At 68.4% G+C, this 44950-nt stretch carries 43 protein-coding genes, 3 tRNA genes and 1 pseudogene (1 of these 47 running past the window's edge); 5 read left to right on the top strand and 42 right to left on the bottom strand.

Annotation, left to right across the window (positions count from 1 at the left end; all coding sequences use genetic code 11):
• The 34 genes and pseudogenes from ACMGEZ_RS24450 to ACMGEZ_RS24285 all read right to left on the bottom strand — a co-directional run.
• A pseudogene (locus tag ACMGEZ_RS24450) lies at positions 1-74 on the bottom strand (GTP-binding protein); the annotation flags it as partial.
• A 74-nt stretch (positions 75-148) separates the two neighbouring features.
• Positions 149-223 (bottom strand) — tRNA-Thr (locus ACMGEZ_RS24445).
• 44 nt (positions 224-267) lie between these two features.
• Positions 268-341, bottom strand: a tRNA-Gly gene (locus ACMGEZ_RS24440).
• Positions 342-460: 119 nt separating this feature from the next.
• Positions 461-546: transfer RNA gene (locus tag ACMGEZ_RS24435), tRNA-Tyr, on the bottom strand.
• 138 nt (positions 547-684) lie between these two features.
• Positions 685-1389 (bottom strand): uracil-DNA glycosylase, encoded by a 705-nt coding sequence (locus ACMGEZ_RS24430; protein ID WP_436824875.1) that lies wholly within the window; start codon positions 1387-1389, stop codon positions 685-687.
• A gap of 55 nt (positions 1390-1444) precedes the next feature.
• Positions 1445-2245 (bottom strand): indole-3-glycerol phosphate synthase TrpC, encoded by an 801-nt coding sequence (gene trpC / locus ACMGEZ_RS24425; protein WP_436824874.1) that lies wholly within the window; start codon positions 2243-2245, stop codon positions 1445-1447.
• A gap of 13 nt (positions 2246-2258) precedes the next feature.
• Positions 2259-3284, bottom strand: a complete 1026-nt coding sequence (gene trpD / locus ACMGEZ_RS24420) for an anthranilate phosphoribosyltransferase (RefSeq protein WP_436824873.1) — start codon at positions 3282-3284, stop codon at positions 2259-2261.
• Positions 3285-3301: 17 nt separating this feature from the next.
• Positions 3302-3964, bottom strand: a complete 663-nt coding sequence (locus ACMGEZ_RS24415; RefSeq protein WP_436824872.1) for a LysE family translocator — start codon at positions 3962-3964, stop codon at positions 3302-3304.
• The gene (ltaE, locus tag ACMGEZ_RS24410) at positions 3957-5006 is read right to left on the bottom strand and encodes a low-specificity L-threonine aldolase (RefSeq protein WP_436824871.1); all 1050 of its coding nucleotides are present in this window, start codon (positions 5004-5006) and stop codon (positions 3957-3959) included. Before ltaE ends, ACMGEZ_RS24415 begins: the two co-directional genes overlap by 8 nt.
• Before the next feature lie 4 nt (positions 5007-5010).
• A complete protein-coding gene (locus tag ACMGEZ_RS24405; protein ID WP_436824870.1) occupies positions 5011-5595 on the bottom strand; it encodes an anthranilate synthase component II in 585 nt (194 codons plus the stop codon).
• Positions 5592-5981, bottom strand: a complete 390-nt coding sequence (locus ACMGEZ_RS24400) for a GxxExxY protein (RefSeq protein WP_436824869.1) — start codon at positions 5979-5981, stop codon at positions 5592-5594. The genes ACMGEZ_RS24405 and ACMGEZ_RS24400 overlap by 4 nt, the downstream gene beginning before the upstream one ends.
• Positions 5981-7483, bottom strand: coding sequence for an anthranilate synthase component I (gene trpE, locus ACMGEZ_RS24395; RefSeq protein WP_436824868.1), 1503 nt, complete (start codon positions 7481-7483; stop codon positions 5981-5983). Before trpE ends, ACMGEZ_RS24400 begins: the two co-directional genes overlap by 1 nt.
• 241 nt (positions 7484-7724) lie before the next feature.
• Positions 7725-8231, bottom strand: a complete 507-nt coding sequence (locus ACMGEZ_RS24390; protein ID WP_436824867.1) for a MarR family winged helix-turn-helix transcriptional regulator — start codon at positions 8229-8231, stop codon at positions 7725-7727.
• Positions 8228-9004, bottom strand: a complete 777-nt coding sequence (locus ACMGEZ_RS24385; RefSeq protein WP_436824866.1) for an SDR family NAD(P)-dependent oxidoreductase — start codon at positions 9002-9004, stop codon at positions 8228-8230. The genes ACMGEZ_RS24390 and ACMGEZ_RS24385 overlap by 4 nt, the downstream gene beginning before the upstream one ends.
• Before the next feature lie 53 nt (positions 9005-9057).
• Complete coding sequence (locus ACMGEZ_RS24380; protein ID WP_436824865.1) at positions 9058-9825, bottom strand: SDR family NAD(P)-dependent oxidoreductase; 768 nt, start codon at positions 9823-9825, stop codon at positions 9058-9060.
• Between the two features lie 4 nt (positions 9826-9829).
• Positions 9830-11431 (bottom strand): ATP-dependent acyl-CoA ligase, encoded by a 1602-nt coding sequence (locus ACMGEZ_RS24375; RefSeq protein WP_436824864.1) that lies wholly within the window; start codon positions 11429-11431, stop codon positions 9830-9832.
• Complete coding sequence (locus ACMGEZ_RS24370; protein ID WP_436824863.1) at positions 11421-12152, bottom strand: ABC transporter ATP-binding protein; 732 nt, start codon at positions 12150-12152, stop codon at positions 11421-11423. Before ACMGEZ_RS24370 ends, ACMGEZ_RS24375 begins: the two co-directional genes overlap by 11 nt.
• The gene (locus ACMGEZ_RS24365; RefSeq protein ID WP_436824862.1) at positions 12149-13996 is read right to left on the bottom strand and encodes a branched-chain amino acid ABC transporter ATP-binding protein/permease; all 1848 of its coding nucleotides are present in this window, start codon (positions 13994-13996) and stop codon (positions 12149-12151) included. The genes ACMGEZ_RS24370 and ACMGEZ_RS24365 overlap by 4 nt, the downstream gene beginning before the upstream one ends.
• Positions 13993-15048 (bottom strand): branched-chain amino acid ABC transporter permease, encoded by a 1056-nt coding sequence (locus ACMGEZ_RS24360; RefSeq protein WP_436824861.1) that lies wholly within the window; start codon positions 15046-15048, stop codon positions 13993-13995. Before ACMGEZ_RS24360 ends, ACMGEZ_RS24365 begins: the two co-directional genes overlap by 4 nt.
• A 43-nt stretch (positions 15049-15091) precedes the next feature.
• Positions 15092-16237 carry an ABC transporter substrate-binding protein gene (locus ACMGEZ_RS24355; protein ID WP_436824877.1) on the bottom strand — a complete coding sequence of 382 codons (1146 nt, stop codon included), beginning with the start codon at positions 16235-16237 and terminating at the stop codon, positions 15092-15094.
• A gap of 47 nt (positions 16238-16284) precedes the next feature.
• Positions 16285-16749: an aromatic-ring-hydroxylating dioxygenase subunit beta gene (locus ACMGEZ_RS24350; RefSeq protein WP_436824860.1), complete on the bottom strand. Its 465-nt coding sequence runs from the start codon at positions 16747-16749 to the stop codon at positions 16285-16287.
• Positions 16746-18062, bottom strand: coding sequence for an aromatic ring-hydroxylating dioxygenase subunit alpha (locus ACMGEZ_RS24345; RefSeq protein ID WP_436824859.1), 1317 nt, complete (start codon positions 18060-18062; stop codon positions 16746-16748). The genes ACMGEZ_RS24350 and ACMGEZ_RS24345 overlap by 4 nt, the downstream gene beginning before the upstream one ends.
• 30 nt (positions 18063-18092) lie before the next feature.
• Positions 18093-19235, bottom strand: a complete 1143-nt coding sequence (locus tag ACMGEZ_RS24340; protein WP_436824858.1) for an ABC transporter substrate-binding protein — start codon at positions 19233-19235, stop codon at positions 18093-18095.
• 2 nt (positions 19236-19237) lie between these two features.
• Positions 19238-20395 carry an ABC transporter substrate-binding protein gene (locus ACMGEZ_RS24335; RefSeq protein ID WP_436824857.1) on the bottom strand — a complete coding sequence of 386 codons (1158 nt, stop codon included), beginning with the start codon at positions 20393-20395 and terminating at the stop codon, positions 19238-19240.
• A 135-nt stretch (positions 20396-20530) separates the two neighbouring features.
• A complete protein-coding gene (locus ACMGEZ_RS24330; protein ID WP_436824856.1) occupies positions 20531-21262 on the bottom strand; it encodes an SDR family oxidoreductase in 732 nt (243 codons plus the stop codon).
• A 19-nt stretch (positions 21263-21281) separates the two neighbouring features.
• On the bottom strand, positions 21282-22094 hold the full coding sequence (locus ACMGEZ_RS24325; RefSeq protein ID WP_436824855.1) for a cyclase family protein: 813 nt from the start codon (positions 22092-22094) through the stop codon (positions 21282-21284).
• 121 nt (positions 22095-22215) lie between these two features.
• The gene (locus ACMGEZ_RS24320; protein WP_436824854.1) at positions 22216-23466 is read right to left on the bottom strand and encodes an SDR family NAD(P)-dependent oxidoreductase; all 1251 of its coding nucleotides are present in this window, start codon (positions 23464-23466) and stop codon (positions 22216-22218) included.
• An 82-nt stretch (positions 23467-23548) separates the two neighbouring features.
• Positions 23549-24724: a thiolase family protein gene (locus ACMGEZ_RS24315; protein WP_436824853.1), complete on the bottom strand. Its 1176-nt coding sequence runs from the start codon at positions 24722-24724 to the stop codon at positions 23549-23551.
• 1 nt (position 24725) lies between these two features.
• Positions 24726-26348, bottom strand: a complete 1623-nt coding sequence (locus ACMGEZ_RS24310; RefSeq protein ID WP_436824852.1) for an AMP-binding protein — start codon at positions 26346-26348, stop codon at positions 24726-24728.
• Between the two features lie 7 nt (positions 26349-26355).
• Complete coding sequence (locus tag ACMGEZ_RS24305; RefSeq protein WP_436824851.1) at positions 26356-26841, bottom strand: aromatic-ring-hydroxylating dioxygenase subunit beta; 486 nt, start codon at positions 26839-26841, stop codon at positions 26356-26358.
• Positions 26838-28154, bottom strand: a complete 1317-nt coding sequence (locus tag ACMGEZ_RS24300) for an aromatic ring-hydroxylating dioxygenase subunit alpha (protein WP_436824850.1) — start codon at positions 28152-28154, stop codon at positions 26838-26840. Before ACMGEZ_RS24300 ends, ACMGEZ_RS24305 begins: the two co-directional genes overlap by 4 nt.
• Positions 28155-28167: 13 nt before the next feature.
• The gene (locus ACMGEZ_RS24295; protein ID WP_436824849.1) at positions 28168-29151 is read right to left on the bottom strand and encodes a PDR/VanB family oxidoreductase; all 984 of its coding nucleotides are present in this window, start codon (positions 29149-29151) and stop codon (positions 28168-28170) included.
• Between the two features lie 22 nt (positions 29152-29173).
• Positions 29174-30667, bottom strand: a complete 1494-nt coding sequence (locus tag ACMGEZ_RS24290) for an indolepyruvate oxidoreductase subunit beta family protein (protein ID WP_436824848.1) — start codon at positions 30665-30667, stop codon at positions 29174-29176.
• 151 nt (positions 30668-30818) lie between these two features.
• The gene (locus ACMGEZ_RS24285) at positions 30819-33002 is read right to left on the bottom strand and encodes a thiamine pyrophosphate-dependent enzyme (RefSeq protein WP_436824847.1); all 2184 of its coding nucleotides are present in this window, start codon (positions 33000-33002) and stop codon (positions 30819-30821) included.
• Between the two features lie 138 nt (positions 33003-33140).
• Here ACMGEZ_RS24285 and ACMGEZ_RS24280 point away from each other — a divergent pair, with 138 nt between their 5' ends.
• On the top strand, positions 33141-33635 hold the full coding sequence (locus ACMGEZ_RS24280) for a MarR family winged helix-turn-helix transcriptional regulator (RefSeq protein WP_436824846.1): 495 nt from the start codon (positions 33141-33143) through the stop codon (positions 33633-33635).
• A gap of 139 nt (positions 33636-33774) precedes the next feature.
• On the opposite strand, the gene ACMGEZ_RS24275 is transcribed toward ACMGEZ_RS24280, so the two are convergent.
• The 7 genes from ACMGEZ_RS24275 to ACMGEZ_RS24245 all read right to left on the bottom strand — a co-directional run bounded on the left by ACMGEZ_RS24275 (position 33775) and on the right by ACMGEZ_RS24245 (position 39990).
• Positions 33775-34293 carry a hypothetical protein gene (locus ACMGEZ_RS24275; protein WP_436824845.1) on the bottom strand — a complete coding sequence of 173 codons (519 nt, stop codon included), beginning with the start codon at positions 34291-34293 and terminating at the stop codon, positions 33775-33777.
• A 162-nt stretch (positions 34294-34455) separates the two neighbouring features.
• The gene (locus ACMGEZ_RS24270) at positions 34456-35382 is read right to left on the bottom strand and encodes a pseudouridine-5'-phosphate glycosidase (RefSeq protein WP_436824844.1); all 927 of its coding nucleotides are present in this window, start codon (positions 35380-35382) and stop codon (positions 34456-34458) included.
• Between the two features lie 69 nt (positions 35383-35451).
• Entirely contained in the window at positions 35452-36327 is an 876-nt protein-coding gene (locus ACMGEZ_RS24265) for a quinone oxidoreductase family protein (protein ID WP_436824843.1), read from the bottom strand.
• Positions 36324-37127: an alpha/beta fold hydrolase gene (locus ACMGEZ_RS24260; RefSeq protein ID WP_436824842.1), complete on the bottom strand. Its 804-nt coding sequence runs from the start codon at positions 37125-37127 to the stop codon at positions 36324-36326. The genes ACMGEZ_RS24265 and ACMGEZ_RS24260 overlap by 4 nt, the downstream gene beginning before the upstream one ends.
• Complete coding sequence (locus ACMGEZ_RS24255) at positions 37124-38128, bottom strand: 3-hydroxybutyryl-CoA dehydrogenase (protein WP_436824841.1); 1005 nt, start codon at positions 38126-38128, stop codon at positions 37124-37126. The genes ACMGEZ_RS24260 and ACMGEZ_RS24255 overlap by 4 nt, the downstream gene beginning before the upstream one ends.
• Entirely contained in the window at positions 38118-39191 is a 1074-nt protein-coding gene (locus ACMGEZ_RS24250) for an NAD/NADP octopine/nopaline dehydrogenase family protein (protein WP_436824840.1), read from the bottom strand. The genes ACMGEZ_RS24255 and ACMGEZ_RS24250 overlap by 11 nt, the downstream gene beginning before the upstream one ends.
• 91 nt (positions 39192-39282) lie before the next feature.
• Complete coding sequence (locus ACMGEZ_RS24245) at positions 39283-39990, bottom strand: phosphoglycolate phosphatase (RefSeq protein ID WP_436824839.1); 708 nt, start codon at positions 39988-39990, stop codon at positions 39283-39285.
• Positions 39991-40489: 499 nt separating this feature from the next.
• On the opposite strand from ACMGEZ_RS24245, the gene ACMGEZ_RS24240 reads away from it, so the two are divergent.
• Positions 40490-41674, top strand: a complete 1185-nt coding sequence (locus tag ACMGEZ_RS24240; RefSeq protein ID WP_436824838.1) for a hypothetical protein — start codon at positions 40490-40492, stop codon at positions 41672-41674.
• Positions 41646-42239, top strand: a complete 594-nt coding sequence (locus ACMGEZ_RS24235; protein ID WP_436824837.1) for a hypothetical protein — start codon at positions 41646-41648, stop codon at positions 42237-42239. Before ACMGEZ_RS24240 ends, ACMGEZ_RS24235 begins: the two co-directional genes overlap by 29 nt.
• 55 nt (positions 42240-42294) lie before the next feature.
• On the opposite strand, the gene ACMGEZ_RS24230 is transcribed toward ACMGEZ_RS24235, so the two are convergent.
• Complete coding sequence (locus tag ACMGEZ_RS24230) at positions 42295-42978, bottom strand: LuxR C-terminal-related transcriptional regulator (protein WP_436824836.1); 684 nt, start codon at positions 42976-42978, stop codon at positions 42295-42297.
• Positions 42979-43235: 257 nt separating this feature from the next.
• On the opposite strand from ACMGEZ_RS24230, the gene ACMGEZ_RS24225 reads away from it, so the two are divergent.
• A complete protein-coding gene (locus ACMGEZ_RS24225) occupies positions 43236-44561 on the top strand; it encodes a DotU family type IV/VI secretion system protein (protein ID WP_436824835.1) in 1326 nt (441 codons plus the stop codon).
• Positions 44562-44583: 22 nt separating this feature from the next.
• On the top strand, positions 44584-44950 hold the beginning of the coding sequence (locus ACMGEZ_RS24220) for a type VI secretion system protein (RefSeq protein ID WP_436824834.1). The gene runs 716 nt beyond the window's last position; 367 of the gene's 1083 nt are visible here — the first part of the coding sequence; its start codon is at positions 44584-44586; its stop codon lies off the right edge, out of view.

Raw genomic sequence — 44950 nt, 5'->3', positions numbered from 1 at the left:
TTGCCGTGGTCCACGTGACCGATCGTGCCCACGTTCACGTGCGGCTTCGTGCGGGTGAATTTTCCTTTTGCCATTTTCTCGACTCCGAAAAATAACTAGATCAACACACTGACATGGGGTTGCAGCCATCCGGCCACAACCCCAAGACTGGTGCCCATTGCGGGAATCGGACCCGCGACCTCTCCCTTACCAAGGGAGTGCTCTACCACTGAGCCAAATGGGCGAAATACTTCCAAAAACCTGCGCCTCGCGTCGATCGGAGATTGCTGGAGCGGGAGACGGGAATCGAACCCGCGTCATTAGCTTGGAAGGCTAGGGTTCTACCATTGAACTACTCCCGCATCGCGGTGCAACCCCTCGAGCCAGGGCCGCACCGTAGTACGGTCCGGGTTCTGCGCTTTCGCTTCAAGCTTTGCACCGAAACCCGCCATTCAAACGCTCTGCAAAATCCGTTCTTCGCTGGTGGAGAGGGCTGGATTCGAACCAGCGTACTCGTAAGAGGGCAGATTTACAGTCTGCTGCCATTAACCACTCGGCCACCTCTCCGGCGAACCTCGAAATATAGCACGGTTGACAGGGCAGGTCGATGACAGGGCTTGGCCGCGGGCAGGCGACGCAGGTTCCCACCGCGGAAATGCCTTCGACCTTCTCCGTAGCGCGAGCATTCAATTTCACCCGGATCAATTAAAGACCCTGGGACTCCCGCCAGGCCCGCGCCTCGCCGAAATGGCCACAACCGATGAAGGGCACTGGTGGGCGCAGAGCCGAAAGCGGCGAGGGGTGGTTCGCGGTCAGCACCTTGTGGCGGCGGCTGTCGATCAGCGCGCGCTTGCTCTGCGCATGCGATCCCCACAGCATGAACACCACCGGACGGTCGCCCTCGGCCACGTGGCGGATCACAGCATCGGTCAGCACCTCCCAGCCTCGGCCGGAATGGCTGGCCGGCTGGCCCTCCTCCACTGTCAGGCAGGTGTTGAGCAGCAGGACACCATGGATGGCCCACTTGACCAGGCTGCCGCCCGGATCGGGGAAACGCGGCGGCGGAGTGCCCAGATCGCGTTCCAGCTCCTTGAAGATGTTGCGCAGCGACGGGGGCAAGGGCACGCCCGGCGCCACCGAGAAGGCGAGTCCCTCCGCCTGGCCACGCCCGTGGTACGGGTCCTGGCCGAGGATCACGACGCGCACTGCCTCCGGCGGCGTCAGCTCGAGGGCTCGCAACGGCTTGGGTGGGAATATGGCGGCGCCAGCCTTCAGCCGCTCATGCAGGAAGTCGATCAGTTTGAGCCCGGCTGGCGAGCCGAAGAACTCGTCGACCAGGGGCTGCCATCCCGGGGCCACCGGCCAGTCGGCCGGATCGCTGCTGGACAGTTGGGTGGGGGGCGCGCTCATAGTGCAACCTCCGCCCTGCGGGCTACGGTATTCGCCGTGGGAACGCTCCGGCGGCTCATCGGAACAGGTCGGCCAGCGCCTCGCCGGGCTCGTCGGCACGCATGAAGGCCTCCCCCACCAGAAAGGCATGGACGCCGGCGGCACGCAGCTTCGCCACGTCCTCGCGCAACGTGATGCCCGACTCGGTGACGAGCAGGCGATCCGCGGGAACCCTCGGCAGCAGATCAAGGGTGGTCTGCACCGAGACCTCGAAGGTCCGGAGGTTGCGGTTGTTGATACCGATGAGCGGCGTGCGCAGCTTCAGCGCCCGCTCCAGCTCGGCCGCGTCGTGCACCTCCACCAGCACCGCCATCCCCAGCCCCAGCGCGATCGCCTCGAAATCGCGCATCTGCGTGTCATCCAGGGAGGCGGCGATCAGCAGGATCGCATCGGCGCCAATGGCCCGCGATTCGTAGACCTGATAGGCATCGACGATGAAATCCTTGCGCAGCACCGGCAGCTCGCAGGAGGCGCGCGCCTGCTTGAGGTAGTCGACGCCGCCCTGGAAGAACTGGCGATCGGTCAGCACCGAGAGGCAGGCCGCGTTGACCGTGCCATCGCCCTCGGCATAGCTCTGAGCGATGTCGGCCGGGATGAAGTCGGCGCGCAGCACGCCCTTGCTCGGACTGGCCTTCTTGACCTCGGCGATCACTGCCGCCTGGCCCCCTGCGATCTTGGCGCGCAGCGCGCCGGTGAAGTCGCGCGTGAGTACCCGGCTTTCGGCATCGAAGCGGATCGCCTCGAACGGGCGCATCTTGAGCGCCGCAGCCACCTCTTCCCGCTTGACCGCAACGATCTTCTCGAGGATGTCGGACATGCTTTCCCCCTCCTCAGCCCGCGTTGGTCGCCTGGACCAGTTCGGCCAGCTTGACCCTCGCCGCGCCCGATTCCAGCGCCGCACGGGCACGTGCGATCCCGCCCGCCATCGAGTCGACCAGGTCGGCCGCATAGAGCGCAGCCCCGGCATTGAGAATCACGATGTCGCGCGCCGGACCCGGCTGGTTGTCCAGCACGCCCAGCAGCATCGCCCTGGATTGTTCGGGCGTCTCGACGCGCAGCGTGCGGTTGCTGGACATGGCAAAGCCGAAATCCTCAGGATGCAGCTCGTATTCACGCACCTCGCCGTTCCTCAGCTCGCCAACCATGGTGGCAGCGCCGAGCGAGATCTCGTCCATGCCGTCCCTCCCGTAGACCACCAGCGCATGCTCGGCGCCCAGCCGCTGCAGCGCGCGCACCTGGATGCCGACCAGGTCCGGATGGAACACGCCCATCAGGATGTTCGGCGCGCCGGCCGGGTTGGTGAGAGGCCCCAGGATGTTGAAGATGGTCTTGATGCCAAGTTCCTTGCGCACCGGCGCCACGTTCTTCATCGCCGGATGGTGATTGGGCGCGAACATGAAGCCGATGCCCACGTCCGCGATGCATTTCGCGATCTGCTCGGGCTTCAGGTTGATGTTGACGCCCAGCGACTCCAGCACGTCGGCGCTGCCCGACTTGCTGCTCACGCTGCGCCCGCCGTGCTTGCTGACCTTGGCGCCCGCCGCCGCGGCCACGAACATCGAGCAGGTCGAGATGTTGAAGGTGTGCGAGCCGTCGCCTCCGGTGCCGACGATATCGACCAGGTGGCGGGTGTCGGCCACCGGCACCTTGGTCGAGACCTCGCGCATCACCTGCGCGGCGGCGGTGATCTCGCCGATGGTCTCCTTCTTGACCCGAAGACCGGTGATCAGCGCCGCCATCATCACCGGCGAGCACTCGCCGCTCATGATCAGACGCACGATGTGCAGCATCTCGTCGTGGAACACCTCGCGGTGCTCGATGGTGCGCTGCAGGGCTTCCTGGGGGGTGATGGGCATGGTGAGTCTCCCTTGGGTCAGTGAACGGATGGGGCCGCGCCCGGATTCTCTGCGAGCGCGAGCCGGATGCCAAAGCCGATGAACAGGGCGCCCGCGCCGCGCTCCAGCCAGTGCATGCCGCGGCGCACCGAGCCCACATGGCGTGCCGTCCAGCCTGCGAGCAGCGCCCAGCCGACATTCACGAAGATGGCGTTGAAGTTGAACAACGTTCCGAGCAGGAAGAAGGCCAGCGGCTTGTTGGCCGTCTCGGGCGCGATGAACTGCGGCACGAAGGCCAGGAAGAACAGCGCCACCTTCGGGTTGAGCACATTGGTCCAGAAGCCGCCGAGGAAGACGCTCCTCAGGCTGGAACGCTCCGGCATGTCTTCGATCGGCAGGACACTCTCCTTCGGCATGCGTGACACGAGCATGCGGACGCCGACCCAGAGGAGGTAAGCCGCGCCGATCCACTTGAGCACCGTGAACAACGCCGCCGAGGTCTGCATCAGCGCGCCTACGCCCACCGCGGCAGCAGTGATGTGCACGAAGCAGCCCGCCGTAATGCCCAGGCCGGCCACGATGCCGGCGCGCACGCCCGAGCGCAGTGCCCGGGTCACGATGTAGAGCACGTCCGGGCCGGGCGTCAGGTTCAACAGCAGGCCGGCAACGACGAAGAGCAAGAGCGAATGCGCGTCAGGCATGGAAGAAGCTCCGGATGGCGGCGATGGCGTGGTCGATGCCGCCGGCGTCGACGTCCAGGTGCGTCGCGAAACGCAGCCGGTACAGGCCGGTGGCAAGCACGCCCTCGCGCTTCAGGTGCGCCAGCAGATCGGCGGAGCGCGCCTGCGCCTTGCCCACCAGGTCGACGAAGAGCAGGTTGGTCTGAGGCGCCTCGACTTGCAGGCCGTCGATTCCGGCCAGGCCCTCGGCCAACCGGCGCGCCAGCGCGTGATCTTCGGCAAGGCGATCGATGTGGTGCTCCAGCGCATGCGACGCCCCGGCAGCCAGCATCCCGGCCTGGCGCATGCCGCCCCCGGCCATCTTGCGGATGCGGTGGGCGCGGGCGATCAGCTCGCGCGATCCGCACAGCGCCGATCCCACAGGCGCCCCGAGGCCCTTGCTGAAGCACACCGAGACGCTGTCGAAGCAGCCCGCGATGCGCCGCGCCTCGTCACGCGCGTCGGTGCCGCGCTGCGCCGCCTGCGCGACCGCCGCGTTGAAGAGCCGCGCGCCATCCAGATGCCGGGCGAGGCCCTTGCGTTGCGCGAGCTGCGTGGCCTGCTCGACATAGTCGAAGGGCAGCAGCTTGCCGCCCAACGTGTTCTCCAGTGCGAGCAGGCGGGTGCGGGCGAAGTGCGCGTCATCGGGCTTGATGGCGGCTTCGATGTCCTTCAGGGCCAGCGTGCCGTCCGGCTGATGGTCCAGCGGCTGCGGCTGCACGCTGCCGAACACCGCCGCGCCACCGCCTTCCCAGCGATAGCAGTGCGCCATCTGGCCGACGATGTACTCGTCTCCACGCTGGCAGTGGGCGAGGATCCCGCAGAAGTTGCTCTGCGTCCCCGTGGGTACGAAGAGCGCCGCCTCGAAGCCCAGCATGCCGGCGATCTGCGCCTGCAGCGAGTTGATGCTCGGATCGTCGCCGAACACGTCGTCGCCCAGCGGTGCCGCCAGCATGGCGTCGCGCATCGCAGCGGTCGGCCGGGTCACGGTGTCGCTGCGCAGATCGACCAGGGGCCTGCTCATGGTGTTACTCCAGGAAGTTCTTGAGCATGGCGTGGCCATGCTCGGTGAGGATGGACTCGGGGTGGAACTGCACGCCCTCGATGCGCACCGCCTGCTCGAAGCCGGTGTGGCGCACGCCCATGATCTCGCCGTCCTCGGTCCAGGCCGTGAGCTTGAGTTCGCCCGGGCAGGTGTCGCGCTCGATGGACAACGAGTGGTAACGGTTGACCACGAACTTCTCCGGCAACCCGGCGAAGACGCCCTCGCGCGTGGTTGTGATCTCGCTGGTCTTGCCGTGCATCAGCTGCTGCGCGCGGACGATGCGGGCGCCAAAAGCAGCCCCGATTGCCTGATGGCCCAGGCAGACCCCGAGAATCGGCAGCGTGCCGGCGAAGGCCTTGATCGCCGCCACCGAGATGCCGGCTTCGGCCGGCGAACACGGTCCGGGCGAGATCACCAGCCGCCCGACGCCGGCAGCGATGCGCTCGCCCACCCCTTCGACCGTGATCTCGTCGTTGCGATGCACTTCCACCTCCGCACCCAGCTCGCCGAAATACTGGACGAGGTTGTAGGTGAAGCTGTCGTAGTTGTCGATCATCAGCAGTTTCATGGCTTGGCTCCGATCCGATGCACGCCCTTGACCACCGGGAACACGTTGAAATTGACGAGCAGGCCCAGCGGCAGCCCCGACAGCCGCACCGCGGCCTGCGCCTGGGCGCGATGCAGGTCGGTCAACGCATCGACCGCCTTCACTTCGACCACCACCGATTGCTCGACCACGAAGCCCGCGCGGCAGACCTCGCCGAGCGAGCGGCCCTTGTAGCTGGCCGACACCGGCACGTCCCGCACGAAGCCGATCTCGCGCTCGGCGAGTTCGATCTCCAGCGCGGCGGCGTACACCTCGGCCGGCAGGCCGACGCCGAGCACGCGTTGCACCTCGATCGCGGCCCCGATGATCTCGTGCGAGAAGTCGGTGTTCTGAAATTCGTCGGCCATCACTCGAGCCCTTCCTCGACCAGTTCGGCGGCACGCAGGAGCGCCCGCGCCTTCGCCTCGGTTTCCTTCCACTCCAACTCGGGCACCGAATCAGCCACGACGCCCGCAGCCGCCTGCACGTGCAGCATCTGGTCCTTCACGATGCCGGTCCGGATGGCGATGGCCACGTCCATGTCGCCCGCGTAGCTGATGTAGCCGCAGGCGCCGCCGTAGAGGCCGCGCTTGGTGGGCTCCAGCTGGTCGATCAGCTCCATCGCGTGCACCTTGGGCGCGCCGGTCAGGGTGCCGGCGGGGAAGGTGGCCTTCAACACGTCGATCGCGGTCATGCCGTCCTTCAAGGTGCCCTCGACATTGCTGACGATGTGCATCACGTGGCTGTAGCGCTCGATGGCGAAGGCCTCGGTCACCTTCACGCTGCCGGTCTTGGCGATGCGGCCGATGTCGTTGCGCGCCAGGTCGATCAGCATCACGTGCTCGGCACGCTCCTTGGGGTCGTTGATCAGATCCTGCTCGGCCGCCTTGTCCAGCTCGGGCGACGCACCGCGCGGGCGGGTGCCGGCCAGCGGGCGGATGGTGATCTTCTGCTCGCCTCCGCCCGTCTGCTCCTGGCGCACCAGGATCTCCGGCGAGGCGCCCACCACATGGAAGTCGCCCAGGTCGTAGTAGTACATGTAGGGCGAGGGGTTGAGCGAACGCAGAGCGCGGTAGAGCGACAGCGGCGATTCGGTGTAGCGCTTGCTGATTCGCTGGCCCACCTGCACCTGCATGAAGTCGCCGGCTGCGATCAGCTCCTTGGCGCGCTCCACCGCCGCAAGGTAGTCGGCCTTGGCAAAGCTGCGCTCGGGCGGATGCGCCTGTGTCGGACGCACTTGCGGCGCGCTGACCGAGTACTTGAGCTGCTCGCGCAGCTCGCGCAGGCGCCGCTTGGCATTGGCATACGCCTCCGACTGAGCCGGGTCGGCGTAGACGATCAGGTAGAGCTTGCCCGAGAGGTTGTCGATCACCGCCAGCTCCTCGCATTGCAGCAAGAGGATGTCGGGACAGCCCAGCGTGTCGGGCGGGCAGCTCAGTTCCAGCTTCTTCTCGATGTGGCGCACGGTGTCGTAGCCGAAGTAGCCGGCCAGCCCACCGCAGAAGCGCGGCAGGCCGGGCCGCAGCGCCACCTTGAAGCGCTTCTGGTAGGCCGCGACGAAGTCCAGCGGATTGCCGTGGACCTCCTCGACCACCTTGCCGCAGGTGACGACCTGGGTCAGCGCCTCGGCGCCGAAACCGCTGGCGCGCAGCAAGGTGCGCGCCGGCAGGCCGATGAAGCTGTAGCGCCCGAAGCGCTCGCCGCCCACCACCGATTCCAGCAGGAAGCTGTGGCGGCCGCTCTCCTTGGCGTGGGCCAGCTTGAGATAGAGGGACAGCGGGGTTTCGAGGTCGGCAAAGGCCTCGACCATCAGGGGGATGCGGTTGTAGCCTTGCGCGCTGAGGCTCTTGAATTCGAGTTCGGTGATCACGGGTGGGGTCTCCGTCGGCCGGCGACGCCACGTGGTCGCCGGTGTCATTCACATGAGAGGTGGCCGCGTCGCGATGGACCTCGGCCGGGGGCGCACGGCGTGCGCCGTGCAATCAAACAGGCTGCAACGATGGCGTGCGCCAAGGCCAGGCTCCCCGGCCGCCTTGACCTGTCTGAATGACGTGATGAATGAACATGGAGGCGCGAGTTTAGCCCAGGGACCTCGGCATGACAAAAGAATGCTAGCGCACGAGGTGCACGCGCAGCGCCCCGAGCTGCGAATACAGCTGCTGCACCGCCTTTGCGTCCAGCCCCGCGAAGAGCTCCAGCAGCCATTCCTCGTGCGCCTTGGCCATCGCCTCGAAGCCGCGGCGGCCCTTGGGCGTCAGGCTCACGATCCAGGCCCGGCGGTCTTCCGGGCTGGGCGAGCGCTGGACCACGCCCTCGCGCTCGAGCTCGTCGGTCAGGCCGGTGACATTGCCGCCGGTCACCATCAGGTAGCGCGACAGCACGCGCATCTTGAGGCCCTCGCGGTAGCGGTAGAGCTGCGCCATGTAGTCGAAGCGCGCGAGCGAGATGTCGAAGTTCTCGCGCAGCCGCTTGCGGATCTCGGCCTCGATCTGCGTGGTGCTGGCCAGCATGCGCAGCCACAGCTTGAGGACCGCATGGTCGCCGGTGCCGGCACGCGCCTCGTGGCCCAGCTCCTGCGCGTCGCTCAGGAGCGCATGCGAAGCGTCGTTCTGCTTCATGTGACCTCGCCGCCCGAGACCGAGATCGACTGGCCGTTGACCGCCGCAGCGCCCTCCCCGCAGAGCCAGCGCACCGCATCCGCCACCTCGGCCGGCTGCACGATGCGGCGCTGCGGGTTGACCGCCGCGAACTCCGCCATCGCCTCGGCCTCGCTGCGCCCGGTCTTGCCGACCACGTTGCTGACGCTGTCGCGCAGGATGTCCGTGTCGGTATAGCCGGGGCACACGGCATTCACCGTCACGCCCTTGCGCGCCACCTCCAGCGCCAGCGAGCGGGTAAGCCCGATCACGCCGTGCTTGGCTGCCGTGTAGGCGCTGACATAGGCATAGCCCTTCTGCCCCGCCGTGCTCGCGATGTTGACGATGCGACCCCAGCCCGCTTCGAGCATGCCCGGAAGCGCCGCCTGGGCGCAGAGAAAGCTGCCCGTCAGGTTGACGCTCAGCATTCGCTGCCAGAGCGCGATGGAGGTCTTCAGGAAAGGCGCGCTCTCGGCCGCGCCGGCGTTGTTGACGAGGATGGCGATCGGCCCGCGCTCGGCGCGCGCCTGCGCGAAAGCAGCCGCGACGGCCTCGGCGTCGGCCACGTCGGCGGTCACGACGCCATGGCCGCTGCCGGGCAGCGAGTCGGCCACCCGCAGCAGGGCGGCGCGGTCACGCCCCAGCAGGGTCAGCGCCGCGCCCTCGGCCGCGAGGGTGCGCGCGATCTCGGCGCCGATGCCGCGCGCGGCGCCGGTCACGAGCGCGTGGCGGCCAGTCAGTGAATGTGCTTGCATGCCTGAATTGTTTAGTTCTGAAAAATTTTACCGGCCGGTGGTGGCGTGCTTCTTCAGCGCATGAGGCGTCCGCCGTTGAGGTCCAGTGTGGCACCGGTCACGAAGCCCGCCGCCGGCGAGGCCAGGTAGACCACCGCCGCGGCCACCTCTTCCGGCTCGCCGAAGCGCCCGACCGGGATGCCCGCGGCCAGCGTTCGCCGGCGCGCCTCGTCCATGGCCTCGAGTACCGGGCTGCGCACAGCCGCCGGCGCCAGCGCGTTCACAGTGACACCATGCGGCGCGAGTTCCTGGGCGAAAGCGCGGGTCAGCGCCATCACGCCCGCCTTGGACGCCGCATAGTGCACGCCGGTCGCCGCGCTCGCCTGCTGCCCGGCGATCGAGCCGAGATTGACGATGCGCCCTGCGCCGCGCTCGCGCATGTGGCGCCCGGCGATGCGGCAGCCGAAGAAGCTGCCGCGCAGATTGACGGCCAGCACCTCGTCCCATTCCTCGGCGCCGATGTCCCACAGCGAGGTCGACGGCGTGCGGGCGGCGTTGTTGACCATCACGTCCACGCCGCGGAAGCGCTGCACGGCAGCGTCGAAGCACAGCCAGAAGCTGGCCTCGTCGCGCACGTCCAGCGGCATCGCGATGACTTCGTGGCCCGCCTCGCGCAAGCTGGCCGCGACGGCCTCGACCGCCTGCTCGTCGATGTCGGTCAGCATCACCCGCGCGCCGGCCTCGGCCACCCCGCGCGCGATGGCAGCGCCGAGCCCCTGCCCCGCTCCGGTCACGAAGGCCGAGCGTCCGGCCAGCGAGAACAGCTCGGCAGGCGTCGGCATCGCTTCAGCCCTTGGCCGGCGCCCGCCCGCCGGGCCCGCGGTCCCAGGTGGCGGCGGTCACGCCGCGCTCGCGCAGCTTGTATTTCTGCACCTTGCCGTTCTCGGTGCGTGGCAGGTCGGGCAGCAGGTCGACATAGCGCGGCAGCGCGAAGTACGGCAGCCGCGTCTCGCAGAAGGCGAGCAGCTCGGCCGGGTCGAGGCGCTGGCCCTCGCGCGCCACCAGTGCGGCCATCACCTCGTCCTCGGCCAGCTCGGAGTGCACGGGATAGACCGCGCAGGCGGCGACGCCCGGATGGCTCAGCAGCACCTGCTCGACTTCGAAAGAAGAGATGTTCTCCCCGCGCCGGCGTATCGCGTCCTTGATGCGGTCGACGAAGCGGAAGGCCCCGTCCGCCTCGCGCACCACGCGGTCGCCCGTGTGGAACCACAGGTTGCGCCAGGCTTCGACTGTCTTCTCCGGCATGTTGAAGTAGCCGCTCGCAAAGGCATGGGGCTCGTCGGCGCGCAGCAGCAGTTCGCCGGCCTCGCCGTCGGGCAACGCCACATCGTCCTCGTCCGCCACGCGGGCCTGGAAGCCGGGCCGCAGCCAGCCCATCACGCCGCCGCGCGGCGAATCGGGTGCGGTGGCGATGGCGAAGTTGGTCTCGGTCGAGCCATAGCCCTCCAGCAGCCGCACGCCCGTGCGTTCCAGGAAGGTCCGGGCCGCGGATTCCGGCACGCCGGGTCCAAGGCCCACGCGCACGCGATGGTCGCGCTCGCCGGGCCCCTCGGGCTGCGCCAGCAGGATGGGCACCATCGCACCCAGCAGGTAGACCACCGTGGCGCCCGAGGCCCGCATCGACGGCCAGAAGCCCGACGCCGAGAAGCGCGGCTCGAAGACCACTTCGCACCCGGTGAGCGCCGCCTGCGCGAAGGTGTTCAGCGCGTTGATATGAAAGAGGGGCAGCGTGGTGCAAAGCACGTCGTCCGCGCCAACGCCGAGCACATCCGCACTGTTGACGCCCCACCAGTAATACTGCGCATGCGGGCACACCACGCCTTTGGCCGGACCCGTGGTGCCCGAGGTGTAGAGGATGGCCAGCGAGTCGCCCGGCTGCATGGCGGCCGGCGGCAGGGCATCGCGCGCCGCCGGGTAGGGCAGCGTGCGCACGCCCGGAATCGCATCGCCGGCGTCCGCACCCAGCACCCAGATCTCGCGCAGCAAAGTGCGCGCCAGATCCGCGGCCAGCAAGCGCTCGACGAACGCCGCTTCGATGACCAGCAGCTTCGCCTCGCTGTTCTGCAGGAAGTATTCGATCTGCGGCCCCATCGAGGCCGTGTTGATCGGCACCATCGCGGCGCCCAGCCAGCCGCAGCCGAGAAAGACCTCGAGAAACTCGATGCGGTTGCCGCTCATCAGCGCCACGCGGTCGCCGCGCTGCACGCCTGCCTGCGCCAGCGCCGCGGCACGACCACCTGCGGCCTGCCGTGCATCACTGTGCGTCCAGGACCGGCCCGCGATGCGCAGCAGCGGCCGCCCCTCGAAGAGCCCCGCCTGCCGCTCCAGCATTGCGGGCAGCGTGCGCTGCGCCGGCGGCAGCGGGCTGGCAGGACGCTCAGGCGTCATCGTTCGTGCCCCCGCCGAGGTAGGTGGCCTGCACGCGCGGATCGCTGGCCAGCTCCTGCGACGCGCCGGTCAGCGCGATCTCGCCGGTCTCCAGCACATAGCCGTGGTCCGAGCTCTCCAGCGCCGCGCGCGCGTTCTGCTCGACCAGCAGGATGGAGACGCCGTCCTCGCGCAGCTTGCGCACGATGGCCAGGATGTCGCGCACGATCAGCGGCGCCAGGCCCAGGCTGGGCTCGTCGAGCATCAAGAGGCGCGGCGCCGACATCAGCGCGCGGCCCACCGCCAGCATCTGCCGCTCGCCGCCCGAGAGCGTGTCGGCGCGCTGCGCACGGCGCTCGGCCAGACGCGGGAAGCGGTCGTAGACCGACTGCAGCCGCTTCTTCAGTGCATCGCTGCGCAGTTTGCTGCCGAAGGCGCCGAGCTGCAGGTTGTCGAGCACGCTGAGCTCGCCGAAGAGCTCGCGCTTCTCGGGCACCAGGCAGAGGCCGCGCTCGACGCGCGCCTCCACGTCGAGCCCGTGGAGGTCCTCGCCCTCGAAGCGCAGCAGGCCCTTGCAGGGCAGGAGGCCCATGGCCGCGGCCAGCAGCGTGGTCTTGCCGGCGCCGTTGGGGCCGATCACCGAGATGATCTGGCCGTGCTCCAGGTTGAGCGAGACGCCGCGGACGGCGTCGACCTGGCCGTAGGACACGTGAAGGTCGCCTATTTCCAGCATCGCAGTCATACGACGCTCCCCAGATACGCCGCCTGCACCCTCTCATCTGCCCGCACCGCAGAAGGCACCCCCTCGACGAGCTTCGACCCGAAGTTCATCACCACCAGCCGATCCACCAGCTTCATCACGAAGTCCATGTCGTGCTCGACGATCAGGATGGTCACGCCCTCCTCGCGCAGCTTGCGCAGCAGGTCGCCCAGCGCCATCTTCTCCTTGCGCCGAAGTCCGGCCGCCGGCTCGTCCAGCACCAGCAGCACCGGGTCGGCCGCAAGCGCGCGGGCGATCTCCAGGATGCGCTGGGTGCCCAGTGGCAGGCTGCCCGCGAGCTCGTGCGCGCGCTCGCCCAGGCCGATGCGATCGAGCTGGCGTTGCGCTTCCTGCAGGACCTGGCGCTCCTCGGCACGATCGAGCCGCAGGCCCGCCTTGAGCACACCCGAACTCGTACGCCCATACGCACCCAGCGCGACGTTGTCCAGCAGCGTCATGTGCGGGCGCAGCTTGACGTGCTGGAAAGTGCGCGCCAGGCCCAGCCGCGCCACCTTGCGCTGCGGCATGCCGGCGATGTCGTGGCCGAGAAAGCGTACCTGCCCGGCCGTCATCGGCAAGGTGCAGGTCAGCAGGTTGAACATGGTCGACTTGCCCGCGCCGTTGGGCCCGATCAGGCCCATGATCTCGCCGGCCTTCACCTCGAAGCTCACGTCGTTCACCGCCACCAGCCCGCCGAAGCGCTTGACCGCGCCCGTCACCGAGAGGATGGGCGAACCCCGCTCGGGCAGCGTGCGATGCGGCAACGGCTCGACCGCCGCCAAGGGCTCGCGCGGCGCATGCGCACGCGCACGCTTGTGGGTCCAGCGCCGCACGAAGCCCATCAGCCCGCCGCGCGCGAAGTGCAGCAGCAGGATGAAGAGCGTCGCGAAGGCCACCGCCTCCAGCTGCCCCGCACGTTGCGTCAACAGCGGCAGCACGTCCTGCAGCCCGTTCTTCAGGATCAGCACCAGCGCCGAGCCGACCAGCGCGCCGGTCAGGTGCCCGAGCCCGCCGGCCACTGCCATCAGCAGGTACTCGATGCTGGCGCGCACGTCGAAGGGCGAAGGGCTCACGAAGCGGTTCATGTGCGCATAGAGCCAGCCCGCGAGGCCGGCGAACAGCGCGGCCGTCACGAACAGCGTGAGCCGCACGCGATAGGCATCGGCCCCCACGCTGGCCAGCAGGATGGCGCCGCCGCGCAGGCTGCGGATCGCGCGGCCCGGCCGCGACTGCAGGAGGTTGTGGCTGAACAGCATGGCCAGGCCGACCAGCACCCAGATCAGGTAGTAGATGGCGCGCGGATCGGCCAGCGACCAGGCGCCGACGCTGAGCGCCGGGATGTTCGACAGGCCCGTATGACGCCCGAGCGCATCGACATTGCCGAACAGCATCGCGATCGACAACCCCCAGGCGATGGTCGAAAGCGGCAGGAAGTGCCCGCCCAGCCGGAGCGTGAGCATGCCGATCGCCAGCGCCGAGAGCCCGGTCAGGCCCAGCGCGAACACCAGCCCCAGCCAGGGCGACAGCCCCTGCGTGGTGCTGAGCCACGCCGTCGCATAGGCCGCGATGCCGACGAAGGCAGCCTGCCCGAAGGAGGTCGCCCCGCCGATGCCGGTCAAGAGCACCAGCCCCAGCGCCACCAGCGCGCCGATGCCGATGTCGTTGAGCAGCGAGACGGTGAAATTGCCGGCGAGCAGCGGCACCAGCGCCAGCACCACGACGACGAGGCCGATCCACAGCAGGCGCCTGGGAAGGCGCTTCGTCGATGCGCTTGCCGGCGTGCCGCTCACGGCGACTGCGCCTTCGGTCGTTTGCGCGGTGCTCATTGGTCCACCTCCTCTTCTTCCTCTTCCGCATGCACGCTCAAGAAGGAGCGCAGCATCAGCACCGGGATCAGCAGGCTGAAGACGATCACGTCCTTCAGCGCGCCGCTCCAGAAGGAGGCGAAGCTCTCGACCACGCCGACCGCCAGCGCGCCGATGGCGGTCATGGGGTAGCTCACCAGCCCGCCGATGATCGCCGCCACGAAGGCCTTGAGCCCGATGATGAAGCCGGAGTCGTAGTACATGGTGGTGACCGGCGCAATCAGCACGCCGATCAGGCCCGCCAGCAGCGAGGCGCAGCCATAGGCCAGCAGCGCCGTGCGCGCCGGCCGTATGCCGACCAGCCGCGCGCCCACGCGGTTGACAGCGGTGGCGCGCAGCGCCTTGCCGGCGATCGTGCGCTCGAACACCAGGAAGAACAGCCCGCTGAGCACGATTGCCGATGCCACCATCAGGATCACCTGCCCGCTCACGGTGAAGCCGTCGCCCAGCGGGAGCGAGCCGCTGGCCAGGGGCTGGGTGCGCGAGCCCTCGGGGCCGAAGAAGAGCAGGCCCAGGCCCGACAGCAGGAAGTGCAGCGCCAGCGAGACGATCAGCAGCACCAGCACCGAGGCGTCGGCGATCGGCTGGAACACGACGCGCGAGAGCAGCGGCGCGATCGGCACCACCAGCAGCACCGCCGAGGCGATGTGCAGCGGCGCCGGCACGCCCGGCCGGCTCGCCAGCCATGCCAGCAGGCAGGGGACCAGCGGCAGCACGCCCCAGCCCAGCAGCGCCTTGGGGATGCGGGCGCTTTCGCCGCGCCGCACCAGGCTGCCGATCTCGGTCGCCAGCGCGAGCGCCGTCAGCACCATGACCAGGCCGATGGTGGGCGGCACGCGCCCGGTTTCGAAGGCGGCCAGCGAGAGCGCGGCAAAGGCCGCGACATCACCGAAGGGCACGAAGACCACGCGCGTGACCGAGAAGATCAGCACCAGCCCCAGCCCGGCCAGGAGGTAAACGGCGCCGTTCGCCAGGCCGTCGATGCCCAGGATCAGTGCCACGTCGGGTGTCATTCGGGAGTCCTCCGCTTCTTTCCGTTGTTGTCGCTCGCAGGCTTCAGTTCGCGAGCTTCCACTGGCCGTTCTCGAGCTTCACGATCACGCGTGCGCGCTCGTCCACGCCGTACAGATCGCCCGGCTTGAAGTTGTAGACGCCGTGCGTGCCCACCACCTCCTTGGTGCTGGCGATCGCGTCGCGCAGCGATTGCCTGAACTCCGGCGTACCCGGCTCGCCCTTGGCCCGCGCCGCGGCGTTGGTGAACACCAGCCACCCGTCGAAGGAGTAGGCGGAGAAGGCATCGCTGGTGGGCGCGTTGTTGACCTTCTGGAAGGCGGCGCGGAAGTCCATCGCGATCTTCTTGGTCGGGTAGTCGTTCGGCAGCTGCTCGGCCACGATCACCGGCCCGGTGGGCATCAGCGCACCTTGCCCGGCCCCGCCGACCACGCGCACGAAGTCGGGGTTGATCAGTCCGTGCTGGCCGTACATCGGGCCCTTGAAGCCGCGCTCGCTCAGCGCCAGGAAGGGCAGCGCGCCCGGCGTGCCGGCGCCGCCGGTCATCACCGCATCCGGCTTCATGGCCAGCAGCTTGAGCACCTGGCCGGTGACCGACGCGTCGGCCCGCGCGTAGCGCTCGTTGCCCAGCACCTTGATGCCGGCAGCGGGCGCCGACTTCATCAGCGCGTTGTAGACCAGGTCGCCCCAGGCATCGGAGAAGCCGATGTAGCCCACGGTCTTGACGCCGTCCTTCTTCATGCGCTCGACGACCGCGTCGATCATCAACTGCGTGGGCTGCGCGACGGTGAAGACCCAGCCGTTCTCCGCCGGGTCGAGCTGGATCGGCGTGAGGCCGATCATCGGCACCTTCGCATCGCGGCCCACCTGCGCCATCGCGATCGCGGCGGGTACGCCGGAGGTTCCCATCAGCACATCCACCTTTTCCTCGTCCACCAGCTTGCGCGCGTTGCGGCCCGCGTTGGTGGGGTCGGAGCCGTCGTCGAGCACGATCAGCTGGATCTTGCGGCCGTTGACCTCGCTCTTGTAGGCCAGCGCGGCCTGCATGCCCTTCGCGTAGGGCACGCCCAGCGAGGAGTTCGGGCCGGAGAGCGAGACGCTCAGCCCCACCTTGAGATCGGCCGCGAAGGCGGTGATCGCGAATCCGGCGGCCAGGGCCGTGGCCAACGCGCTGCGCGCCAGGGTCTTCATCAAGCTCTTCGTCATGGGGTGGCTCCTCGAGGGGTGGGTGGGATGGGTCAGATGAACAACTGGATGGCGGGTAGCGCGCGGCCGGCGTTGAGCAGATCGATGCGCTTGCGGCGGATCAGGAAGCTGTCGCCGTGCCGCGCCAGCAGGTGGCGGCAGGTGCCGGCGAGCAGCAATTGCTCTTCGCCGCGCGCTTCCACATAGATGAAGGGCGTGGCGAGCGCGAGGCCCGCCTCGTCGTCCTGCTCGATCACCGAGCGCTGCAGCACATGCTGGCATTGGCTTCGGGGATGCTGCGAGTGCGCGCGCGGATTCTTCAGGCGCTCGATGCGCAGCTGAAGCAGCAGCCGGTCTTCATACGCAATGGAGTTGTGGGAGACCGGATCGGCCTGCGCGGCACCCTGCAGCGGCACCCAGTAGTGGCCGTCGTCGGCGAAGAGCGCCAGCCAGTCGTCGAAACGGCCGGCATCGAGCAGGGCGGCCTCATGCGCGACGAAGTCCTGCGCCTGCGTCATGCGGAAGGCTCCGTCATGTATCTGGCCCAGGCGCGGAACTGGTTGCGCATCAGCAGCTCGTTGGTGCCGTTGGTGCTGATCGTGTCTTGCGCGAGCTCGGCCGGATCGAAGTTTCGATGCAGGCTGACCCATTCGTTGCCCTCGGCCGCCAGGCCGCGCTGCATGCTCTCGAACAGGTGCACGTCGTCGTGCGCCACCACCGACATGGGCGAGAAGACCAGGCGGTTGTAGGTCATCGCGCGCTCGAAGAGCAGATCGGGCGCGCCGGCCGCGCGGAAGCTCCAGGCCTCGATCAGCGTGCGGTTCGCCGCCAGCGGGCGGATCACCCGGATGGCCTGCGGCGAGCCCTTGACCGAGAGGCTGGGGAAGAGCACCGAGTTCTGCGGCGAGCGCTGCAGGATCTCCATCGCCCGCTCGGCGCCGTGCGCCTCGCGCATCGCGGCCTCGTAGTCGGGCAGCTGCGCGTAGTTCGAGTGGATGCTGAAATTGATGCCCAGCACGCTGTGGCCGTTGGCGAACACGCGCCCGCCCATCTTGTCGAAGAAGTCGTAGCCGGAGCCGAAGGGCAGGATCTGCTCCATCGCCATCGGCTTGGGCTCGTCCGGCGAGCGGCCCTGCCACAGCGCATCGGCCGCCTGCGTGGCCGACTCGTGCGTGGACATCGGATGCACCGTGTCGTTGATGTTCTCGAGGTACATCTTCCAATTGCAATGGATGATGTTGCGCAGCACGCCGCCGCCCACCGTGAGCCGGCCCTCGGGCGAGCGCTCGACCATGTTGTCGATGGCGCGCAGCACCTCGCCGAAGTAGTCCTCGAAACCCGGGCCCTGGTCGGCGAGCCGCGCGAACACGAAGTCGCGGTAGACCGCCGTGTTCTTCAGCTCGACCAGGCCCCGGCCCGATTCGCATTCCTTCAGGCGGGTGCCTTCGTAGCCCGACTTCAGGGGAATCGCCAGCGGCGCGCCGTCGAGCTTGTAGGTCCAGGCGTGATAGGGACAGCGGAAGAACTTGCCGGCATTGCCGCTCTCGTCCGTGACCAATTGGCTGCCCTTGTGCGCGCAGCGGTTGTAGAACACGCGCACCGCGCCGTCGGCCTGCCGCACCATCATCACCGGGCGGCCGGCGAGTTGCAGCGCCCAGTAGTCGCCGGTGTTCGGCACCTGGCTGGCATGCCCCACGTAGAGCCAGGTGTTGGCGAAGAAGCGCTCCTGCTCCAGCGCGAACAGCTCGTCGCTCAAGTACAGATCGCGGTGCACCCGATCCTCCTGGACCAGTGCGCGGATGGCCTCGGGTCGGTCACGATAGCTGTTCATGGCAGGGGCGCCTTGCTTCGAATCAGGGCGTCAGGGCACCAGCTTCCACTGGCCCTTCTCCATGCGCACCACCACCACGGCGCGCTGGTCGGAACCGTAGCGGTTGTCCGGCTTGAAGTTGTAGACGCCGTGCGTGCCCACCAGCTCCTTGGTGCTCACGATGGCATCGCGCAGCGCCGTGCGATAGGCCGGCGTGCCGGGCTCGCCCTTGGCGCGCGAGGCCGCATCGGCCAGCAGCAGGTAGGCGTCGTAGGTGTAGGAGGAGAAGGCGTCGGTCGGCTGCGCGCCGTGCACCTTCTGGTAGGCGCTGCGGAAGTTCATCGACACCTTCTTGATCGGGTTGTCGGCCGGCAGCTGGTCGGCCACCAGCACCGGGCCGCTGGGCACCTGCAGGCCTTCGATCGAAGCGCCGCCCACCCGCACGAAGTCGGCGTTGATCAGGCCGTGCGTGCCGTAGATCCGGCCCTTGTAGCCGCGCTCGGCCAGGCCCAGGTAAGGCAGCGCGCCGGGTGTGCCCGAGTTGCCGGCGAACACCGCGTCGGGCCGGCTGGCCATGATCTTCAGCACCTGTCCCGCGACCGAGGAATCAGTACGCGCATAGCGCTCGTTGGCCACCACCTTGATGCCGGCCGCCTCGGCGCTCTTCACCAGCGAGTCGTAGGCCAGGTCGCCCAGTGCGTCGGAGAAGCCGATGAAGGCCACCGTCTTCACGCCCGACTTCTTCATCTGCTCGACCACGCCCGCGACCATCAGCGGGAAGGGCTGCGAGACCGTCACGGTCCAGGCGCCCTCCGGGCCGGGAATGGTGACCGGTGTGGGCGAGATCAGCGGCGTGTTGAGCTCGCGCGCCACGGCCGCGATGGCCATCGCGTTGGGAACGCCCGAGCTGCCGATCAGCACGTCGACCTTGTCCTCGGTGACGAGCTTGCGGGCATTGCGTCCGGCGGTGGTGGGGTCGGAGGCATCGTCGAGCACGATCAGCTCGACCTTGTGGCCGGCCAGCGTCGGATGCTCGGCAATCGCGGCGCGAATGCCCTTCTCATACGGAATGCCCAGCGCCGAAACGGGCCCCGACAGCGAGCTGATGAAACCGATCTTGAGATCGGCGGCCACGGCCTGCGCGGCAGCCAGGGCAATGGCCGTGAGGCCGATGACACGTGCGAGCTTCTTCATGTTCAGGGCACCAGCTTCCATTGACCTTTTTCAAGCTTGACGACGACGCGCGAACGCTCGTCGGAGCCATAGCGGTCGTTCGGCTTGAAGTTGTAGACGCTGTGCGTGCCCACCAGCTCCTTGGTGCTGACGATCGAGTCGCGCAGTGCCGCCCGGAAGGCCGGCGTTCCCGGTTCGCCCTTGGTGCGCTGTGCGGCATCGAGGAACAGCAGCCACGCGTCGAAGGTGTAGGCGGAGAAGGCATCGGTGGGCGCCGCGCCGTTGGCCTTCTGGTAGGCCGTGCGGAAGTCCATCGAGACCTTGCGGATCGGGTTGGAGTCGGGCAGCTGCTCCGCCACGATCACGGGCCCGGTAGGTGCCAGCAGTCCTTCGACCGCATTGCCGCCCACGCGCACGAAGTCGGGGTTGATCAGCGCATGCATGCCGTAGATCTGGCCCTTGTAGCCGCGCTCCGAAAGCGCGAGGTAGGGCAGCGCGCCCGGCGTGCCCGAGGTGCCGGTGATCACCGCGTCGGGACGCAGCGCCACGATCTTCAGCACCTGGCCGGTGACCGAGGCATCGCCGCGTGCGTAGCGCTCGTTGCTCACCACCTTGATGCCTGCGGCCGGCGCGCTCTTGGTGAGCGCGTCGTAGACCAGGTCGCCCCAGGCGTCGGAGAAGCCGATGTAGCCCACGGTCTTCACGCCGGACTTCTTCATCTGGTCGACCACCGCGTTCAGCATCAGTGGGGCGGGCTGCGGCAGCGTCACCATCCACGCGCCTTCCTCACCCGGCAGGTTGGCATTGGCAATGGAGATCAGCGGCGTCTTCGTCTCGCGTGCGACCGCGGCGATGGCCAGCGCGCCGGGGGAGCCGGCCGTGCCGATGATGACGTCGACCTTGTCCTCGTCGATCATCTTGCGCGCGTTGCGCGCGGCGGTCGACGGATCGGAAGCGTCGTCGAGCTGCACCAGCTGGATCTTGCGGCCGTTCAGCTCCGACTTGTAGGCCAGCGCGGCCTTCATGCCCTTGTCATAGGGAATGCCCAGCGAAGACACCGGCCCCGACAGCGAGGTGATGAAGCCGACCTTGTAGTCGGCGGCCCAGGCACTGGCAGCGCTCAGCGCGCCGATGCCGAGGACGATGCCCGCCAGGGCGCGGAAGGGGCTTGGAACTCTCATGACGATCCTCCGAAGGATGAAGTGGGCCTGAAGATGATTTGTGAAATGTTTAGACCTAAACAATGCTAGCGAGACGACGCTGCAATGACAAGCGAGACAACGAGGGTTCGGGTAAACGCGAGCGCGCAACGCCCGCTACAGGGCCAGGCTACCCACGCTGGTGCCGCCGCATACGTAGAGCACCTGGCCGGTGACGAAGCCGTTGGCCGGGTCGACGAAGAAACGCACGGCCCGTGCGACGTCGGCCGCTTCGCCCAGGCGCTGCACCGGCACTGACGCGGCGAGCTGGCGTTCCTTCTCGCTGCCGGCCTCCACCACGTCGTAGAACATGTCGGTGCGGATCGGGCCCGGCGCCACCACGTTCACGGTGATGCCTTGGGCCGCGAGCTCGAGCGCCCACGTGCGCGCCATGCCCAGCATGCCCGCCTTGGTGGCCGAGTAGCTCGTGCGCGTGGCCAGGCCTACCGCGGCGCGCGAGGACATGAGCACGATGCGGCCGAAGCGTTCTGCCTGCATGGCGGGCAACGCGGCCTGCACCAGCTGGATCGCGCAGCCCAGGTGCAGCTGACCAAGCGCATCGAGATCCTCGAGCCGGACCTCCGGCAACAGCGCCGGCCGGATCACGCCGGCGTTGTGCACCACCGTGCGCACTTCGAAGCGGCGCGCCATCTCCTGCGCGGCCTCCGCCGTGGCGGCGCGGTCCATGAGGTCGACCTCGATGTTGAAGAGCTTCGGATGGTTGATCTCGCAGCGGCGCCGCGCCAGCGACACCACCTCGTAGCCTTGCGCGAGCAGGTCCGCGCAGATCGCCTTGCCGATGCCGGCACTGCCGCCGGTGACGGCGGCGACGGGATGCGTGAGGTTCATCGTGGTCTCCGGTTGTGGTTCAAGCAGCACTGCCCACCAGCGCCAGCACGCGCAGAGGGCTGCCGCTGCCCTTCTCGATCTTCAGCGGCGGGCAGATCAGCACCGCGCCGGTCGGCGGCAGCAGGTCCAGGTTGCTCAGGCATTGCAGGCCATAGCGACCCGCGCCGTGCATGAAGTAGTGGCAGGGATAAGGAGGCCGCAGGTGGTAGCCCTGGCCCGCGTCGGTGCCGATGGCCTCGGAGCCGAAGCCCAGCACGTCGCGCTGCTCGACCAGGAAGCGCACCGCCTCCGTGCTCGGGCCCGGCGTGTGCTGGCCGGTCTCGTCGAAGTTCTGGTAGGCCTCGGGGTCCTGCCGCTTCGACCAGTCGGTGCGCATCAGCACCCAGGCGCCCTTCGGGATGCAGCCGTGCTTCGCCTCGAAGCGCTCGATGTCTTCCACCGTCAACAGGTAGTCGGGATCGGCCTTCGCCTGCTCCGAGCAATCGATCACGCAGGCCGGCGCCACGAAGTGCTGCACGGGAATGGTGTCGACCGAGTTGTTCGGCAGGTCGCGGCCCGAGATCCAGTGAATGGGCGCGTCGAAGTGCGTGCCCGTGTGCTCGCCGCACGAGAAGTTGTTCCAGTACCAGCCGGGTCCGCGCTCGTCGTACTTCGACACTTCCTCGATGCGGAAGGGCCAGCACTGGCCCATCTCGGGCGGCAGCGCGATCTGCGGGAACTCGGGCGTCAGCGTCTGCGTGAGGTCGACCACGCGGATGCGACCCGTGGTCAGGGCGCCGACCAGGCTGCCGAGGATCTCGGCGGTGGACATCAGTTCATCTGTCATCGTCATGTTGTGCTCCGATCTCTTTTCCAGGAACACCGCGGAACCGGCTTTGCCGGGCCGCTGGTGTTGCCCCCGGTGAGGGGGTTGGCGGCCACACGAAGTGGGCAAGCATGGGGGAGAGCTTCATTCATCCTCCGGCTGCGAGCTCGCGCTCCAGCACCTTGGGGTTGTCGCGCCAGCGCTCCAGCCATTCCTGCGCCACCTCGCCCGGGTACACGTCCTCGAGCCCTTCGCGCAGTGCCTTGACGATCGCATTGGCGAGCGCGGTGGGCGTCACCTTCGGCGGCGGCATGTGCTGGTTCCATTCGTCGTCGATCGGCCCGGGAAACACGTTGACCACGCGAATGCCGGCCGGCCGCATTTCGGCGCGCAGGCATTGCGCCAGCGAATAGGCCGCCGCTTTCGAGGCGCTGAAGGTGCCGTGCGGCGGGAAGTTCGCGAGCGCGTAGATCGACAGCAGGTTGACCCAGGCCGTGGCGCTGGTCACGCCATCGGCCGAGCGGCCCTTGAGCGCCGGCCCGAACTCCTGCGCCAGCCGCAGCAGGCCGAAGTAGTTGATGTCCATCTCGGCCTTGGCCACGTCGGTGCCGCGGCGCGCGCCGATGCCGAAGGTGCGGTGCACCTCGGCGTTGTTGATCACGATGTCGACCTTGCCGCCGATCTCGCCGGCCAGTTCGGTGACCGAGCGGCCGTTGGTCAGGTCCAGCGGCACCAGCGTCACCTGCGGCAGCGCCGTGATGTCGTCCAGCCCGCCCAGCTTCTTCCAGGGCTCGGCATGGCCGACCCAGACGATGTCGGCGCCGGCCTTCACGAGGGCACGCACGATGGCCTGGCCCACCGCGGTCTTGCCGTCGGTCACCAGGGCCTTGCGGAATTTCGGGTCGCTGGTCATCTCGCGCAGCATCTTGTCGTCGGCCATATGGGCACTCCCTTCGTTCGGAAATCCAATGAGGACGGCCTGTCCCGCGCGGTCCAGGCGGGCGCCCACGCGCACGCGGGAGGGCGCGTCGCCGACCTCGCCGTGCAGGTGGACCATCAGCGTGGGGCCGGTGTCGAGGTGCACCAGGCCCAGGCGCCAGGGCAGGCGCTCGCGGAAGAACAGGTCGTTGCTGTGATGCAGCGTGGTGGTGCTGATGAGCTCGCCCTCGCCCGTCTGCTCGCGCCAGTGCAGCCGCGGCGAGAGGCACTTGTGGCAGGCCTCGCGCGGCGGGTACTGCACCGTCCCGCAGTCCTTGCAGGTCTGCAGCTCGAAGCGGCCTTCGGCGGCCGCGGCCGTCATGCCCAGCGCGACGCGGCCGCGGGAACCGGGCGGCAGGTTCATCTGCCGTGTGCGCAAGATGGGGTTCTTGCGCTTGGGGCGCATCAGGGGCATGGTCATCGCGCCTCCGCCGGGCCGCCCCAAGGCAGGCGCGCGGCCCCCTCGGGGGGCAGTGCAGCCGCGAAGCGGCAAACGTGGGGGCTCATGATGCCGGTCTCCCGAGGATCACGGCGCCGGTGCACAGGCATCGGTCGTAGGTGACCATGCCGAAGCCCGCGACCAGGCCCAGCCTGGCGTCCGGCACGGTGCGCGGGCCGGCCGCATCGGTGAGCTGGCGGATCGCCTCGACCATGCCGAGAAAGCCACCGGCCGCGCCGGCCTGGCCAGCCGAGAGCTGCCCGCCGCTGGTGTTGTTGGGAAAGCTGCCGTCGAAGGTCATGGTGTTCGCGCGCACGAAGTCGGGGCCCTCGCCCTTCTCGCAGAAGCCCAGGTCCTCGAACTGCATCATCACGATCACCGGATAGTCGTCGTAGGTCTGGACGAAGTCCAGGTCGGAGGGCTTCACGCCGGCCTGGGCGTAGAGGTCGTCGCGGTCCTTGCGCCAGCCGCCCTGCACCATCACCGGGTCTTCGGCATAGGCGTTGTGGCGCTCGATGGCGCCGCGGATCACGGCGTGCGGCAGGCCCAGGTGGCGGGCGCGCGCCTCGCTCATCACGAGGAAGGCGTCGGCACCCGCGCAGGGCATCACGCAGTCGAACAGGTGGATCGGGTCGGAGATGGGCCGCGCATCCATGTATTCCTCGAGCGTGAGCGGCTTCTTGAACACGGCGTTGGGGTTGCCCAGCGCATTGGTGCGCTGGTCCACCGCGATGCGGCCGAAGTCCTCGCGCTTCGCGCCGTAGGTGCGCATGTAGTTGGCGGTGATCATCGCGAAGATGGAGTTCGGACCGCCCGAGCCGTAGGGGTAGCTCGCGTCGCGCGCGAAGTTGCTGAAGCTGCCCAGCGTCAGGCGGAAGGAGTCGACGTGGTTGGTGTCGGCGCCCACGCAGGCGACGATGTCGGCATCGCCCGCCTGCACCGCACGCGCGGCACGGCGCAGGCACATCACGCCGGAGGCGCCGCCGGTGGGCATGTGGTCCAGCCAGCGCGGAGACAGGCCCAGGTGCTGCGTCACGCCGACGGCCGTGTCGGGCGCGAGCGAGAAGCTGCTGAGGCTCAGGCCGTCGATGTCTTCCTTGGCCACGCCGCTGGCCTTGACCAACGCCTCGAGCGCCTGGCCGATGAACCAGTGCGCGCTGCGTGTCGAGTAGCGCACGTAAGGCACGGTCACCGGCACCGCCACCGCGACGCCTTCATAGGACAGCCGGTTGCGCGCCATCTCAGGCCTGCCTCTTCTTCATCGCACGCGTGTCGATGCAATGCGGCTGCCCGGGCAAGGCCTGGGCCAGTTCGCGCAGTTGGCCGCGCTGGATCTTCTGCGAGGCGGTGAGCGGCAATGCATCGACGAATGCGACATAGCCCGGCGCCTTGTAGTAGGCGAGCTGCGCCAGCGCATGCTCGACGATGCTGCCGGCGATGCGGCCGCGCTCCGAGGCGTCGACCTCATCGCGCAGCACGACGCAGGCCAGCACCTCGTCGCCGCGCACCGGGTCAGGCGTGGCGGCGACCGCGGAAGTCTTCACCGCCGGGTGCTGGTTCAGCACGCTCTCGACCTCCACCGCCGAGATGTTCTCGCCGCTGCGGCGGATCACGTTCTTCTTGCGATCGACGAAGAAGAAGTTGCCCTCGGCATCGCGCCGCACCAGGTCGCCGGTATGGAACCAGCCGCCGGCCCAGGCCTCGCGCGTGGCTTCCTCGTCCTTCAGGTAACCGGAGAAGAAATAGCGCCGCGGGTCTTCGCCGGCCGAGCGCACCAGCAGCTCGCCGGGCGTGTCGGCGGGCACGTCGCGGCCTTCGTCGTCCACCAGCCGGACCTCGACGTAGTCCTGCTGCCGGCCGAAGCAGCTCGTGCCGACTTGTCGCGGCTCCCGGTTGGCCATGATGCAGGCGCCGGCACCGGTCTCTGTCATGGCCCAGGCCTCGACCAGCAGAAAGCCGAAGCGGGCCTCGAAAGGCGCGTGGTTCTTGCGGTCCACGCCGGCGCCGAAACCCCAGCGGATCGCATGGTCCTTGTCGGCCGCCGAATCGGGCGCGGCCAGCAGCATCGCCGGCATCACGCCCAGGTAGTGGACGATGGTGGCGCGGCTCTCGCGCGCGCTCGCGAGCCAGGTCTTCGGATGAAAGCGGTCGAGTTGAACCAGGCAGCCGCCCGCCACGAGCACCACCATGGTCGAGAAGGCCATCGCGTTCATGTGGTTGAGCGGCAGCGGCGTGATCACGCGCTCGGCATCGGGCCGGATGGCGCACACGCCGTCGAGCGCCGCGTACCACTCGCCCGCGCGCAGGAAGTAGGCGTTGCTCAGGATGCAGCCCTTGGGCCGCCCGGTGGTGCCGGAGGTATAGAGCAGCGCGCATTCGGTGTCGAGCCCGATCGCTTCGTGAGGACGCGGCGGCGCCTTGCCTGCGGGCGGGATCACGTCGTCCGGCCCGATCGTCTCGAAGGCGATGCCAGCCTGTGCCGCGGCGGCACGCAGGTCGGCCGCGCGCTCGGGCAGGGTCACGGCCAGCCCGATCTCGCTGTGGCCGATCAGGTAGACCAGCTCGGCCGAACGCATCTCGGCATTGATCGGCACCACGCTCGCGCCCAGTGCGTTGAGAGCGAACCAGTGCAGCAGGAACGCCGGCCGGTTCTCCAGCAGCAGGCCGACGCGATGGCCGTGGCCCCAGCCGGCCGCCGAGTAGGCCCGGCGCAGGCGTTCGACTTCCACGGCAGCCTCGCCCCAGCGAAGGGCGCCGGGCGCGATGCCGTAGGCCGCGGCGGTCACCGACTCGGTGAACAGGAACTCCGCATCCGGCGTGCGCGCCGCGGTGGCTGCAAAGCATTGGTGGACCGTGGTGTGCATCGCGTCCCTAGATGAAGAGCTGCACTGCAGGCAGCGCCGCGTCGCAGTTGAGCAGGTTCACGCGCTTGAGCGTCATGCGCAGCTGGCCGTCCACCTGCGTCAGGTGGTGGAAGAAGGTGCCCACATAGAACTGCAGTTCGTCGCCCTGCGATTCGGTGTAGTGGAACTCGGTGCGCACCGCGAAGGCATTGCCCTCCTCGTCGAACACCTCGACGGTCGGCGTCTGCAGCAGGTGGTGGCAGCGGCTCGGCGGCTGCTGCGAGAAGGCGCGCGGGCTCTTCAGGCGCTCGATGCGCAGGTCGCGCAGGAGCTTGTCCTCATAGAGGTGCGAGCAGTGGTTGAGGCCGTCTTCCTGGTCCGGTGTCGCCGGCACCCAGTAGTAGGCATCGTCGGTGAAGAGTGCGTTCCATTCCTCGTAGCGCTTGGCATCGAGCAGGCGGCACTCGTGCACGACGAAGTCGATCAGGTCCTGGCGTGTGAGGCTGCTGCTCATCGCATGGTCTCCGTCATGTAGCGGGCCCAGCTGCGGTATTGATTGCGCATCGGCAGCTCGTTGGTGCCGCCGGTGGTGATCTCGCCGCCCTTGAGCTCTTCGGGATCGTAGTTGCGGTGCAGGCTGACCCACTCGTTGCCGGTCGCGTGCAGGCCGGCCTGCATGCCGCGATAGGCCTGCAGGTCGTCGTGGCCGACGACCGAGAAGGGCGAGTTGATGAGCCGGTTGTACATCGCGGTGCGCTGCAGCAGCTCGGGCGGCGCGCCCTTCAGTCGGAAGGTCCAGCTCTCGATCAGCGTCTTGTCCGCGGCAATGGGCTTGACCACGCGGATCGCCTGGATGGCGCCCTTGATCGTGAGGTTGGGGTAGTACACGGTGTTGTGGCGCGTCATGCCGAGGATCTGCGCGGTGCGCTCCTCGCCGTACTTCGCCTTCATCGCATCGTCGTATGCGGGGATCGCCTTGTACTTGCTGTGGATGCTGAAGTGCACGCCGGTGAAGCTGTGGCCGTTGTCGTAGGTCCGGATGCCCATGTCCTCGAAGAACTTGTAGTCCGACATGAAGGGCACGAACTGCTCGATGGCCATGGGCTTGGGCTCGTCGTCCGGCTTGTCGGCCCACATGCGCTTGGCGGTGCCGGCCGATGACTCGTGCGCCACCATCGGGTGCATGGTGTCGTTGAGGTTCTCGACGAACATCTTCCAGTTGCACTGGTGCATGAAGCGCAGGCAGCCGCCGGCGATCTCCAGCTCGCCTTCGGGCGAGCGGTCGGCCATGTTGTCGATGGAGCTCAGCGAGTCGCCGAAGTATTCCTCGAAGTCCGGGCCGGCATCGTTGATCTTCACGAAGATGAAGCCGCGGTGGCTGCGCACGTTGCGGATGGTGGTGAGTCCCTTGGCCGACTCGCATTCGTGCAGCTGCGTGCCCTCGTAGCCGTTCTTCAGCGGGATCGCGAGCAGCGAGCCGTCGGTCTTGAAGGTCCAGGCGTGATAGGGGCAGCGGAAGAACTTGCCGGTGTTGCCGCAGGGGGCGCTCACCAGGCGCGAGCCCTTGTGGGCGCAGCGGTTCATCATGGCGCGCAGCGTGCCATCGGTATGGCGCACCACCATGAGCGGGCGGCCGCCGATTTCGTTGCTGATGTAGTCGCCGGGCCTGGGCAGCTGGCTTTCATGGCCGACGTAGTTCCAGGTGTTGGCGAAGAAGTGCTCCTGCTCCAGCTCGAACAGCTCCTGGCTGATGTAGAGGTCGCGGTGCACCCGGTCGTTCTGCACCAGGGCGTGCACCGCCTCTGGCTTGCCTCGGTAGGAAGTCATCCTTTGCTCTCCTTCAGATGTCCAGCACCAGCCGCGGTCCCTTGGCGCGCGAGATGCAGATCTGCATGACATTGCCCTCGGCCTTCTCGCGCGCGCTGAGCACATAGTCGCGGTGGTCGATCTCGCCTTCCAGCACCGGCGTCGCGCACACGCCGCATTCGCCGCGCTTGCAGTCGTACAACGGGTCGCAGCCATGCTCGATCAGGCAGTCGAGGATGCTCTGATCCGCGGGCACCGTAAAGCGCTGACCCGATTGCGCGAGCTCCACCTCGATGGGCTGGTCGCCCGCCTCGACCACCGGCGTGGTGAAAAGCTCGAAGTGCACGCGGTCGTGTTCCCAGCCGCGCGCCTGGGTGCGGGCCAGCACGGCATCGAGCATGACCTTGGGGCCGCAGACGTAGAGCCGGTCCCCGGCGGGCACGTCGTCGAGCACCGCATCGATGTCGAGCGGCCCGCCGGCCTCGACGTCGGCATGCACGCGCAGGTCGTCGCCCAGCAACGCCTGCAGCTCGGGCAGGAAGGCCATCAGCTCGCGGCTGCGGCCGGCATAGTGCAGGCGCACGGCCGCGCCTTCGGCGCGTCGGCGCGCGGCCATGCTGGCCAGTGGGGTGATGCCGATGCCGCCTGCGATCAGCACCGTGCCGCCGGGGCCGGTGTGCAGCGGGAAGTCGTTCTTCGGCGGCTCGATGGTGAGCAGGTCTCCCTGCTTCAGCCGCTCGTGCATGAAGCGCGAGCCGCCGCGGCCTTCGTCCTCCAGGCGCACGGCGATCACGTAGCGGGTGGGCGCGTTGGTCGCATTCCGTTCGGTCGCGAAGTTGATCAGCGAGTAGTGGCGCCAGTCCTTCGCGCCATCGGGCAGCTCGACCTGCACGCGGACATGGGCACCGGCGCTGTAGCCCGGCAGTGCACGGTTGTCGTCGGCGCACAGCACGAACATGCGGATCAGCGGGTTCAGCTCGCAGACTTCGGCGACGCGCAGTTGAAGTGTGGGGGTCATGCGTGTCTCTCTTGTTCTCTTCTCAGGCCAGCGTGTGCCGCGACAGTGCCGCATGCAATTGGCGGCCCTGTTCATCGGCCAGCGCCGCCTCGCGCAGCTCGCGCAGCGTGGCCGGCGCCATGCGGGTGCCCGCCCGCTGGAAGGCGGCCATCAGCGTGTCGTAGTTGCGCAGGCCGCGTTCATGCGTGTCGCTGTAGCCCTTGACCAGGCGCTGGCACTGGGCAAGCTCGATCGCCAGCTCGGGGTGCCGCACGGCGGTGCCGGCGATGCGCTGCAGCCATTCCTCGATGCGGCGGTTCTCCTCGGCATAGCGGGTGGTGCTGCGGCGCCAGCGTTTCGCGGCGGCGACGGCGCAGAGCATCAGGTAGCCGCCGAGCGAGCTGGTGCGGATCACGCGGCCCTTGCGGGTCATGCGCTCCACCAGGCGGCGCGGCCAGCCCGAGCCCACCAGCCAGCGGCCGAGACCGCCGGGCAGGGTCTCGCAGATCTCCTGCAGGCGCGGATGCATGTATTCGTTGATCGCGAGCAGTTGCCCTTCCTTCACGCCGGCCTCGCCGCGCACGCGATCGAAGCGCGAGGCGCGCGTCTTCAGCGCGGCGACGCGGGCCGTGTCCTCGTAGGACATCCAGAGGGCCAGGTGGCGTGCGGTCTCGCGCTGCAGGCGGTGGTCCTCGCCCGCGGGCAGCGCGGCGATCGCGGCCAGGCGGTCGAGGTAGAGGCCGGCGTAGTCGGTGTCCTGGTAGTCGATCAGGCGCCGCACGCCCTCGAACAGCACGGGATGCAGCGCCGGTGCGAAGTCGCGCTGAACCCGTTCGACCAGGGCACGCACAGCGGGGTGGCGTGGCTGCGGCGCGGCAGCGGAGGCGGGCACCGGCTTCTCGTCCTCGTGCGTGCCTTGCGCCCGTGCGAAGCCAGCGTCGAAGGCCTTCAGGCTGGGCTTGACGCCCACGCCGCCGCGCTCGATGGTGGCCTCGAACTGGGCGCGGCTGAAAGGCAGCACGCCGGAGCCGGCCAGGGCGCCGAAGAGCACGGCGCTGATGACGCTGCCCGCGGCCTCGGCCGTCTGCGCCATGTCGAAGCGGATGAAGCGCTTGGCCGCCCGGTCGGCGTGCACCAGCAGCGCTGCGCTGTCGACCCGGCCGTCGCCCAACGCGCTCTTCTCGGCAATGGAGTACACGCGATGGGTGGAGGCGATCAGCGTGCTGCGGTCCTTCGTGACCAGCCCGCGCTGCACGGCGCGCCCGGCTTCCATCAGCTCCGAGGCCAGCACCACGTCCACGTCGCCCGGCAGGGGCATCAGCGCCAGTACCGGCCGGCCGCCATCGGCCTGGGCCTGAGCTTCGGGGTAGATCTCGACGTAGTAGATGGTCGCGCCGGTGCGCTGGGCTACGCCCGGCACCGAGGTGGTCTGCGCGATGTAGCCGTTGGCCTCGCCCATGTCGACGATCCAGTCGGCCAGCACGCCGCCGCCCTCGCCGCCCATTGCGAGGATGGCGATCTTGATCGGTTGCGTCATGGCTCGCCCCCAGGTTGGCTCACTTCGTGTAGCCGCCCACCCCCTACCGGGGGCGACACCAGCGGCCCGGCAAAGCCGGTTCCGCGGTGTCCCTGGATTTGGAACGCTGCGAATGCTTTCGGCGCTGTGTTGTTGCGTCGCATAAATTCATTCAGAACGCATAAGCCGCGCGGCGCTTGGCCTCGCCGCGCTGCAGCCATCCGATCACGCCCGCGCGCACGCGCTCGCGGAAGCGGTCCCAGCCGGTCGGGTTGCTGACGATCTGCGCCTTGTAGAAGGAGGGGCAGAGCACGGCGGCATGCGAGACATCGCCGCAGTTGCCGCAGCCCACGCAGCTGTCGAGCACGGTGGCGACCGGGTCCGTGCGCAGCGGATCGGGATTCGCCTTGATCGAGAGCGAGGGGCAGCCGGAGAGGCGGATGCAGGAATGGTCTCCGGTGCAGGTGTCCTCGTCGACGCCGAATTTGTCGCGCACCACGCGCTTGCCTTCGGCGATGGCCTTGCGCACCAGCGGCTTCTCGCGGCGCTGCTTGTTGAGCATGCACTCGGACTGCGCGATCAGGACCTTGGGGCCCTTCTGCTTTGTCGTGAGCGCTTCCTTGATCACGTCGCGCATGCCGGCGACGTCGTAGGTGCGGCGCATCGTGCGCACCCATTTCACGCCCACGCCGCGCACCGCGCGCTCGATCGCGTGGCCGGTGCTGCGCGTCGGGTTCTGCGCCTTCGACGAGAGGATGTCCTGCCCGCCGGTGGCCGAGGTGTAGTTGTTGTCGACCACGATGGTCAGGTTGTCGCTCTGGTTGAAGACGGCGTTGGCCACGCCGCTGGTCAGGCCGTTGTGCCAGAAGCCACCGTCGCCCATCATCGAGATCGCGCGCTTGCCCGCCGGCGCATTGAGCGCAGCCGCGCCGGCGCCGCCCAGGCCGTAGCCCATGGTGGTGTTGCCGATGTTGAAGGGCGGCAGGATGGAGAACAGGTGGCAGCCGATGTCGGCGCTCACGTGGTGCGGGCCGAGCTCGCGCTCCACCAGCTTCATCGCGCTGAAGATCGGGCGCTCGGGGCAGCCGGTGCAGAAGCCCGGCGGACGGGCGTGCACGCTGTCGCCCAGCGGCAGGGCCGGCTCGGGCGCATTGTCGACGCCGATCTCGGCCACTTCCTTGAGCGGGATCACCTTGCGCACCGGCGCCGGGATCGGCAAGGGCTGCAGCCGGCCGTAGCGCTCGCCGAAGGCGCGCGCGCCCTTGAGCAGCTCGGCCGCCGTGTACTCGCCGGCCACCGGCAGCATGTCCTTGCCGTGCAGCGCGGTGGTGGAGCCGGCCTGGCGCAGGATGGTGGCGAGGTTCTGCTCGACGAAGTTGGGCTGGCCCTCTTCCACCACCAGCACCGCGCGCTTGCCTTCGCAGAAGCGCAGCACCTCGTTGTCGACCAGCGGGTAGGCCACGTTCATCACGTAGAGCGGCACCTGCGAGTTGCCATAGACGTCGGCCAGGCCGAGCCGTTCGAGCGCGCGCAGCAGGGTGTTGTAGCTGCCGCCCTGGACGATGATGCCGATGTCGTCGGCGTCTTCCGAGAAGAACTCGTTGAGCTTGTGCTCCTCGATGAAGCGCAGTGCGGCGGGCCAGCGCTCCTTCACCTTTTCCTGCTCGTGCACGAAGCTGGCGGGGGGCAGCACGATGCGGCTGACGTCGCGCTGCGGGTTCTCCAGCGCGTCCTTCAGCGTGAATGTGGGCCGGCGGTTGGCGCCGGCCACGAACTGCCCATGCACGTGGCAGGCGCGGATGCGCAGCTGCAGCATCACCGGCGTGTGGGTGGCTTCGGACAGCTCGAAGCCCTTCTTCACCGCCTCGACGATGGAGGGCAGGTTGGGGCGCGGATCGAGCAGCCAGATCTGCGACTTCATCGCGAATGCATGGCTGCGCTCCTGCATGATCGAGGAGCCTTCGCCGTAGTCCTCGCCCACGATGATCAGGGCGCCGCCGGTCACGCCGCCCGAGGCCAGGTTGGCCAGCGCGTCTGAGGCCACGTTGGTGCCCACCGTCGCCTTGAAGGTGACGGCGCCGCGCAGCGGATAGTTGACCGAGGCGGCCAGCGTGGCGGCGGCCGTGGCTTCGCTCGCGCTGTTCTCGAAGCGGATGCCCTGCTCGGCCAGGATGTCCTGCGCGTCGGCCAACACGTCCATCAGGTGCGAGATCGGCGCGCCCTGATAGCCGGCCACATAGGAAACACCCGATTCGAGCAGCGCCTTGGTGACTGCCAGAATGCCTTCACCCCGGAACACCTCGCCCTCGGCGAGCCGGAGCTTCTTGACTTCCTCGACGAACGATCGTTCAGCCATGGTTTGCTTCTTTCCCGTATCGGCATGGGTGCCGCTTCATCGCACGGCCTCTATAATGTTTACAAGTGAATGTATCCACAATCATGAATAACCCTAGACACGCAAGCTGCGTGCCCGCTTTCGCAGAGGGAACGCTTCATGGCCACTGCCGCTTCTAAGAAGGCCTTGCGCTTCGTCGACGACTACCTGCCGGCGTTGCTGGCGCAGGCCAGCCAGCTGATTTCGTCAGAGTTCCACGTGGTGGCGCGCCAGCACGGCTTTTCGGTGTCGGAGTGGCGGGTGATGGCGTCGCTGGCAGGCGGCGAGCCGATCAGCATCGGCCAGCTGGCGCAGATCACGGTGACCAAGCAGCCGACGGTCACGCGCCTGCTGGATCGCATGGAGTCCAAGGGCCAGGTCGAGCGCCTGCCCCACGACAGTGATCGGCGCGTCACGCTGGTGCGCATCACGCGCAAGGGCGCCAAGACGGTGGAGCGCCTGATGGAACTGGCGCTCGAGCACGAGCGCCGGGTGCTCGAGCCCTTCGGCCTGCTGCGGGCCGAGGAGTTGAAGACCACGCTGCGGCAGATGATCGAGCTGCACGCCGGTGCGGCGGGAGAGGCGGATGAGGCGGAAGAGGACTCGCAGGCGTAGCGGATTTGCCGCGCGCGACTGCGACTGGAAGCCACATCCTGAATCCGTCGCGTCCAGCGGCAACACCGCCGCCGCCAGACCCCTTTAGATTGGGGGGCGGATCCCGCGAACGTGCGCAACTGCGCCTGCAGTCATCCCGTCAAGTCGATTCGTCATCTGAGTCCCACTGGGCCAGATCTTCGACTGGTCGCGGCAGGCGACCTTCGAGCGCTTCTGCTATCCACGCCGGGTCGATGTGGTTGCAAGTTGGTTCAATGACCCATGAAAGGAAGTCCTTTGGACCGCCGTTCATACAAGGAGGGGGCGAAACCGGCTTGAAAACCGTGGGTAGCTGCTCTTCAAGGGATATGTAGTTCAGAACGAAGCCAAGTTCCTGAACCACCTGCCAAGCCAGTGAGTGGTCGAGATCGATGTTCAGTTTCACCCACCAATAGGCGTCCGGAGTTGAATCCGATGAAAGGACCTCGACGCCTGGCACTCGTGACAAGAAGGCGACCAGTTTGGGCAGCCCCGCCGCTATCGCCTCGCGCTTCACTGCCTCGATGGGTGGCGTGACCGACTCCAGCTTCTTGATGACGTGTGCGTGCAGGCTTCCCCCTGCATCAGACGCTTCACGCTCAAGTGCTTTGTGAAGCTTGCTTGGAAGTTCGAGATCCATTTTTGGTCTTGTCGATGAGTTTGTCGTAGGGCGACAACCTTAGTCAGATTGGAGCCCGCAGAAGCAGGTTGGCGAGAAAGAGAGAGAAATTGAAGCCTGATAAATAAAAGCATTGGTCTCCAGCACGAAGACGAATGTCAGGAGTCCTGGCGGGCAAGGCGCTTATGCGCACGCCAACGCCAGGGCCAGCCTCGCGCCCACCTCGGCGTTGTGCTTCACCAGCGCGATGTTGGTCGCCAGGCTGCGCCCGCCCGTCAGCGCCTTGATGCGGGCCAGCAGGAAAGGCGTGACGGCCTTGCCCGCGATGTCCTGCGCTGCCGCCTCGGCCAAGGCCTGCTCGGTGATCGCATCGATCTCCTCGCGCGGCAGTGCCGCGGCTTGGGGCACCGGCGTGCTCAGCACCACGCCGCCCGCGAGGCCCAGGGCCCACTTGGTGCGGATGAAGCGGGCCTGCGCCTGCGCATCGTCCAGCCGGTAGTCCGCGCGAAATCCGCTGTCGCGCGTGTAGAAGGCGGCGAAGTTGTCCTGCCCGCAGCTGAGCACCGGCACGCCGTGCGTCTCCAGGTATTCCAGCGTGAGTCCGATGTCCAGGATCGACTTGGCGCCGGCGCACACCACCGCCACCGAAGTCCGCGCCAGCTCCTGCAGGTCGGCCGAGATGTCGAAGCTCTGCGGCGCACCGCGGTGCACGCCGCCGATGCCGCCGGTGACGAAGACCTCGATGCCGGCCAGCGCCGCGCAGATCATGGTGCCTGCCACTGTGGTGGCACCGAGCTCGCCACTTGCGAGCACGGCCGGCAGGTCGCGCCGGCTGACCTTGTGCGCCTGGCCGGAGCGGCCGAGCAGTTCCAGTTCATCGTCCGAGAGGCCGATGCGGATGCGCCCGCCTATGAGTGCGACGGTCGCGGGCTCGGCGCCCAGTCCGCGGATCACGGCCTCCACCTCGCGCGCGGTGCTCACGTTCTCCGGATAGGGCATGCCGTGCGCGATGATGGTCGACTCAAGAGCCACCAGCGGCCGGCCTGCAGCGCGCGCGGCGGCCACGGGCGGGCTCAGCGCGAGCCAGGACTGGGCAAGCTGGGTGTCCATGTCGATGCTTTCTCGAGACGGGTCGATGCGGTGTGCAAGGATCTCAGATCCCGTCGCCGCGCACCAGCCTCAGGGCACCAGGACCGCCCTGCCCCGATGTCCGCGCTGCGCGATCCATTCGAGCGCCGCCGCGGCTTCGCCAAGCGCGAAGCGCTGGACCCGGAGCGTCAGCCTCCCGTCGGCCAGCCGCGCCAGCAGTTGGGGCACCGCGGCGCGGCCCGCCGCTTCGCGCCGGAACATGTTGAGCGGCAGCAGCGCCACGTCGCGCTGCAGGAAATGGGCGATGTTCAAGGGCAGCATGTTGCCGGCCGTGTAGCCGACCAGCACGGCGCGGCCGCCGGGCGTGACGCAGGGCAGCGCGGCTTCCAGCACCGGGCCGCCGACGGTATCGACCAGGAGGTCGATGCGCTGTTGCTGCCGCGCGGCTTCCTCGGCGCCCGTGAGCACGGCGGCACCAGCCTCGCGTGCCAGCTGCACCGTCATCGATCCCACAGCACCGGTCGCGCCGGTCACCAGAACGCGCTCGCCCCGCTGCAGCTTCGCAATCTCGTGCAATGCGACCCAGGCCGATGTGCACGGCGAGAAGAAGGCCGCGCCGAGTGCCACGTCGAGGCCTTCGGGCAACAGGCCCAACGCCTCGTCAGGCGCATCGATCAGCTCGCACCAGGTGCCGTTCTCATTCGTGCCCAGGCCGCTGCCGCGCAGCCACACGCGCTGGCCCGCAGGGTAGCTCCCGCTCGCGACCACCGTCCCTGCGGCCTCGACGCCGGGGATGTAGGGCAGCGGCGGATGCTTGAGAAAGGCGCCGCTCCAGACCGTCCGGTCGATATGGCCCACAGTGGCTGCGGCCATGCGCACGATCGTGCGGCCGGCACGCGGCTGCGGATCGGCCAGCTGCTCCAGCACCGGCGCCGCGCCGAAGGCTGGAACACGTACCGCCCTCACGGCAGCGCTTCAAGAAAGCCCACCACGGCGTTCGCGAAAGCCTCCGGCATCTGGTCGGGCAGCGGCACCATGCCGCCGTCGATGTCGACGATGCGCGCCTGGGGGATGTGCGCCTTCAGCTCATGCGCATGCGGCGCGGCGAAGGGATCGTCGGTCGCGCGGACGATCAGCGTCGGCTGCCGCACCTTCGCGATGCGCTCTTCCATCCGGTAGGCGGCCACGGCGCGGTGTCCCTCTTCCATCCGGCCGCTCACCTTGAGCGCGTCCAGCACGAAAGCCTCCAGCAGCTCGGGCCGTCCTGCCGGATAGAAGCCCTGGCGCTTCTGCCACAAGGCCGCGAGATGACTGCCGTCGTCGCTCATCGCCACCGCGTCGATGGGCGGGCGCTCGGCCCGCGCGCGGCGGAAGGCGACATCCGTGTATGGCGTCGACGACAGCACCAGCCCGTGCACGCGCCTTCCGAAGGTGCTCGCCAGTTCGACCGCGATCACACCGCCCGTGTGGTGGCCCACCACATGCGCGCGGGCGATGCCCAGCGCATCGAGCAGTTCGATCGCCACGCGCGCCCACTGCTCGATGCTGGCGGGCACGGCGCCATCGTCGGAATCGCCGAAGCCCGCGGTGTCCATCGCCACGGCTCGGAAGCGCCGGCCGATCAGCGGAAGGACGTGCCGGTATTCGGCCCAGCTGCGCGGCGACTGGTGAAGCAGCAGCACCGTCTCGCCGCGCGGATCGCCGCAGCTCGCGTAGTGGACCTGCCCGACGGACAGATCGGCGAAGGCGCGGCGGATGCTTGTCATGACTGCGTCCGCTCGGCCGGCGGCCGCCAGAGCCCGGCGTGCTTCAGCATGCCGAGGGTGCGCGCCAGCACATCGCGCCGGTAGGCAGCCAGGTCGCGGTCCGCGTAGTCGTAGAAGCCGCTGCCGCTCTTCAGGCCGAGGCGGCCCTCGTCCATCATGCGCTCGAGGATGGCCGGCGCGGCGTAGCGCGCGGGATCGATCGAGCCCGACATCTCCCGGCTCGCATGGTGCAGGATGTCGGCGCCGCCGAAGTCGATGAACTCCACCACGCCGAGCGCTGCAAAGCGAAGGCCGAGGCCGTAGCGCGTGGCCTTGTCGATCTCCTCGGCCGTGGCGGCGCCCTCCTCGACCATGCGGGCGGCCTCGTTCATCACGAGCGCCTGCAAGCGCGGGACGATATAGCCGGGGGTCGGGCCGCAGACCACGGGCAGCTTGCCGATCGATTCCATCAACGCCTTCGTGCGTGCCAGCACTGCGGGGTCGGTACCGGGGTGGCAGCTGAGCTCCACCACCGGGATCACGTAGGCCGGGTTGAGCCAATGCATGTTGAGGAAGCGCTCCGGCCTCCTCACCAGCGCGGCGATCTGGGTGACCAGGATGCTGCTGGTGGTGGAGGTGAGGATGGCGTCATCGCGGCAATGGCGGTTGAGCTGCTCGAAGGCCTCGCGCTTGGCATCCAGCGTTTCCGGCACGCCCTCGAAAATCAACTCGGCGCCTGCCAGCGCATGCGGCGCTTCGCCGGCGGGAACGAGCTCGACGCGCTCCGCGATCGCCAGCACCTGGGCCGTATCGATCACCCCCAGCTGCGCCAGCCCTGCGAGGCTGGCTTCGATTTCCGCCCGCACCTCGGCGCGCAGCTTCTGCCAGGCCTCTTCGGTGCGCACGCGCAGGTCGACGAGCGAGATACGGTGGCCCGCATACGCGAAGGCGATCGCGATTCCACGGCCCATGCGGCCCGCGCCGACGGCAGCGAAGCGCGGCGCTGCGGCCTCATTCGCCATCGTGCAGCCTTTTCTTCAGCTCGGCCTGGGTCAGCCCGGCCAGGCCCAGCGCCTCGAAGGTGCGCGGCCCCTTGCGCAAGTCGCGGCCCAGGAAGCCGCCGACGATGGCCAGCAGGCCATGCGCGATGGGCGCATCGACGCCCGCATGCCGCGCCGCCGAAGCCAGGAAGGCCAGGCCCAGCTCCGTGTCCTCGGTGATGTAGCGGTGGGCGTAGAGGTCGATGTTCTCGCGCCAGTCGCCCGACTTCACCAGCTGCTTGTGGGCGTCGCCGTACATCCACCGGTCGTTGTTGTAGTGGTCGGCCAGTGGATAGTGCGGCGCGCCCTGGCCGAAGGCCTCGCGCACTGCGATGCGCTCCTGGTCCAGCCGGTCGGTCACGTCGCGCACCGCGCGCTGCGTGCCCTCGTTGTGGATGTCCCAGCGCTCGAAGTGCTGCAAGGGCGCGGCATTCATCACCATCAACGGCGGATGGATGATCGGGCCCGCATTCATCAGCGCGCCCGAGAGCGCGTCGCCGCAGCCGTGCACGCTCGGATAGGCCTGGCGGATCACCTCCAGCGCCTCGCCTTCCTTGCGCGCCGGATACACGCCGGTCGGCAGGCGGATCGCGCGGATCGTGACGTTGACCTCGCGCTCGCCATGCTTGCGCGCGAGATAGGGCAGCGTGCCGGTCTCGGCCCAGGCCACGTCGGCGCGGTTGCCCGCCTGCTTCACGAGGCGCGCCATCACGAAACTGCCGAAGGTGCCGGGGGGCAGGAACACCACCTGGCCGTCGACGAGGTACGGTGCCATGGCGCGGGCGATGTCCTCCTGTGCGATGGCGGGCGTGGGAATCACGATGAGCGAGGCGCCGAGCAAGGCCTCGCCGATCTCGGCCGTGGCCAGCGCGATGGGCACGTCGCGTGCGCCGTGCGCATCCTTCAAGCGGATGGAGCCGGCCTGACGCACGGCTGCCAGTGCGTCGGCATCACGCCGCCACAGGCGCACCGAATGGCCGGCTTCGGACAGGTCTGCAGCGGCGGCATAGCAGCCATGGCCGCCGCCCAGGATCGCGATGTTCATAGAGCAAAAAGTGTTGTGGGCCACGGGCCGCCGGCATCCAGAGCGGCGGGCTCATAGGTACATTACTTTTCATCAATTCGACTGTCAACTATCATCTACCCCAAGTCAGCAGGCCGTCGAGCTCGGCCAGGGAATCGACAAAGCCGTCGGCATCGACCTCCCGCACCGGCTGGCCGTGGTTGTAGCCATAGCTCACAAGCACCACGGGACATCCGGCTGCGCGCGCGGCCTTCGCGTCGTTGCTCGAATCGCCGACCATGAGTGTGCGCGCCGGCGCGCTGCCCAGGGCCTCGCAGGTTTTCAGTAGTGGCAGCGGATCAGGCTTCTTGCGCTCGAAGGCCTCGCCGCCGAACAGATGCTCGAAGTAGCCGTCCAGGCCCTTGGCCGCCAGCAGTGGGCGCGCGAAGGCGATGGGCTTGTTGGTGAGGCAGGCCAGCCGCAGGCCGCGGGCGCGCAACGCGGCCAGGCCTTCGACAACGCCGGCGTAGATGGGCGCATGCTGGCCGTTGATGGCGAGGTAGTGGTGCACATAGCGAGGCCAGGCCGCATCGAAGAGCGGGGCATCGGCTTCGCGATCGTCGCGCACCTGGCGCAGCACGGAGCGGATCAGGTGCTCGGAGCCCTTGCCGATCATCTGTCCGATGGCCTCGGCGGTGATCGACGGCAGGGCGAGCTCCTCGAGCATGCGATTGAGCGCCACGACGAAATCGCCGAGCGTGTCGATCATCGTGCCATCGAGATCGACGATGGCTGCCTCGAGGCGCGAACGGCGCAGGGCCGCAAGATCGGGGGAATGCAAATAGATCTCCAAAATGGTGATTACTTCTGCCTGTGCAGTCATGCGGAACAAGAGGGCTGTCAAACTGTTCTCGATCCAGAGTCCTTCAGAGAGCCATCACAACCTGATGAATTGTCGCGTCGGGTAAGCCTCGCCGAGGTTGCAGCCCTAACCTGCCAGCCGCGATCGAGACAAGGGCTCTCCTCCACTGGCCCAGCGGCTTTCAGCGGCGAACGGAGTGGCTTCATTCTGATTGTGGTTCCATGTCACTGTCCACGATGATCGGGGCGCCGCATTCCCCCTCGCATTCCGCCTCGCATTTGCCAGTGCGCGGATTCGGCGCCCCCACCCTCCTGCACCGCGGCCCTCCTCACAGCGCTTCATCGCTGCGCTTCCCTTTCGCAATCACACGGGCGGGACGCACTGGTCTGGGTCGTGTTCTGCATGGCGGCGCTGCTGAACCGGGGAACTCGAAGCGCAGCTGGCGATTTCCGCACTGCCGCTCGTCGACGTAGTCACCGTGCTCAAGGGGACCGGCGAGGGACCTCCGAACGCCGATGCCATCGTGCAGGTTCGCGCACCCGGTGCCCGGACGGGGATCGCTGCCCAGGCGCACCCGCACGAGGACGGCTTCGAGCTGCGCTATCAGCTGCATGGCGAGATGAGGCTTGCCGATTCGAGCCCGCTGCGTGGCGGCGACCTGACACAGATGACGATCGCACTCGGCCGGAAGCTAGCCCGCGAGCTCGCCGACGAGGAGCCGGCACGCGTCTCCACCGATACCTTCACGAATGAGGCATTCACGCGCGCCATGCGCGCATCCAGGGAACAGCGCTACCAACTGGCGCAGGACTACCTGCAGGTGTGTGCCGCTTCTCAGCCGCTTCCGCTCGAGATGGAGATCGAGCACGTCGAGAGCCTGGCCGCGATCGAACACCCCGAAACCGCGTCGAAGGCCCAACGCCTGCTGGCGAGCGCGGCCGCGTCGGCCGACGTGACGACACAGGCGCGAGTGCTGCGCGCACTCGCCGCGTACCACCGCGCGCGCGAAAACAACGAGCTCGCCCGAGCGCTCATCCACCAGGCGCTGACGCTGCTTGAAACGAACGGCGACCACGCGCTGAAGGCGGCGGTGCTGCTGGAGCGCAGCGAATCGGCGATCGCGGACCGCGAGTTCGAGCTCGCGCAAAGCATCGGCCGGCGCGTTCTCGCCGCAGCGCAGGAAGGAAACCATGACAGGCTGACTGCGCAATGCCTGCGGCAGGAAGGCGTTATCGCGCACCTGCGCGGCCAGGCACAGCCAGCGCTCGATACCTTGCGTCGCTCGGCGCAGCTCAGCCGCACCCCGTACACCCAGCACGCAGACCTGGCGCGCACCCTCCACCAGATCGCGATCGTCCATCGCGATGCCGGGCGCATGCGCGATGCGGCCCTGGCCATCGTCGAAGCGGTGGCCTGCGCAAAGCTGGCCGGCGCGCCGGGAAGCCACGCGCTCACGCTCGCGTTTCAGCTCATGGTGCACAGCTACGCGGGAGACCAGGCTGTCGCGAACGCGGCGCAGGCCACGCTGGCATCCGCGTCGATGCAGCAGCCCCGCGCCGGCCGGTTTTCTGTCACAGCTGGCGGAAGCCTGGCTGTACTGGCGCAACGGGCGGATCGGCGACGCGCTGCAACGCATGGAGCAGGTGCGCAAGCTCGGGCGTGAGGCGCGGCACTTCTGGCTCAGCTTTGCAATTTCCATGAACACGGGCATGGCCATCGCCGGCGGGCGCTACGACCTGGCGCGCGACCTGATTGCCGAAATCGAGGCCACTCGGCGCTTCTTCGATGGCACTTGCCTGTACGGTAGCGCAGTCTTCTTCAAAGCCGCGCTGGCCCACGCCCGCGGCGACCGGCAACGGGCCTGGCGCATGCTCCGCGAAACCATGGCGGTCTCTTCGGTCGGCATCGTCCGCTCCAACGCCTGCCTGGCGGCCGCCTGGCTCGCCTGCGAGGATCGCGCGCTCCACGAAGTCCAGGGCTGGCTCGAACAGGTGCCCGCGTGGACCGCGGAGCATCCGAACGGCATCATGGCCCTGGCGCGCTACCGCTTCGAGCAGGGGGACTGGGCCGCGGCCGCGGAGCATCAGGCGCGCTATGTGGAACGCTGGCCGGTCGATGAAGTCACCTTGGACCAACGACGCCTTCTGCACGACTATCGCGAGGCGATGCGGACGGGACGAGCCTTCGCGATCCCGCGCCTGCCGCACCTGCTGACCTTGCGCTTCTGAGACTATGCCCGCCCGCAATGGCAGCAGCGGCGGCGGCCGTGAAGAGAGGCGAGGCTCAGGCTTCAGCCGTCAGCGTCTGCGCCGCGACGACTGCCTCCGTGCGGTTGCGCACGTTGAGCGCACGGAAAATTGCCGCCAGATGGATCTTCACCGTGCCCTCGCTGATGCCGAGCGCGCGCCCGATCAGCTTGTTGGGCTTGCCTTGCGACAGCAGCTGCAGCACTTCCACCTGGCGATCGGTGAGCACGGTGCGCAGGTGCTCGAGGGTCTGGGCGGCAGCGGCGGACGAGGCACGCTGCGCGGTCTCGCCGGCGCTGGGTGGCACGCCGGCCACCACGCCCGGCGGCACCGCCGACAACAGCATCGGCGGCACATAGACGCCGCCGGCCAGCACCAACCGCACGGCCGACAGCATGACCTCAGGCGAGTAGGCCTTGGGAATGAAGCCGAGCACGCCGCGCTCCAGCGCCGACCGCATGATGGCCGGGTCTTCGTAGCCCGAGAGCACGATGACCGGCACGGCCGGGTGGCGGCGCCGGATCTCGTCCACGTGGGCCTGGCCCTCGGCACCGGGCATGTTGAGATCGATCACGGCCAGGTCGATGTCGTCGGAGGCGCCGGCGAGCAGTTCGTCGACGCTCATCGCCAGAACGAACTCGATGCCCGGCTCGATCTCCGACAACTTGGCCTTGACCGCCTCGATGACGAGCCTGTGGTCGTCGGCGATCAGGATTTTCATGGCAGGGGCCCCAATAGATTAAGCGTGATGCACGCAGTCAATTCAACGAGTAGAACGAAAGATAACGGTGAACGCCAAGCCCTGCAAGCTTGCCGGCTCCACGAACGACATAGTCCCCAAGCGGTATGGCCGCTGCCCAGGGGCGTTGAAAGAATCGATCCAAGATCCACCGCTTCACCAGGGACATAGGCATGTGCCATCGAGACAGGCGCAAACCCAAGCCTCCCGTCGCCACGGAAGAATAGCGCGAGCGCTTCATGGCTCGGCTGTTCGACTGCTTCAGCACGCTCTTCTCGTTCGGCCTCGAGCTCGACGCGGCCATCGTGGCCGGCCGTGCCGCGCTCTCACCCGAAGCCGCGCAACGGCGCGCGCTCCAGCTGCTCGACGAGGCCCGTGCCGCGGCCCGCGAGCGGGGCAGCCCGCAGGCGCACGTCGAATCAGCCTCTTTCGCGGTGGTCGCCTGGCTCGACGAGGTGATCGCGCGCCATCCGACATGGACCGCCGGCGCGACGTCGCTGCAGGTGCGGCTCTTCAACTCCAACAACGCGCACAGCGAGTTCTTCCATCACTTGTCCGCACTGCAGCCGGATGATGGCGAAGTGCGCGAGATCTACTGGCATGCGCTGGTGCACGGCTTCAAGGGCCAGTACTACTTCGAGAGCGACGACGGCGGCGAGCTCGGCAAGCTCAAGGAGCTGCACGGGCGGCAGTTGCCCGTGCGCCCGCTGGCGCTCGACGCGCTGGCCGAGGACCGCATCACGCCGCAACCCTACGGCGTGCCCGATCCGCCTGGCCCGCGCGTGCCGGAGCGGCGCGAGCGCGCGCTGCTGCGCGCCGCGGGTGCGTTGGCGCTGCTCGTTCCGCTGGCCTACCTGCTGTGGGCCATGCTGGGCGGCGCACGCGAGCCGGCGCCCACGCTGGCCCAGCGCGTCGAGCAACGGCTGCAGGCCTTTGCCTGCGCCGACCTCGCGGTGGCAACCGGCGGCGACGGCACGGCGCGGGTGAGCGGCTTCGTCCCCACGGCGGAGGACATGGCGCGCGTGGAGCGCGAGGTGCGCGCCATGCCCGGGATGGGAGCTGCGAGCTTCGCGCTCCGGCTGCGCGTCTGGCCCCATTGCGAGGTGGTGGCCATCCTCAAGCCCTACCAGGCACGCAACAAGGAGAAGCGGCATCGGCTGAAGGTCGCCGCGCTCACCGCGCAGGAGGGGCGCGTGCGCGAGGGCGACACGGTGGTGGTGCGCGTCACCAACGCGGACCACGAGGGCTACCTGCGGGTCGACTACTTCACGGCCGACGGCGCCGTCATGCACCTGCACGCCAATCGCGGCCCGCAGCCCCTGCGCGCCGGCGAAGTCCTCGAGCTGGGCCGCGACATTCCCTCGAGCTGGCTGGTGAGCCCTCCCTTCGGGACGGTGCTGATCACCGCCTTGTCGTCGACCACGCCGCTGGCCGATCCGGCAGGCACGCCGCCTTTCGAGCTGGCCTCGGCTTACCTGCAGCGCCTGCGCGAAGCGCTGGCTTCCAGCGAGGCCGCGGGCCGGCCGGTCGCCGACTTCGTGTTCCTCGAAACCGTTTCGCGCTGAGATCGCGGCACCCGGCCCTCGCATGAACATGCTGTACCCGCTGCCCACTCACTACGGCGCCCTGCTGGCGCTGTGCATGGCCGGGCTGCTCGCGCTGTGGTGGTTCATGCTGGGCTCGCGCTACTTCGCGCGGCGGCGGCTGCTGCGCCGCCGTATCGAGGCACTGGCCACGCCTTCGGATACGCAACTGGCCGAGCCCTTCGCCGAGCCCCGCGCCACTGCCGCGCGTGCGCGCGAGCGGTTGCTGTGCTCGCCCGCGCTGCGCGCGCTGCATCAGCCGCTCTACGACCTGCCCTGGCTGCTGTTCATCGGAGACGAGGACGCCGGCCTCCCGGCGCTGCTGGCGTCGGCTCGCCCCGAGGCCGCGGTGCCTGCGCGGCAGGGCGAGG

It is taken from the genome of Variovorax stachyos (assembly GCF_051400855.1).
Taxonomy (GTDB): Bacteria; Pseudomonadota; Gammaproteobacteria; order Burkholderiales; family Burkholderiaceae_C; genus Variovorax.
This window is presented reverse-complemented; position numbering and strand designations above follow the sequence as displayed.

Bases quoted from the DNA above. Each gene is read 5' to 3' on its own strand.
- ACMGEZ_RS24305 (WP_436824851.1), bottom strand. From the start codon at position 26,841: ATGAGCAGCAGCCTCACACGCCAGGACCTGATCGACTTCGTCGTGCAC.
- ACMGEZ_RS24285 (WP_436824847.1), bottom strand. From the start codon at position 33,002: ATGGCTGAACGATCGTTCGTCGAGGAAGTCAAGAAGCTCCGGCTCGCC.
- ACMGEZ_RS24260 (WP_436824842.1), bottom strand. From the start codon at position 37,127: ATGACAAGCATCCGCCGCGCCTTCGCCGATCTGTCCGTCGGGCAGGTC.
- ACMGEZ_RS24270 (WP_436824844.1), bottom strand. From the start codon at position 35,382: ATGGACACCCAGCTTGCCCAGTCCTGGCTCGCGCTGAGCCCGCCCGTG.
- ACMGEZ_RS24345 (WP_436824859.1), bottom strand. From the start codon at position 18,062: ATGAACAGCTATCGTGACCGACCCGAGGCCATCCGCGCACTGGTCCAG.
- ACMGEZ_RS24290 (WP_436824848.1), bottom strand. From the start codon at position 30,667: ATGACGCAACCGATCAAGATCGCCATCCTCGCAATGGGCGGCGAGGGC.
- ACMGEZ_RS24385 (WP_436824866.1), bottom strand. From the start codon at position 9,004: ATGCAAGCACATTCACTGACTGGCCGCCACGCGCTCGTGACCGGCGCC.
- trpC (WP_436824874.1), bottom strand. From the start codon at position 2,245: ATGTCCGACATCCTCGAGAAGATCGTTGCGGTCAAGCGGGAAGAGGTG.
- ACMGEZ_RS24430 (WP_436824875.1), bottom strand. From the start codon at position 1,389: ATGAGCGCGCCCCCCACCCAACTGTCCAGCAGCGATCCGGCCGACTGG.
- ACMGEZ_RS24355 (WP_436824877.1), bottom strand. From the start codon at position 16,237: ATGAAGACCCTGGCGCGCAGCGCGTTGGCCACGGCCCTGGCCGCCGGA.
- ACMGEZ_RS24275 (WP_436824845.1), bottom strand. From the start codon at position 34,293: ATGGATCTCGAACTTCCAAGCAAGCTTCACAAAGCACTTGAGCGTGAA.
- ACMGEZ_RS24230 (WP_436824836.1), bottom strand. From the start codon at position 42,978: ATGAAAATCCTGATCGCCGACGACCACAGGCTCGTCATCGAGGCGGTC.
- ACMGEZ_RS24415 (WP_436824872.1), bottom strand. From the start codon at position 3,964: ATGCCTGACGCGCATTCGCTCTTGCTCTTCGTCGTTGCCGGCCTGCTG.
- ACMGEZ_RS24315 (WP_436824853.1), bottom strand. From the start codon at position 24,724: ATGGCGCGCAACCGGCTGTCCTATGAAGGCGTCGCGGTGGCGGTGCCG.
- ACMGEZ_RS24250 (WP_436824840.1), bottom strand. From the start codon at position 39,191: ATGAACATCGCGATCCTGGGCGGCGGCCATGGCTGCTATGCCGCCGCT.
- ACMGEZ_RS24400 (WP_436824869.1), bottom strand. From the start codon at position 5,981: ATGGCCGACGAATTTCAGAACACCGACTTCTCGCACGAGATCATCGGG.
- ACMGEZ_RS24365 (WP_436824862.1), bottom strand. From the start codon at position 13,996: ATGAGCACCGCGCAAACGACCGAAGGCGCAGTCGCCGTGAGCGGCACG.
- ACMGEZ_RS24255 (WP_436824841.1), bottom strand. From the start codon at position 38,128: ATGGCGAATGAGGCCGCAGCGCCGCGCTTCGCTGCCGTCGGCGCGGGC.
- ACMGEZ_RS24280 (WP_436824846.1), top strand. From the start codon at position 33,141: ATGGCCACTGCCGCTTCTAAGAAGGCCTTGCGCTTCGTCGACGACTAC.
- ACMGEZ_RS24325 (WP_436824855.1), bottom strand. From the start codon at position 22,094: ATGACGATGACAGATGAACTGATGTCCACCGCCGAGATCCTCGGCAGC.
- ACMGEZ_RS24300 (WP_436824850.1), bottom strand. From the start codon at position 28,154: ATGACTTCCTACCGAGGCAAGCCAGAGGCGGTGCACGCCCTGGTGCAG.
- trpD (WP_436824873.1), bottom strand. From the start codon at position 3,284: ATGCCCATCACCCCCCAGGAAGCCCTGCAGCGCACCATCGAGCACCGC.
- ACMGEZ_RS24330 (WP_436824856.1), bottom strand. From the start codon at position 21,262: ATGAACCTCACGCATCCCGTCGCCGCCGTCACCGGCGGCAGTGCCGGC.
- ACMGEZ_RS24375 (WP_436824864.1), bottom strand. From the start codon at position 11,431: ATGACGCCTGAGCGTCCTGCCAGCCCGCTGCCGCCGGCGCAGCGCACG.
- ACMGEZ_RS24370 (WP_436824863.1), bottom strand. From the start codon at position 12,152: ATGACTGCGATGCTGGAAATAGGCGACCTTCACGTGTCCTACGGCCAG.
- ACMGEZ_RS24235 (WP_436824837.1), top strand. From the start codon at position 41,646: ATGGAGCAGGTGCGCAAGCTCGGGCGTGAGGCGCGGCACTTCTGGCTC.
- ACMGEZ_RS24340 (WP_436824858.1), bottom strand. From the start codon at position 19,235: ATGAAGAAGCTCGCACGTGTCATCGGCCTCACGGCCATTGCCCTGGCT.
- ACMGEZ_RS24360 (WP_436824861.1), bottom strand. From the start codon at position 15,048: ATGACACCCGACGTGGCACTGATCCTGGGCATCGACGGCCTGGCGAAC.
- ACMGEZ_RS24335 (WP_436824857.1), bottom strand. From the start codon at position 20,395: ATGAGAGTTCCAAGCCCCTTCCGCGCCCTGGCGGGCATCGTCCTCGGC.
- ACMGEZ_RS24390 (WP_436824867.1), bottom strand. From the start codon at position 8,231: ATGAAGCAGAACGACGCTTCGCATGCGCTCCTGAGCGACGCGCAGGAG.
- ACMGEZ_RS24310 (WP_436824852.1), bottom strand. From the start codon at position 26,348: ATGCACACCACGGTCCACCAATGCTTTGCAGCCACCGCGGCGCGCACG.
- ACMGEZ_RS24350 (WP_436824860.1), bottom strand. From the start codon at position 16,749: ATGACGCAGGCGCAGGACTTCGTCGCGCATGAGGCCGCCCTGCTCGAT.
- ACMGEZ_RS24225 (WP_436824835.1), top strand. From the start codon at position 43,236: ATGGCTCGGCTGTTCGACTGCTTCAGCACGCTCTTCTCGTTCGGCCTC.
- ACMGEZ_RS24405 (WP_436824870.1), bottom strand. From the start codon at position 5,595: ATGAAACTGCTGATGATCGACAACTACGACAGCTTCACCTACAACCTC.
- ACMGEZ_RS24295 (WP_436824849.1), bottom strand. From the start codon at position 29,151: ATGACCCCCACACTTCAACTGCGCGTCGCCGAAGTCTGCGAGCTGAAC.
- ACMGEZ_RS24380 (WP_436824865.1), bottom strand. From the start codon at position 9,825: ATGCCGACGCCTGCCGAGCTGTTCTCGCTGGCCGGACGCTCGGCCTTC.
- ACMGEZ_RS24320 (WP_436824854.1), bottom strand. From the start codon at position 23,466: ATGACCATGCCCCTGATGCGCCCCAAGCGCAAGAACCCCATCTTGCGC.
- ltaE (WP_436824871.1), bottom strand. From the start codon at position 5,006: ATGAGCAGGCCCCTGGTCGATCTGCGCAGCGACACCGTGACCCGGCCG.